Origin of the sequence: Eubacterium sp. AF34-35BH (assembly GCF_003477765.1) — a bacterium.
Taxonomy (GTDB): domain Bacteria; phylum Bacillota; class Clostridia; order Lachnospirales; family Lachnospiraceae; genus Eubacterium_G.
On sequence record NZ_QUDZ01000001.1, the window covers coordinates 115,343 to 173,013 of the forward strand.

The following is a 57,671-nucleotide window of genomic DNA, read 5'->3' on the forward strand; positions in this document are numbered from 1 at the left end:
GTTCCTAATCAGATTAAGTTTGCTAAGAAGTTTAGTGAAAATACATTTAACGAGGAAAAATCAAGTGATGTTGCGGCGTATTTGGAACCAAATTCAAAGTATGCAAGTGACAGTTTAGGTCAGGCTACAATCAGATCAACTTTGGGAATGGTAATTTGGAAAACCTTCAGACCTAAGAAAATAAGTGACGTGGTTGTGTCTGCCAAAGATATTTATATTAAAGACACAGGTGAATCAGGCACATATACTTTAAACTATCAAATTGAGGCTACAAATGCTCAGAAAGTAAAGGAAAAGTATAATGTAGCAGAAACAGTGACTGTTTGGACTTTTAAAGGAAAGAATTATATTCTCGCATACAATAGGGAAGTAAATCAAATCTGGGATTGCAACGAAAATAATGTGGGAAATTCGTTTATCGATTTGGGAATACAGAAACAGACAACTACAGTATATAAGGAAAGTAGCAATCAGCAGTACATTGCCTATGAAATAAATGGCGATGTTTATGTAATGGATATTATAGAAAAAAATATTAAGTCACCATATAAACTTAAGGCAAAGTCTTCAGAGACATTGTATAAGACTAAGGCGAAGGTTGTAAATGTTGATGACAAGGGAAATCTTACGTTTATTATTTACGGTTACAGCACAAGTGGCTATCACAGGGGCAAAAATGGTATTTCGGTAATGGATTATAACTGGGAGAAAAATACTACAACAGAAATTGCCTTTATACCTAGCGATGAACCTAGCCAGATTCTTACAAATGAAATGAAGGATTTATGCTATAAAGGTGATGGAACAGTTTATTTAATGATAAATAATACAATTTATTATGTTAATTTGAAAACAAAAGAGTGGGGCATACTAGTAGATAAGTTAGAAGACGGAAGCTGTGTTTCAACTGATGATGGAAAAGTCATTGCTTACAATACAAATGGAACATTAGATGATAGTGATTCAATAACTGTTGTAGATTTATCAACAGGTACTAAAAAAGAAATAACAGAACCAGGCTACAAAATAACAGTATGTGGTTTTACAGGCGAGAATCTTGTTTATGGTATGGCAAAAGTAAAATCAACAAGAAAGTATGCGCGTTTTCCAATTACAACTTTAAAGATTGTTGATAACAAGTTGCAGGAAGTTAAGACATATAAGAAATCAGGGGTGATTTTGTCAAATATTGAGGTGACAGATTCTGTAATTAGTTTTAATAAGTGGAAAAATAATAAGAAAATTGGTGATGACCAGATTCTTAATAATACGGAAATTAAACAGCCCGTAGTAAAGTCCAGCTTTTACATGGATGATATAAAGATGCAGGAACTGGCAATTGCATTTACAAACAATTTAGATTCTAATACAGCCTTGAAAATAAACAAACCGGCAACAGTTACTTTTAGTAGTAATGTTGAAGTTTTAAACGCTGACATATATAAGAATATTGAAGGTAAATTCTTTGTTTATTCATACGGAAGACTTCAAGGAATTTACAATGACAAAAAATCAGCTATTAATGCCGGCAAGGAAAATTTTGGTGTCATTGTAAATGACAAAGGAAGCAAGATTTGGACTTTTGAAGATAATTATAATTAAGTGATAATAATAAAAGCAAAGATTGTGATACTCGCAACCTTTGCTTTTATTATTTTTTAGAAAGTATGGAAATTACTTCTTAATTTTAGCTTTGTACAGTTCATCATTAGATGATGAACTGATATTTATCTTTGACCATGATTCCTTTGAACCAGTATAATAAATGTCCTTTAAATTTTTACAATTCTCAAAAACACTAAAACCAATATAAGTTAAGGATTCCGGGAAATTAATACTTTTTAACTTGGTGTTCCTTCTTGAAAAAAGAGGTGGGATACCATTTTTTTATTGTTAATAAATTAAAAATAAATCAATCCTTGCTGAAAACATTATTAACGTATAAAATAGAAATATACATTGGGGATCTACGATGTTTAACATACATATGGATAAAGCATGAATAAGCTGAATACTTAATGATGCAAAGGAAAATTGAAAATGGTTATTGGAATATGTGATGACGAAAAAATCATGCGTGAATCAGTTGAGGCTATTTGCAAACAGGTAGCAAATAGTTACAAGGATGAGAATATAATAATTGAGACCTTTACTGATGGCAAGGAAGTTTTAGAGGGGGAGTATGATATTCTGATATTGGACATTGAAATGGAAAATTTAGACGGGATTTCTGTAAAAAACAATTTCCAAAATAGAAAAAAGGATACAATAATTATTTTTGTAACAAGTCATGATGAGATGATGAATCAGGCGTTTGGCGTAAATGTTATGGGATTTGTTACGAAAAAATATTTGGACGGTCAATTGCCGGTAATGCTTGATAATGCCATAAAAAGAGTTATGAATACAGTTAATATTGATGGTATTGACAGCAGAGATATTTGTTACATTCAGGCAGAGCACGTATATAATATTCTTCATTTAGAAGATGGAAGTAAAATGTCGGTGCGCCGTTCAAGCACAGAGTTAGAAAAGACACTTGCCGGTGTGGGATTTATACGTGTTCATAGAACATATATTGCAAATATGGCATATGTAGAAAAAATAAAAGAAAAAACAATTATTGTAAATGGAGAAGAGATACCGGTTAGTGCAAGGCTTAAAAGTAAAATAAAAAAAGAATATAGTCAGTATTGCAAAGAAAATGCGAGGTTTTGCTAATGGATAAAATTATTGCATTGTTAATATACATTTTTGAAACAATGAAATTTGTTGTTATTTCATATTATATTATTGGTTTAAAATCATCCAATGGAAAGAAAAAATATTTAATGATACCTATATGGCTACTACTTGGTATAGGAACATACATACAGGGAAGTTTGAGCCTTTTAAACAACTTACTACTTATTACCATGATAGTAACGATTTTATTTTCAGAGGGTAGGCGATTATCTATATTAAGTATAATTATAGAATGGTTTACAGCATCATTTATAGATTTGATGATGTGGTTGGTATTGGTTGCAGTTACTCCACTTGGAGAGCAGTATCGGGCAAATGAACAGTACATTGATGTTCTGGCAGATGTGGTAGGTATTTTACCACTTCTCATAATCGGCTATATAATGAGAAAGAAAAATGTCGTTTTACGAGAAAGGCTAAAATACATTCACATTGTTAAGTACATATTGATAATATTAGCAATCGTTGCTATGTGTATTGTGTCAGCCTGCATGCAGGGGATGATGTTAGGGGAAATCACATATGGCACAAAAAGATTAGTTGTGATTACAACAATAGTGTTATCATTTTCGTAGTAACCCTTTGTGTTCTTTACATAAACGTAGAAAGTTCCAGAAAGCAGTTGGCAGAGATTAATGCCTTAAACGAAAAATGTATTGAAGATCAGAAGAATTATTACCTAAATGTTATGAAAAAAGACGAAGAGCTTAGAGCTTTTAAACATGATGTAAACAAGCATATGACAGCGTTAAAAGTGTTGGTTGAAAAGAAAGAATATGACGAAATAGAAAAATATTTAAATGGTCTTAAAAGTTATTCAAAAACAGATACCATTTACAAAACAGGAAATCTTATTTCAGATTACATAATAAATGCAAAGATACAGGAAATTCGTGAAGATGGTCCTCTTGATGTGAAAATTATTGGAAAATTTCCTCAAAATATTATTCTTGGAAACACTGAAATATGTGTTATTTTTGCAAATATTTTAGATAACGCAAAGGAAGCAATTCTTGAATATGCAGGCAAAAGAAGACTTGAAATGGAGATTCGAAATTATCGTGACAGACTTTACATTACGATAAAAAATAGCTCTCCAAAAAGAGATTATGAGGAAGGAATTTCTACCAAGAAGGACAAAGAAAATCATGGCTATGGCATGAAAAATGTTCATAGAATACTGGAAAAGTATGACGGAACAATCGAAACAGAGTGGAAAGATTGTATGTTTATAACAAAAATTGAAGTTTAAAATGAACTAAAAATAAATATGTTTTTATAAAAAAAGCGTGCTCGCCAAAAAAAACGACACTTGTAAAACTTTTTTGCAAAGTATACTATAAGGGAGAAAGACGTACGGGAATAAGAGAGGAGCTAGGGAATATGTTTTTTGAACCATACAACAGTCATTTTTTTTGGAATTTAATTAAACTTATATTCGGAATAAAATAAAGGATGCAAAAATACAAAGAAAAATCTGCTTAGTAGTTTTAAGCTAAGCAGATTTTTTTATGTAATAGAAAGTACCGTCGAAATTGTAGTTTATTCTACAAGCTTTACGGAAGTTGACGTTGAAGTAGTAGTTTCTGTAGTTGAATCTTTTAAAACCGTGTCATACAAATCATCAATTATGGAATTTGTAAGTGGATAGATTTGTATTGCAGATGTAAGATTTAACTTATTTGCAATCAGATTTCCATGTACAGTTGTAACGCCACCAAGAGAAATAGTTCCTTTTGGAGCATAAACAATACCGTTAAACTCCTGAGAACCGGCAGTCAGATCAATGTCGCCGTTTTTACTGACCACAGCAAGAGAACCGCTTACGCTGTTAGATGATGATGTAAATTTAATTTTGTTTTCTGCAACCAACACGCCTGAAATATCGGCTTTTCCACCAGGGATAAAGTTGTTGCAGTATACATAGTCGCAATTTATGGAACCAATGGAACCACCATCTGAATTAATATCACCACAACAGTATATGTTGCCATTGACTGTTATATCGTCATTAGTTGAAAAAGTTGTATTCCCACTTACATATAAATTACCATTTATGGTCAACTTGCATCCATAAGCTGAAAGTTTTAAATTGCCATCTACATAAATATCTCCATTAATAACAATATCATTGGTTCGTGAATTAATTTCTAAATCACCATCGGCATAAATTATATGAGAAAAACTCTTTGTTAAAGTTCCTGATTTACCGGTAAAGTGTGCATTGTTAGAAGAAGCAGAATTAATATCGCTGCTAATAGTATCCCAACCGGAAAAACTGGTTAAGGTTGGTCGCTGTGACGGAATCAAAGCATCAACATTATCAATTATAAAATCAGGCATAGTAAGTTCTTTTTCTTCTTTGATGTAATATTCAGAATTTGTAATATCATCAATAATAGAACCATCGTTTGATTGAATTTGTATTTTGTATGGCCACCATTGAATTTTAGCTGTACCAACTTCTTCAAACTCCCCTGTTGACTCGTTTTTCTTAACAACCGGAAAACTGCTTGTAGCATATAAATTATTACCAGATTCAGATATACCGCCTAAGGCACATAGGGCTGCGTTAATTATTATGTTACCATTTCCATGAACCTGACCGTAAATACCCATACCGCCTGAATTGAAAACCATATCGTCTGTACTGCCCTGAAAAAGAAGATAATTAAAAATATTGTTAAGTTTTTTGTGGGTTTCCACAACAGGAACGGTTTCCTTGCTTGCAATTGCTCTCTTTTGTACAGTAACAGTATTAATACCAAGAATTTTGGCGAATCCGGTATTAACTTTTTTGTTTATGCTGACTTCCACTCGGGAAGAAGAATCGTTAATGGTAATCTTGGCATATTTAGGATTAATACCGTTTTCCTTTACAAATTGTTTTGCCACTGATTCTGTTGAACAGCGGTTTGGTAATTCCTTGGCTGCGGCAAGTGCAGCAGCATCACATGTATTTTGCACTTTAGCACCGGTGGAGTAGGCTGAACCAAGATCCATAGCAAGTGCAGCAGCGCCTAATAAAACAACGAGCATCAACGCAACAATAATTGCGGATGCTCCACTTTCGTCTTTTATATGTTTCGTCCATTTCATCATATTATATCCCTTTCTAAACGTCTAAGCACAAAAAGTACAACAATTAAACATCCATTTTGATATAACAAAGTACGAAATGACATTCTTTTCTTAATTATGCAATTTTGAAAAAGTAATGTCAACCTAATATTATTATGTTTTTCAAAATATGTTTAGTTGCTTTATGGAAAAACTAATAATATAGAAATATTATGTTAATGAGTAATCTTTAATAAGCAAAAGAAAAAATAATTTATAGAACGAAAGATGTAAATCCTAATTTTTACAATGGGTGACGATATGTTGGTTATAATGTATAAAAATTCTGCTAAATAAGTCTACTAGAAGTAAAAACGTTACAAAACATACGTTCAGAACAAAAATCTCCACTTGGGAACAAAGCAATAGAAAACAAGAATCAGTTATGCTATACTTTAGAAATGACAAAGATACGAAAAGACAAAGGAGGTAAGAAATGCTGGCAATCAAATTAATTGCCGGTGCATTGATTGGAACAGCTCTTAAGATTGCTTGTGATTTTATTGAGCAGAGACTTTTGTTAAACAGGAATATCGTGTACAGCCAGTGTAGAAACGAAAGGATTATTTTACATATAATAATGGCATTGGTAGGAGCTGCTATTATGTGGAAACAGAATTCTTTGTATACCATAATATACAGTTTCATATTATTAATGATTTGCGAAGTGATCGCTGTGACAGACCTGCATCACAGAATTATCCCCAATGATTTAATACTTGCAATTTTGGCTATTAAGGTAGCTTTTAGTATACCCTATGTTTTAGGAATAGAAGGTTTTCCTGAATTTTCATTAGTTTCTTCATTGTTAGGATTAGTTGCCGGATTTGCAATTTTTTCATTCCCGGCATTGTTGGCTAAGAATGTAGGAGCCGGAGATATTAAGCTGGCAGCAGCAGTTGGATTTTGTTTAGGAATTACTAATTTATTATATACCATAGTACTTATGGGAATTTGTGTATTGGCATATACAGTGGTTCAATCCAATATGACATTTAAGTTGGTTATACATGAGATGATTCCAATGGGGCCATTCATTGCAGTGGCGATGGTAACCGTAATGAACTTTTGTTAATAGGTTCGATACAACAGAATAAACTGTTGAGAGAATATAGAATTTAAAATATTATCCATAGGAGGAGTAAATTATGTTAAAGAAATTTTTTAAAGATGAGAGTGGACAGGGTATGGTAGAGTATGCATTAATTATTGCTTTAATTGCAGTAGTTGTTATTGTAGCTGTTACAGCATTAGGTGGTGGAATCAAGGATACATTCAATGGTGCTAAAGATGAATTAAATAAAGCAACAACAGCAGCAGCTGGTGGTGGACACTAAGATTAAACAAAATAACAATTTCATATTTATAAAAAAGACAGAGCAGGTTCGAAAAAATGCTCTGTCTTTTTCATTGTGGATACACTGTCAGGAAAGGAGGCATTCCATTGTTTGGTAAATTAAAAAAAAGTGAAAAAGGTCAGTCAATTGTAGAGTTTGCCCTTGTTTTACCACTGTTACTAACTTTACTTTGTGGAGTAATTGATTTTGGGTGGATATATTCTAATCAATACAGAGTAGAGAACGCATCTTATGCAGGAGCAAGGTATGCTTCACTTTATATTTCAGATTATGATGAATCAACTATGAATCAATTGATCAAAAAGGTTGAAACAAGAGCAAAGGAAGATTTATGGAACGGAGGCGAGGGAGCTACCATTTCAGTTAGCGTTGACAGCGACAAAATCAATGTGACGGTGGAATACCCGGTGAAGAATTTAACTTTCGTTGCTCAAACATTTTTTGGAAAATATTATAAGGCAACATCAACTAGCGTAACATCAATTTAAGAAGGAGCTCACATGAAGAAAATATACGTTATAGCATTAATATCGGCAGCCGTTTGTGGCGTTCTTTTATATAGTTTTTTTAGCGGATATGAAAAAAAGCAAGAACAGGTGGCAGAAACACAGGTGCAGGAAACTGAACAGGTGGTAGTTGCCGTTAAAGATATTAAAGGATATACAGAAATTAAAAGCAATATGGTGCAATTAATATCTGTGCCGGCAGGTTCATCACATAGTAATGCCGCCCATAATCTAAAAGATGTAATTGGAAAAATAACTGAAAGAGAAATTGCATCTGGAGAACAGATTTTAAATAATAAAATATACAAAAAAGGTGACTCTGGAAACAGCTTATCATATCAGATTCCAAAAGGTATGAGAGCAATGACCATTGCAGTTGATTTGCAACAGGATGTAGCAGGGTATTTATCAGAGGGAGATTTAATTGATATTATTACAACTCCAACTAATTCAAAAAATAATAAGAAGATTGTAGCTCTTTCTGCTATAAAGATTTTGAAGATTGGTGAAGTGACAGCAGCAGGAGCCGGAAATGTAAACACAAACATAACATTACTTTTAAAACCAAAACAATGTCTTGTAATGTCGGGGCTAAGTAGTTTTAACATTACATTAAGAGAGAAGACAGACAATACTAAGTAGCAATTTACATAATATTAGGATAAAAAGAAGGTATAACATGAAGCATTATAAAATACTTGCAATGGCATCTATGGAAAATGAAAAAAAAGCAGAAGAACTTCTGGACAATGATAGCTTTAAATATATGGGAACTGTTTTACTTGACTCAAAGGGTGTTGGAAAGGTAATGAATACTTCTGTTGATGCTCTTGTAATAGTGACAGATGTTTTAACAAGCGAAGATACAAAATTGCTTGAAAGAATTTATATGTCAAAGAAGAATCTGGTTATGATTCTTCTTACAGGAACACGTGATATAGAAATACTTACAGAGGCAATGAGCTGTGGAATTGGAAAAGTGCTGACAACAGACATGGAGCAAAGTCAGATACAGGAAGAAATAATTTCTGAAATTGCAAAAAACAGAAGTCGTGGCACAGATGCCGGAGAACAGAAATATGACTCAAAAATTTTATCGGTTTTTGGTACAAAAGGTGGGGCAGGAAAAACTACAGTTTCGGTTAATATGGCTGTAGCGTTACAGAAGAAAGGCAAGAAAGTTTTATTGATTGATTTAGATTTACAGTTTGGAGATGTAGGCGTTTTTATGGATATACCAGTGTATGATACCATTTCAGATTTAGTGGCTGAGAATGACTATAGTCTGGCAACGGTAAACAGCTATTTATATACACATTCTTCAGGCGTACGCGTTTTGTTAGCACCTCAGTCTCCGGAATTTGCAGAATTGGTAAAACCTACACATGTGAATGCAATTATAGATGCGGTAAAAGACTCTTATGACTACATAATATTTGATTTGGGACCAACATTAGATGACTGTGTGCTTCAGGCGTTGGAATTGTCAGACACTGTTTATTTTATTATAACACCTGAAATTTCAACTTTGAAAAACACGAAAAACTGTATGAATGTATTAAATACACTTGAATTATCAAAAAAAGTAAAATTTATTTTAAACAAAGATGGTGATTCCTATGTTAAGAAAAAAGACGTGGAGTCAACTTTAGACGAAGATATTGAGTTGGTAATTTCAAGTGACCCAAAAACAACAATAGCAAGTATAAATAGGGGAGTTCCTATTGTAATTGCCAGTCCAAAATCAAAAGTAGGTAAGGAAATAATTCGTTTTGTAAACAGGGATGAAATTTAGGAGGTTGCTATATGAATCTAATGGAGAGAATGGAGAAAAAAAGCAGCTCTGAAAATAAAGAAAAAACAGAAGAAGTGGTAACTAAGATTCCCGAAAGAGAAAATAACAGTGAATTAGGAAATCTTTTTAATGAACAGCAAACTACAAAAAACACAAGAAATGACTATGCAAAAGTAATTGAAGAAACTCACAGAGAAGTAGCATCAATGTTGGCAAAGCTTGATAATGTTACTGAAAAAGATGTGGAGTCTTTAATAAATGAATATCTTACAGAGAATTATCCTGAAATTGGAAGAAATGACAGAACTTATATTTCTAAGTCAATTCAAAATGAAATTACAGGGTTAGGTCCCTTAGAAGAATTGATTAATGACAGTACCGTAAGCGAAATTATGGTAAATGGACCTAATCAGATATATGTAGAAAGAAAGGGAAAACTTGTTCTTTCAGATGTGAAATTTCAGGATGAAGAACATGTTAGAAGAATAATTGACAGAATAGTAACACCATTAGGACGAAGAATCGATGATTCTAACCCTATGGTTGATGCCAGATTAAAAGATGGCTCTCGTGTAAATGCGATAATTCCTCCTTTGGCACTTTGTGGTTCGACCATAACAATTCGTAAATTCTCAGATACTCCTCTTACCATCGAGAATCTGATGAAGTTCGGATCGTTATCACCGGAAATGGCAGGCTTTCTGGAGGCAGGTGTCAGAGGAAAATTAAATATATTAGTATCGGGAGGTACAGGTTCAGGAAAAACAACATTGCTTAATGTGTTGTCAGCCTTCATACCTCATGATGAAAGAATTGTTACAATAGAGGATGCTGCGGAACTTAAATTGATGCAGGATCATGTAGTTTCTTTGGAAAGCAGACCTGCCAATTTAGAAGGGACAGGAGCAATAACAATTCGTGATTTAGTAAAAAACGCACTTCGTATGAGACCTGACCGAATAGTTGTTGGTGAGGTTCGTGGTGGTGAAACACTTGATATGCTTCAGGCAATGAACACAGGGCATGACGGTTCCTTAACTACAGCACATGCTAACTCGGCAAGAGATGCATTGGCACGTATTGAAACAATGGTAATGATGGCAGGTATGGATCTTCCGGTTACAGCCATCAGACAGCAGTGTGCAGGAGCATTGGATTTGGTTGTTCAGCAGGCGCGTCTTAGAGATGGAAGCCGTAAAATCACAAGTATATGCGAAATAACCGGTATGGAAGGTGACATTATTACAACTCAGGAAATTTTTAAGTATGTAGTAGATGGCATGGACAAAAATAATAAATTTGTCGGACATTTTGAAAGCACCGGGGTTGTTCCAAAGTGCTGTGAGAAGGTAAAAACCAACGGCGTTGATATGGATAACAGATGGTTTTTTAAGGAGTAAAAAGAAGGGAAAATAATGTTAGTAATATTAATTATAGTATGTGCCATGGTATTTTTCTTTTGTATTTTTACTATTATTCTACATGGCATTGCAAAGGATAAATTAAAAGTTGAAGAAAGAATTAAGGATTTTGTATTAGAAGAAAAGGAAGAACGTAAAAAAACAACAACAAAGAAAAAGAGACTGAAAGTTAAAAAAAATACAGGATTTAAAACAAGAAAAGAATTGGCACAAATTGAAAATGAACTATATAATGTAGGAATTCAAATTCCGGTACAACAATTTATCGTTATATGGATTTCAGCATCAATAATGGTTCCTATTATTTTGGTAATAGTTGGGGTATCGAGTGTTATATGCATTGCATTGGTTGCTCTGATAGCTTTTTTTCCAATGATTTATGTACGTGGAAAAAAGAAAAAACGAAAAAATAGATTAGAAGGACAGCTAATTGAAGCTATTGGAGTTTTGTCAAACGCCTTAAAGGCAGGACATTCTTTTCAATCGGCAATGAGTAATATTGCAACAGATATGGAAGCACCAATTTCGGAAGAGTTTGGTAGAGTTTTTAAGGAAACTCAACGTGGAATGACTTTGGAAGAAAGTATGAATCGCATGGTGGAGAGAACAGATAGCGATGATCTGGATATGTTATGTACCGCAATTATTATTCAACGAAAAGTTGGCGGAAATCTGGCAGAAGTTTTGGAAAAAATATCAGGAACAATACAAAGCCGTATTAGTTTACGAAAAGAAATCAAAACAAGAACAGCCAGTGGGCGAATGTCAGGTTTTATAGTAGGTGCTTTACCGTTTCTATTACTCGGCATGATGGCTGCAATTAATAGGGAGTATGCATCACAATTGTTTGAAACATCAGCAGGAAGAGCGATGCTTGCCTTTGGATTTGTCTGGGAGTGCATAGGATTTGCGGTAATTAAGAAAGTGGTAACCATTAAATATTAAATGCAAACTATTAGATATCAAAGATTAGATGTTAAATACTAAAGATTTAATGGTAGAAATTAAAAAGGAGTGGCACTATGGTTATATTATTAACAATTATGTGCTCTGTTGTTATATTTTTCTTAGTGCTTATTATTTCTTATAATTTAGGTTTAAAAAACAACTGGAAACGTAAGCGTATCGAAAGTGTAAAAAATGTTGGTGATACACCGAGAAAAAAACAGCCTAATCAGGAAAAGAAAAGCATTAAAGAGAGATACAAACAATATTTAAAGAGTAGCAAAAAGGAAAAGGCTGGGAAAAACAAAAAAAAGAGAGAAAAAACCAACAAAAAAACTTCGGTTATAGAAGGTATGCTTGAAATGACAGGAACAGAGTTATCTGTGGAACAGTTTTCTATGCTAAAGATTGGTTTATCTGCAATATTAATGCTTGTTGCATTGATTGTCTGCAAAATTTTGAATCTGGGAATGGCATATCTGATTCTTGCTATGGCAGTGGTAGGTTTGGTTGCAATTATACTGCCGGGAGAGTGGCTGAAGGCAAAGGCGAAGAAACGAAAAGAGCTATTACGTCAGCAGTTACCTGATATAATGGACTTACTCGTTGTAAGCGTTGAGGCAGGTTTAGGATTTGATTCAGCATTAATTCGTCTTTATGAGAAAGATAAGTCAGAATTAATGACTGATCTTATGCAGGCAACAAGAGACATCCAGCGAGGAATGAGTAAAAAAGAAGCTTACGAAGGCTTGGCAAAAAGATGTGATGTTAAAGAATTAACAAGCTTTTTAACAGCCTTAGTACAGGCAGACCAATTGGGAATCTCCATTAAATCAGTGTTAAAAGTACAGGCAGAAAATCTGCGAAAAGATAGAAAAATGAGAGCGGAAGAAAAAGCTCTAAAAGCGCCGGTTACAATGCTGATACCAATGGTATTATTTATATTCCCGGTAATTTTTATCGTACTTTTAGGTCCGGCAGCTCTTAATATAATGGAAATGTTTGGAAAATAAAAGTTTATGTAGCAGTTAGTTAATAAGATAGATTATAGATAATGTAGCATTAACATAATAAGAGGCAGGTTACAGGTGACGCGGCTGTAAGGTAATAAGGGACAAGTATAGATGATTCAGTAATAAGATAACAATGAACGGTGCAGATGATATGGCAATAAGGTAACAATTGATAATTGGGATGCTGTAGTGGCATATGAAAGAAACACGTTGTGAAAGAAGGAAGTTATGAAAGAAGAAAGTTATGAAAGAAGCGGCAGTATATATTGAGAAAAGGAAAATCACAAACATAAAAATAGCAAATAATTTTTGGACAAGGTTTATGGGATTAATGGGAAAAAGCCCGAAACAAATTGAAAACATGGGTGGACTTCTTATAAAACCATGTTCGCAAATTCATATGTTTTTTATGAAAACACCAATTGATGTGATATATCTAAATAAGAACAACGAAATCATAAAAATTGACCCTGAAGTTCCCACAGGTATTTGTTGTAAAAAAGTCAAAGGCAGCAAAAGTGTTCTTGAACTACCAAGTGGCTATGCAACAAAACTGGGATTTAATAGCAAGGACAGATTGGAGGTAGTGTAATGGATAATGAAGGAAAAACAACAATCGAAAATTTAAGAAAAGACTTGGAAAATAAACACAGATTTACAAGCGTATGGCGGGGATACAACAAAAAAGAAGTAAATGATTATATGCAAAATATGGAAAATGAGCAGGCAAGACGAATTGAAGAAGAACGAAATAGTGTTAAAGAAGAACAGGAAAGAAGCAAAGAATTAATTTTGCAGATTCAAAAACAAAATCAGAAAATTCAGGAGTTACAGAAAAAACTAGATAATAGAGACGCCACCGAAAAATCTGTAGTTCAGAAAATGATGGATGAGTTAAAAGAAACCAACAGTAAACTAATGAAAGAAAATAGCAGAAAGCAAATGGAAATAGCAAATCTTGAAGAACGAATCACAAAGATGAGGGAAGACGTGACTAATTACACAGCTATGCTTTCAGCATTAGATAAACAATTGAAAGAATTGCTAAATGAAAAAATGGATGAATGCAATAGCATAATTGATACATGGGAACGACAATTTTTGCAAACAAAAAATGGTATAGAAGAGAAACTAAAATAAATTAATCTAATAATGCAAGTTTATTTGTAAAATCCGAAAGAATCGAGGACATATACATAATATATGTGTATATCATGGTGAAACTTTCGGATTTTTTTGTGTAATAGGAAAATTAGTTGCAAAATCCATTAATTTGAAATGAAAAAATAATACCTAAAAGTGAAAAATAGGAGACTTAAAAAAAATATTACTGTTATGATAGGAAATAAAAAAACAGTAAAATTAAAGAAAGCAAAGAAAAAAGTTAAATGGAAAATTGTTGCCGGAAAGAAAAATATTTCTATTAAGAAAAAAGGCAAGCTAAAAAATAAATTAATTGTTAAAGGCAAAAAAGTTGGAACATACCAGTATTACAAATTAGATGTACAAGCTATTTATGGAAGTGGATGCCAGATTTCAGAAATTTCCATGAAAGGTGCAACTGTTAGTCCAAGCAAATATGATATTTTATTTACAGGAGATTGGAAAGATGTTACTGTAGATGGATATTTAGAGGAACTTACAAGATTATTCTACAATAGTTACCCACGTTTATATCAAAGATGGGGTAACGGCACAGAACCAACAACAATTACATTTAAGGCTGATAACAATTATGATGGAGTAGCGTATTGCCAGGGAACTACAGTTTGTGTATCTACAGCATATGCAAACAGTCACCCAACAGATATTGGATTTTTCTCACATGAAATCACTCACTCTGTTCAGCAGTACAGTGGAAAATTAAATTACGGTGATGATGTTGCCTGGTGGACTGAAAACATGGCAAACTATGGTGGGTTCAGATACTTCCACTGGTCAAATCCTAAATATGTTCAGATATATGAGGCAACAGATACTTCATTACAGGATTGGGGTTACCAACAGTACAGAAATAATAAATGGTTCTTTGCCTATATGGATTCAAAATATCCAACAAGAAAAAATGCAGACGGAACATTGAAGTTAGGATTAATTGATAGCATTAATAAATTAATCAAGGATAACAATACAGGAAGTACTTATACAGATGATCCTTATAATGTAACAACACCATTTAATAAAGTGGTAAAAGATATTACAGGATATGACTGCATTGAGTCCTTAAGAAAGAAATATGTTGAAGAATTAAAAGCGGGAACATGGACATTTAAAGGATTTGGTGATTACGAAGACAACTGGTTAACAGAGAATATAGAGGGGATTGCAAACTCTGAATATCCAATGGTTGGGGAAAAAATCCACGGAAACAAGACAGCCGCTAAGTTGAGTAATGTTATTAACGATGACACAAACTTATGTCTTGGAGCAAAAGTTTTTGATTGTTCAGGATTTACCAATGATTCAGAAAATGCATCAATGCTTATAGACGGTAAGCTTGGCACAAAGTGGTGTGCTACAAGTTCAAACGTTACTAAGGGTCAGTATAAATTAAATGGTGTTAAACATTGGATTCAAATTGACTTAGGTAGTGAAAAGGAATTTAATACATATACTCTTTATAATACACAAAGTAAAGAAGGCTTTGGTAATGCAACTGAATGGGAAATTCTTACATCAAATGATGGACAAAGAAATATCTTACAAATTAGCCGTTTGCATAATTTAACATAAAGTAGAAAGTTAGTAAAAAAGTTGGTAAAATATTAAGAAAGTATTGGAATATTATTAGAAAGCAGTTGAATATTTGACCACCAATATCTTTAATGATATACTGAAAATTGGGTTAGACTATAAATTAACAGCAGTTTGGGAGGCTATATGAAATTTATTCATACAGGTGATATACATTTAGGCGCACATCCTGAAAATAAGAAAGAATGGGCGGCAAAAAGAGGAGACGAAATTTGGGAATCCTTTGAAAGATTAATAAAGAAAATAAAGATGCAGCCAGTGGATTTGCTTATTATTGCAGGCGATATGTTTCATAGACAACCACTGCTAAGAGAAGTGAGAGAGGTAGATTACCTTCTGTCAACAATTCCTGATACAAAGATTGTAATATGTGCAGGAAATCACGATGCCATAAAGAAGGGATCTTTTTATGATGGTTTTAAATGGAGTGAAAATGTAATCTTTATAGATGATAAAAACATTACCAAGGTTGATATTCCGGAACTTAATACATGTGTTTATGGTTTAAGCTACCATGAAACAGAAATCCAGGAAAATTTATATGACCACATTATTGTAGAAGATATTGATAAAATTAATATTTTAGTAGCACATGGTGGCGATGAAAAACACATACCTATTAGTAAAAAGAAACTTGCAATGTCAGGTTTTGATTATGTAGCGTTAGGTCATATACATAAGCCGGAAATGGACGAGAAAAACCGTATGGCTTATTGTGGTTCCCTTGAACCAATTGACATGAATGACATGGGTGAGAGAGGATATATATACGGAGAAGTGACAAAGAATAGTCTTGAGTTAGAGTTTGTTCCTTTTGCAAAACGTATATATAAGGAAATTGATTTTCAGGTAACTACAACAGCTACTAATATGGAAATTAGACACAGACTTACGGATATGATTGAAGAAAATGGAAAAGATAATATGTTTAAGATTTTCTTTTCAGGTTACAGAGACCCCGATTTTGAAATAAATGAAAAAGAAATTGAGAGCGTTGGAAATATAGTTCAGATTGTAGATGAAACCGTACCGGATTTTGATTTTCAGGAATTATATGAAGATAATCATGATAATATATTGGGAATGTTTATTAAAAGATATTTGGACAAAGGAAATTTAAGCGAATTAGATCGAAAAACTTTATATTATGGTGCAAAGGCTTTAATAGATGCAATGGAGGACAGACAATGATTATTAAGGATTTACAATTAACTAATTTCGGAAAATTTAATCATAAGTCCATGTCTTTGGAGCCGGGATTAAATATTATATATGGTGAAAACGAGGCCGGTAAGACTACGTTTCATACATTTATTAGAGGCATGCTTTTTGGATTAGAGAAGCAAAGGGGAAAAGCTAGCAGTAAGGATACGTACAGTAAGTATGAGCCTTGGGACAACCCATCTAATTACCAAGGGATGATGAGAATCGAAAGCAATGGTGTTGATTATCGAATCGAAAGAAATTTCAACAGACAGAATAAATCATTTAAGGTGATAAATGAGGATTTAGGTCGTGAACTTACACAAGATGAAATTGACAAACTATTTACAGGGTTAGATGAAAGTTGTTACTACAATACAATAAGTATTAGCCAGTTGGGAAGCGTAACGGACAAGGAATTAGAAAATATTTTAAAAAACTATGCGGCAAACTTAGGCACCACTAAGTCTATGGAAATAGATATTAAAGAAGCCTTTACGGATTTGGATGCACAGAAGAAAAAGATTGCAACTGATAACCGAATCGGTGAGGAATATGATGTGGAACGTTGCATATACACTGTTAAGGAACAACTGGAGGTCTCTGAAAGAGAGCAGCATGCAATTATTGCATCAATTGAGCAGAAAAAAGATTCAGTTTTAAGGTTATCTTCAAGAAAGGAAGAACTTTCAGCATTAGACAAGCAAAGACTTGAAGAACTCGCAAGACAAAATGCCAGAAAAGATAAGCTGTATCAGGATGTTATGACATACACATCTGAGGTTGATAAGACAAATGAAATACTTGAAAAAATAAAAGCACATAAAGCTGAACTTACAAGTCAACTTATGGAAAAAGGTATAGACGGCCATGAAACAATGGAAATGCTGTCTGAAAAAGTACATACACGTAGTAGTATGCCGGTTGCATTTATTATTTTAGCATTGGCATTTGTAGGTACAGGTGTAGGGCTGATACTTGGAAATTTGAATTTCTTAACAGTTACAGAATTTTGGATTAGACCAATTGGCTGCTTTGTAGGAGCTTTTATTTGTACAATCTTGGCAATCATAAGATATTGTTTTAATAAAAAGAAGAAAAAGCGTAAGTTAGAGGCAATCAAGGAACTGAAATTAGCTTTGGATAAATTGGAAGCTGCAAAACATGAAGAACTTTACACACAGCGTCAGTTAGAAAGCAAGAAAGAACTTTTGAAAAATACAAAGCTTATGATTAAGCAGGAAGAAGATCGTTCCATAGACTCAGCAGATTACAGCAATGAAATTAAAGACATTGAAGAGCAGGAACGTGAACTTAATGAGGTTATATCAAAGGCGCGTTGGGCACTAGAGCAGAAAAAAGAACAGGATATTCAATGCGAAAGACAGTTGGATGAACTAACAGAGAGACTTGATAATATTAAAAAAGCCAAAATTGAAATTCAGGCAATAGAAGATGCAAAGGAAAACATTGAGGATATTGCTAATGAAATACGAAATAGTTTTGGCAAGCGTTTAAACGAGAGAGCTTCCTACTATATGTCGCAGATAACAAATGGTAAATATGATAATTTGTCAATTGATGAAAGATTGAATATTTTAGTTAATAGCAAAAAAGCATTGCTACCGGCTTCTAAGTTAAGCAAGGGAACAGTAGAACAAATATATATGGCATTGCGTTTGGCAGCAGCAGATATAATATTTGAAAAAGACTACAAACCAATTTTACTTGATGATGCTTTTGTAATGTATGACAACAAGAGAATGGGAAACACATTAAAGTTTATGGGCGAGAATATGGAACAGGTAATTTTGTTCTCATGTCATACAAGAGAAAAAGTTATGGCAGATAAATTAGGAATTAAGCATAATTTCATAAAACTGTAGATATATAAGTAAAGACGCAGGCAAAAGCACGAGCAAAGGCGTAAGTAAAAATACAATTAAAAAAATAAAATTAGCTATAATAAAATAATAAAAAGGCTACGGGTTTTATAGATTTGATACTATAAACCCATAGCCTTTTTACTTTATCTCAAATTAGTTTCAACAATAATGATTACATAAATGTTTGAATAACATAAATACATAACACAATTGTTAGAAATTATTATCTGTTTTTATATGCTTCAACGCATTTTTCAATCTTCTTGTATGGATTTAGTAAATCACTAATAGAAGAATCGTGGTTTAATCTGTCGATGAAGTATGCTGTGTATTTAGCAACGTCTACGTTAATGTACCATTCTCTTGAAAGAAGTTCAGGTGTCTGGTAAATGCAGTTTGTTGTCATAATACGATAAATTGTTCCATCAGCGTAAGCTTCGTCAAATCTTTCAAGACCATTTGTAAATAAACCAAATGTTGAAGCAACGAAAACTCTCTTAGCTTTACGTTTCTTAAGCTGTCTTGCAACGTCAAGCATACTATCACCTGAAGAAATCATATCGTCAATAATTAACACGTCTTTACCTTCAACAGATTCACCTAAGTATTCATGAGCAACGATTGGGTTTCTTCCGTCTACAACCTGTGTAAAGTCACGACGTTTGTAGAACATACCCATATTGATTCCAAGAGCGTTTGCAAAATAAACTACTCTGCTCATTGCACCTTCATCAGGGCTGATTACCATAAGGTGATCATCATCAATAATAAGGTCATCAACATTTCTTAAAAGGTTCTTAATGTACTGATATGTTGGCATAATTGATTCAAATCCGCTAATAGGAATTGCGTTGTTTACTCTAGGATCGTGAGCATCAAATGTTAAGATGTTGTCAACACCCATGCTTACTAATTCCTGAAGCATTACTGCACAGTCCATAGATTCTCTAGAAGAACGTCTATGCTGTCTGCTTTCATATAAGAAAGGCATAATAACTGTAATCTTCTTTGCTTTACCGGCAGCGGCAGCAATAACACGCTTAATGTCAGCATAGTGGTCATCAGGTGACATATGGTTCTTGTGACCACAAACAGTGTATTCTACGCTGTAATTTGTTACATCATCGATAATGTAAAGGTCTGTACCTCTAACAGTATCTCTTAATGTACATTTGGCTTCACCTGTACCAAAACGTGGTGTGTCTACATCAAGAAGATATGAGTCTTTTACATATCCTTTGAAAGTGATAGGTGATTCCTTTGCTTCGATTCTCTCGCTTCTCCAGTCAGAAATATATGCGTCTACAGTTTCACCTAAAGCTTTGCTTCCTGATAAAGCTACAATCGCAAGTGGTCCAACAGGAATTGATTCAATGAATTTTTCGATAGCCATTAATTTTTCCTCCATGTGTAAAAAAGTGTTAATTAATAAATTTTTTTATCCTTATATCATCACCAAAAATCTTAAATGTATTATAGTTACCAAGAATTCTCGAAAATGTTCTGTCAGTATAAACTTCATTAAGATCTGACAATGAGAAATTGGTTGATATAATTGTTGATTTATGGTGTATAAGTCTGTAGTTTAAACAATCAAACAAAGCTGAATTGGTAAAAGAATTAGCCATTTCGCTTCCAAGATCATCAATTATAAGCACATCGCACTGTAATAGCTCATGCTTTGTAATTTGTCCAAATGCAGATGATTCCTTTTGATTAAAAGTAATTTTTGACAACAAATCAAAGAAAGATACAGCTGTTAAATATAGCACTGTATGTGACTTGTTAATCAGTTCATTTGCAATGCAGTTAATGAGAAAAGTTTTTCCCGAACCTGCTCTACCATAAAATAAAATACTATTATTGTCAATATTATCAAAATTATCTACAAATTCTTTACAGAAAGTTACAACGTCCTTAATGTTATCAAGAGCAGTAACACCTGTTACTTCATCTACAAAATTATTTGAATATAAATCAAAATTAAATGTGCTGAAATTTTCCTTTTGTAGTATATCATTTAATTCTTCGGTTGTGTAAAGAGATTTTATAACTTCCTTCTGAAGACATTCACAAGGTTGTCCGTTCACAAAACCAGTATCTTTACAAATAGGACAATCATAAATGGGCTCAAGATAATCACTCTGATAACCGTTTGCCATAAGGAGAGCCTTCTTCTGATTGCTTACATTGGCGATATCTTCTTTTAAATTGTCTTTTAAAGATGTATCCCCATTAAGTGCACTACGTGCAGCATTAACTGCCAGAGAGCTGATTTTTAAGTCACAATCCTTAATCTGAGGAATCTTTTCATAAATCTCTTTGAGACGCTTGTCCTGTTTAATACTATTGTCCAATCGTCTATTATTATACTTATTATAAATAATGTCAAACTGTTCTCTTGTTAATCCCATAAAAAACTCCATTCATAGGGTATATGTTGATTGCTGTCTATTTTTCTTTTGAAGAAATGTTAGCAACCATTTCTTTTCGGTTCATAATAAGCTGCTTTTCGAAGTCCTGATGATTATAATTTCTACTTTCAATAGCTCTAACATTTTTTGGACGACTGATTTTCTTAGCAACTTTTGCCTTAGCACTGTAAATCTTCTGTGATTCTTCTTTGTGTTCCTTGTCCAACTTTTCAATGTCAGCCATTGATGTTACATTTTTTTCTGACCATTTTAGTAAAATTGAATCAGCATAAGAAAACTTTCCGCTGTTTGTACTTGCGTGAGCAGCAGATCTGTTGCAGGCTTCAATAATGAATTCATCAGAAAAATCTAACTCATCAGTCCACTTTGTTATGTAAGACATTTCACGTTTAATAGGTCTAGCTGGAACATCTAAACCAAAAGCTTTGTAAATGCTTTTTGAAATATCTTTCTGTAATTTTAAGTAATCCTTAAGTTCCTTTAATGTTCTAATGTCTTTTTCAAAGTAAAAAACAATCTGTTTTTCTATGTATGAAAGGGACTTCTGCCCTGATGAAATGCAAGATTCCATAACGTATTCGATAAAGTCGGCACTAAGCTGTAAACCATCAAGTATGTATAAAATGCTGTCGATTTCTGTAGGGCTTAGTAACTTGCCTAAATATGTTTCAGCAAGGAACTTAATCTGCTGGAAATCTTCATTGTCTGAAAAAGCTTCAACTTCTCTTGGTGAATATTTCTTCTTGTTAGGAACGATAATTCCTGATGCTGTAGGAACTGCAATAGGAGCTGATTCTCCGGCAGCAGATGCTAAAACTTCAGTGTTTGTATCAAGTTTATTGTTTAAATCCCTAACAATGTATCTGTTTGTTGAAAGTGCTTCAAGCTTGATTCCGTTAATGGAACCATCCTCGTCAAGTGATAGTGAGAGTAAATTCTCTCTTGACCAGAATTTCAAAGCACGAACAACGTCGCTTTCAAGTATATTAAAAGTATCAGCAATAGTTGGAATTGAAAGATCTTCGCATCCAGTGTTTACAAGACGTAAAAGTAATAAATAAATCTTTACAAATTCACCATTTGCAGTTGGCATGTATTCATCTACAAAAACATTCGAAATAGAAGTAAAATCTGTAAAATTACCTCTGTCAAAAATTAACTTGCTCATATCTTTATGTCCCTCTTTTTCCAAAAAAAATATAAAAAATTTGTACAGGAAAATTCCTGCCTGTCCCAAAATATTTCAACAGAAAATTCGTCAAAAATATTACTGTTTTTTCTCAAAAACACATACAGGGGATTTCCTGCGTGCAGGAATGAGTATAGCATAAAGTATAAAAAATGCAATGTTGCAAAAGGCTTGAATGCCCCATTTTTAAAGGACTTTTGGCAATGTTAATAATGTTAATAATGTTAATACATCAGCCGGAAAAAATGCTGAAAAATGTCGAACACCTTATTTTATGGGGAAAACAAACCAATGTTAATTACTCGAAAATTATGAACAAAAAAACCACAAAATTTTGAAGAAAGTTATCAACAAAATTTTGTGGGATGTTAATAAGTTATTTTCCTAAAAGATGTTCCCCTATTTTAACTACATCTCCGGCACCCATTGTTATTAACAAATCGCCAGGTGAACAACTTTCTAGTAAAAAATTTTCTATTTCACTGAAACTTGGGTAGTAATGTACCTCAGTTCCGTATTTTTCGATTTCTTTTTTTACATCTAAAGAACTAACACCTAAAGTGTCTTTTTCTCTTGCAGCATAAATATCTGCTAAAACTACAGCGTCAGCTTCCTTTAATGCTTTTCCAAATTCAGGAAGTAATGACTTAGTTCTTGAATATGTATGTGGCTGGAAAACTACCCACATTTTCTTATGAGGATAGTGTTTAGCTGTTTTGATAGTTGCTGTAATTTCATCTGGGTGATGTGCGTAATCATCAATAATAGTAACATCGCCCACTTTACCCTTGTACTGGAATCTTCTGTCAGTTCCACCGTATTGTGTAAGACCGGCCTTGATGTTCTCGTCACTAATTCCCATTGCGTGAGCAGCGGCAATAGCAGCAAGAGAGTTGTAAATATTGTGTTCTCCTGTAACATTTAAAGCTACATGGAATGACTTTTCACCGTTAACAACCAGGTCGTATGAACCTTTAGCAAACTGATCAAATTCAATATTTGTAGCACTGTAATCACTCTTTGCAGGATCTGAACCTACAGTTATAACCTTACATTTTAGCCCGTCAGTAAAATATTCTAAGTTGTCAATATCACTATTTATAACAAGAAAACCGTCGTTAGGTACAAGTTCAGCAAATTTTCTGAAACTGTGTCTAATGTCATCTAAATCCTTAAAGAAATCAAGATGGTCTGCGGCAACGTTCAAAATAATTGCCATATTTGGCTTAAATGATAAGAAACTATTAGTGTATTCACAAGCTTCTGTAATTAATTTATCTGAATGCCCAACACGTGTGTTTCCATGAATTGCAGGCATAATACCACCTACTAATATAGTTGGATCAGTGTTTCCTTCTAACATAATCTGTGACAACATTGAAGTTGTAGTGGTTTTTCCATGGGTTCCTGAAACTCCAATTGCCATAGGGTAGTTAAGCATAATTTGACCTAAAAACTCAGCTCTTGTAAGAAGTGGAATACCAAGTTCCTTTGCCTTAACAAGCTCAGGGTTGTCCTGCTTAATAGCAGCAGTATAAATTAAAACGTCTATATCAGATGAAATATTACCAGCTACCTGATTATAAAAAATCTTCGCTCCTAAAGATTCTAAATGATCAGTGATTTTTGATTCATGTGAATCTGATCCTGTAACTGTAAAACCTCGTGAAATCATAATTTCTGCAAGAGCACTCATGCTAATGCCACCAATTCCTGTAAAATGTAAATTGGCAGGAGTATTAAAATCTAAATTGTACATAATCCTTCTCCTAAATTAAATATATAAATTTTTGCACAGGCAAAACCTAATAAAATTAACATATAAATATGTATAAAAATAAATTGCATATTAATATGAAGAAAAAAATTTTAAAAAGGCTCCCTTTACATCTTAAAATACTTAATTATTATACACTTCTTATGACAAATTTTAAAGGTTCAATATGGTAAAAATATATAGCAGAAAATTGCTAAAAATTTAACAAAATCAAAATGCAACAAAAAAATAGTCGAATGATGTACAAAATGCACAAAGAAAAAAGAAAAAAACATCAAAAAAACGAAAAAACTAATAAAAAAAAGCACCAAAAGATACTTATTACCCTTTTAATATGTCACATTTAATGTTATACTTTTAGTACACAATTTTTTTAAGCAGCGAGGTGAAGGACATGGTAAAAAAAGAAATGATAGCTATGTTGTTAGCCGGCGGCCAAGGTAGTCGTTTAGGAGTGCTAACAGCGAAAGTAGCAAAACCTGCAGTTGCCTTTGGAGGAAAATACAAAATCATAGATTTTCCATTAAGCAATTGCATTAATTCAGGTGTGGATACAGTTGGTGTACTTACTCAGTACCAGCCACTTAGACTAAATGCTCATATTGGAATTGGTATTCCATGGGATTTAGACAGAAATATAGGCGGTGTAACAGTACTTCCACCATATGAAAAAAGTGAAAATACAGAATGGTATACAGGAACAGCAAACGCAATTTACCAGAATTTAGATTATATGGAATCATATAATCCGGACTATGTGCTAATTTTATCAGGGGATCATATTTATAAGATGGATTATGAAGTGATGCTTGATTACCACAAGGCGAACAATGCGGATGTAACCATAGCAGCTATGCCGGTTCCAATTGAAGAGGCAAGTAGATTTGGTGTGGTAGTAACAGATGATAATCATAAGATAACAGAATTTCAGGAGAAGCCGGAACATCCAAAGAGTAACCTGGCATCCATGGGAATTTACATATTTAGTTGGCCTGTATTAAAAGAGGCTTTGTTAAAGTTAAAAGATCAGCCAAATTGTGATTTTGGTATGCACATTATTCCATACATTCATGGAAGCGGAAGACCAATTTACGCTTATGAATATAATGGATACTGGAAGGACGTAGGAACATTGAAATCATATTGGGAAGCTAATATGGAATTAATCGATATCGTTCCTGAGTTTAATTTATATGAGGAATTTTGGAAGATTTACACAAAGAATGATGCACTTCCGCCACAATATATTTCAGCAGATGCAGAGATTGAGAAAAGTATTGTAGGTGAAGGTTGCGACATTAGAGGTAATGTACAGAATTCAGTAATAAGTGCTAATGTTGAGGTTGGCGAAAACGCAGAAATTCACGATTCAATTATTATGCAGGGAAGCGTAATAAAGCCGGGAACTAAGATTTATGGCAGTATTATAGCTGAAAATGTTGAAGTTGGAGAGAATTGTACAATTGGTGTTGGCGAATATGCTGACAGTAAATTAAGTCAGAAGATATACAATTGTGATTTGACAGTAATAGGCGAAGGCTCAGTTATTCCTGACGGTGTAACAATTGGTAAGAATGTTGCAATTTCAGGAAAAACAGAACCATCAGATTATCCTGACGGAAAGCTCCCATCAGGTGACTATATAGTTAAGGCAGGTGAGAATAAATGAGAGCAGTTGGAATAATTTTAGCAGGAGGTAGTAATACCAAATTAAAGGAACTTTCAAGAAAGCGAGCTATTGGCGCCATGCCTATAGCAGGAAGTTATAGAGCAATTGATTTTGCATTAAGTAATATGACAAATTCCCACATTCAGAAGGTAGCTGTTTTAACACAGTACAATGCCTGGTCGTTAAATGAACATTTAAGTTCATCAAAATGGTGGGACTTTGGTAGAAAACAGGGTGGTTTATATGTATTTACACCATCAATTACATCAGACAATGGTTTTTGGTATAGAGGAACAGCCGATGCAATCGCACAAAACATTGGCTTTCTTAAGAAAAGCCATGAACCATATGTAATTGTGGCATCAGCAGATGGCATTTACAAATTAGATTACAATGATGTTTTAAAGAGACATATTGAAACAGGTGCAGACATTACAATAGTTTGCAAAGATATGGGTAGTAACGCAGATGTTTCATCATATGGTGTGGTTACTACATATAATAATGGAAGAATTATCGATTTTGTTGAGAAACCGCTTAATAGCACAAGTACATTGGTATCAACAGGAATTTATGTAATCAGAAGAAGATTGCTTATTCAGATGTTAGAAGAGTGTGTTGCAGAAGACAGATATGATATTGTTAATGACATTATTATAAGAAATAAGGAATCTAAAAAGATTTATGCATATCAGTTAGATTCTTACTGGAATAATTTATCTAGCATAGAGAAATTCTACAACGTAAATATGGATTTCTTAAAACCGGAAGTTAGGGATTTCTTCTTTAAACAATATCCGGATGTTTATTCAAAAGTTGAAGACATGCCACCGGCAAAATACAATTCGGGCTCAAACGTTAAGAATAGTTTGATATCCAGCGGATGTATTGTTAATGGTACTGTAGAGAATTCAGTAGTGTTTAAACAGGCATACATAGGAAATAATTGCACAATAAAAAATTCAGTTATTCTAAATGATGTATATATTGGAGACAATGCTGTGATAGAAAATTGTATTGTGGAAAGTCACAATACAATTAATCCAGGAGATCATCTTGGAGAAGAAAATGAAATTAAAATTATAAACGAACGTAATTTTAGATATAGTTTGTAGGTTACAAGGAAAGGAAGACAAGCATATGAACATAACAGACGTTAGAGTAAGAAAGATGACTAAAGAAGGAAAAATGAAAGCTGTAGTGTCTATAACTATCGATGATGAATTTGTAGTACATGATATTAAAGTAGTAGAAGGTGAAAAAGGATTATTTATTGCAATGCCTTCACGTAAAGCAGCAGATGGAGAGTATAGAGATATTGCTCATCCAATTAACTCGGCTACCCGCAATTCAATCCAGAGTATCGTTTTAGAAGCTTACGAAAAAGCTTTACTTGAGCCGGATGAGCCAAGAGAATAATTAGGTTTACTTTAGAATTGCATCAGAGTAAGATGTGTGTTCCTTTAAAGTAATATATTACACAATGAGACGGAGGACTGTCGTTTTCACGATTTAGAATCGTGAGGCGGCAGTTCTTTGTTTCTATAATAAGAAAATCCTTTAGAATTTCTTATTATAGAAATAACATTACACTATGGATGAACACTCGCACGAAAGAAAAAATATTGCTGGCTAAAAAGTTAGTAATATTTATTAAATTAAGGCACAAATAAGAACAAGTAGGAAAGAATAATAAAAAAACAAATAAAAACATTTTTGTCAAATTTTGAAAGAATGTGAAAGAATATGAAAAGTGCATAAAATATTAATATAAATTTAGGAAAAGTAAATAAAAAAAAAATAAAATGTTGTAAAAAATGCTAAAAAGCATTTTCATAAAAGCTGAGAATTGAATGAAAAATAATTAATGCTAAAATATAGTATATAAAATAAAAACGTTTTAAGACCAACCTTACAAATTAAAGTGTTTTATTAATTTTTTTGAGTTTAATTGAGGAGGAAAGAAAATGAAGATGAAAAAGATGTACAAATCTTTACTATCAATGCTTTTGGCTTTAACAATGCTTTTTTCATCACAGGCATTTAGCGAGTCAGTTCTTGCAGCATCAGCAGCAACAAGTACAGACGCAATTGATGGTGCAGATGAAGCAACAACACATGCAGAAGTTTTCTTTGTCAACAAGGCAAATGGAAATCTTATTACTGTAAGTGGAAAAGAGAATGATCCAATATTAGTGGAAAAGAAATTTACAACAACAAGCAGTGTGGATGACAGTGCTAAATTCTCTGCATACTATGGAACATACAAAAACTACGGAATTGATGACAAAGAACATGATGTATTTAATTTCGCAACAAAGTCAAGAAATACTGTATGGAGAGCTACAGATGACGAAATCATTTACCAGTACAAAATGGATGTAAAAGATGATTACGCACCAACAGGTTGGGAATCTGTAGAAATTCAGCATAACGAAGATGGAACTATTTCATTTGCAAGTAGTGCTGATGAAAAAATCATTACAGTTGAAACATATACTGACAAATATGATAACAACAAAGAACATACAAAACTTGGTGTTAGCTCAAAATACCATTTAGGCGACAAGGTTGGTGACGCAGAAAAGTTTTATATGTACACAGCAACTTCACCTAAGAAGGCTAGAAAAGTAACATTATCTAATGTAGCAGGTGACAGCGTTCAGGTTTCATGGACAACACCTAAGGAACATATGTATTCATGTTTCGAAGTTTTCTATGCTACATCAGAAAATGGAAATTATAAATCAGCAGGTTTAACAACAGACAGCAAGATGACTGTTAATAATTTGACAGCACAAAAACAATATTTCTTTAAGGTTAGAACATTAACTAACACAAAAGATGCCGGAAGCTATAGTACTTATGCTGACAGTGAAGTAGCTTATACTACTACATTATCAATGTCAAAACCTGCTAAGACAGATATTACAGATATTAAGAGAGATGACAAGACAGGCGCTCAGACAATTACTTGGAAAGTAGCAACAAATGCAGCTTCTTACAATATTTACAGAGCAGAGGGTCGTTATGCTGAGTATAAGTTAATTGATACTGTAAAGGCTGATCAGACAAGCTACACAGATACAAAGCCAAATACAAGTTCTAAGTACAAAAACTACTACAAGGTAGAATCAGTAAACGGAAATGTAAATGGTGAAATGTCAGAACCTTATTCGTTAGAAATTGCTCAGTTCGGTGACAATATGTATGTATTCAATGATGCTGATGATAAAGATGCAATTTCAGACAAGGTAAATGAGATATTTGGTTACCAGCATTATGATCAGTTCGGTCAGAATCGTTATGCATTCGCATTTAAACCTGGTGATTATACAGATACAAGTGCAGATGCTTATAATGTAGGATATTATACACAGATTCTTGGTTTAGGTAAGACACCATATGATGTAAGAATTAAGAACGTTAAAACACCGGCAGCTTTAGCTAATGGTAACGTAACATGTAACTTCTGGGTTGATGTTGAAAACTTTACAATCGCTCAGACATCAGATGGTTCAGATTACTGGAATGATTCATTTAAGTGGGCAGTATCACAGGCAGCTCCAGCCAGAAGACTTAATGTAGAAAGACAGACATTACTTCAGTGGACATGGGGTGATAAAGCTTGGGCCAGCGGTGGTTACATATCAGATACAAAATTCCACGATGCAGTTGGTTCATGGTGTCAGCAGCAGTATTACTACAGAAACTGCGAATTCACAACAAAGCAGGCTGATAATGGTGCAGTATATGGTATTAACTGGAATCAGGTTATTCAGGGATGCGAAAACGTTGACGGAACAACTTTAAAAGATAACAGTGGTAATTACTTTAACGCAGGTGGTAACTTATTACAGAACAATGGTTTCTCAAACTGGAAAACAAACGGCTGTACAACAGTATTAGATAAGACAGATGCAACAAGAGAAAAACCTTTCTTATATTTTGATGAATCATCAGATAGCTACAAGGTATTTGTACCATCAGTAAGAAAAGATACAAAGGGTGTTTCTTGGTCAGAAAACAATATGGGACCTGGTGTTTCATTAGGCTTAGACAGCTTCTATATTGCAAACCCTGACAAGGATACTTCAACAACAATTAATGATGCATTAGCAAAAGGTTATAACTTACTTCTTCAGCCTGGTATTTACAAATTAGATAAGGCTCTTGAAGTAACACATGAAAATACAATCGTACTTGGTTTAGGTATGGCAACATTTACTTCAACAGATAAGAACACGGATACATTTATCAGAGTTGCTGGTAAGAAGTGGAGCAGTGATTACAAATCATATACAAAGTATGATATTGGTGGTGTTGAAATTGCAGGTGTAATTTTAGATGCCGGAAAGAAAACAGATACACTTTTAGAACTTGGTTATGAAGGTGCAAATGTAGATCATTCAAATAACCCTTGTGTATTACAGGATGTTATTTGTAGAGTTGGTGGTACAGGAGCTCTTGGAACAACAGGAGATTGTATCGTAATTAACAGTAACAATACAATTATTGATGAAACATGGATTTGGAGAGCTGACCATGGTGATAACACTGGTTGGTATGAGAATACAGCCAATAGTGCTTTAGTTGTAAATGGTGATTATGTAACAGGTTATGGATTATTTATTGAGCATTTCCAGAAGCATGATGTACTTTGGAGAGGTGAATATGGTAAGACATACTTCCTACAGAACGAAAAATGTTATGATCCACAGAAACAGGAGGAGTGGATGTCACATAACAACACTGTTAAGGGTTATGCAGCATACAAAGTTTCAAATAATGTAAAACATCATTATGCAGTAGGTCTTGGCGTATACGATGTATTTATTTACACTAATGGAGCATCAATCTTCTTAGATAATGCTATCGAAGTACCAAATGCGGACGATGTATTAATAGAAAATGCATGTATCGTAGAAATTGCAAACGGTGAAGGACCAAATGTAGGTATTAACAATATTATTAATGGTACATGTCCTGGTATTACAACAGGTGCTGATTCAGTAACTGTATCAGGTAAGAGCGGTGGATATGCTGTCCAGAGATTATTATATTATCGTAACAAGACATCTGTTTCATTACCAGACAGTTATGATTACTCAAAAGATGGCGGAAACGGAATGGAAAAATATCCATTAGATGATAATGGTTTAATTATTCCAAATACAGAAGATAATGTTAAACAGCCGGATATGGATACAGATGGTGCTGATAAGACTATCGTTAAGGAACCAGCAACAAAGGATACTTCAAGCGCATTAGGTACAGACAAGACAGGCGATAATTATTATGAAGATAAGATTAAAGACTGTACAGATGAATGGAAAAAGGTTGAAGAAGCTAACAGATATGTAACTCCTGGTAAGGTCGACAAGCCTAAAAATGATAAATCGGTAGCTAATCAGGTTCGTACAAAATACGGAGTATACGTAGGAAAAGTATTTACAGCAGGAAATTACATTTATCAGGTAACTTCAGTTGATACACTTAAACAGGGTAAGGCAAAACTTATTGGTGTTGTTGCTTCTAAGAAGAACACATTAACAACAGTAGCTGTACCTGATAAGACAAGCTATAAGGGATATGGTTTATCTGTATCAGAAGTTGGTGCTAAGGCATTCATGTCAATGAAGAAGCTTAAGAAAGTTTCATTTGCAGCAGGAATCAAGACAATTGGTGCATCAGCATTTAGCAAGTGTACTAAGTTAAACAAGATTAGCTTTAAGAACGTAACAACAATTGGTGGCAAGGCATTTGCAGGATGTAAGGGACTTAAGAAAGTTACAATTGGTAGCAAGGTAACTAAGATTAACAGTAATACATTCTCAGGATGTAAGAAACTTAGCAAGGTGACAATCGGTAAGAAAGTTAAGTCAATTGGAAAGAACGCATTCAAGAAGTGTTCAAAACTTAAGACTGTTGTAATTGGAAAGGCGGTTAAGACAATTAGTGCTAAGGCTTTTGCAAGCGATAACAAGATTAAGACTATTACTTTCAAGGGTAAGAAACTTAAGAAAGTTAAGAAGAATTCTTTCAGTAAGAAAGTTGTAAAGAATATTAAGTCTAAGAAGACAAAACTTAAAGGTAATAAAAAAGCCGTTAAGGCATTTAAGAAAAAGCTTAAGATAAAATAATTGATTTATAAAATTAAGCATTAAATAATTTAGAACATTAATAATTTAATGGATTTAAATAGTAATTGAACGAGGCTGTCTTTTAGAGGTTGGCATAGGTAGTAAAGTCTTATGTTCTGCCCTAAAGGACAGCCTTTAGTAAATTGAAGGGAGGAAAAAATGAGAAAGTTTATTGCTTATTTATTAAGCATAGCTACAATGGTTGCAACATTACAAACTTATGTACCCGCTTATGAAGGTCAGCCACTTGGAAAAAATGTAGCTTTTCATAGAAATGTTGAGGTATCAAAAGAATCAGCAAAAAATGATTATAATAAGTTAGATTTTTTAACAGATGGAAATCTTGAAACAAAATATCAGTCACCACTTGTAAAAAATAATCCGGATAATGCATATGAAGATTATCAGGCATGGAGCATGGATTTAGGAAGAGAGTACGAGATTGATAAGGTAGTATTGTATTGGGAAGTAGCAGCGGCAAAGGAATATGATATCTATGTTTCAGACGACAAAAAAGACTGGACAATGGTTGCAACAGAAAAAGCAGGGGAAAAAGGAAGATTTAAATATGATTTTACTCCTGTTGATGCAAGATACGTAAAAATTGAATTAAAAGAAAGAGCCAGCGAAGGTTATGGCTATTGTATGTATGAATGGCAGGTGTTTACTGTTGGTAGTGCGGAAGAAAAGGCTATGCCAAATCTAGCCTTAGACGCCACAGCAACTGCTTCAAGTGAAAATGGTGATAATGTAGCCGCAAGAGCTATTGATGGCGATGAAACAACTATGTGGAGAAGTACACCATTATTTGAAGATTCATCAGTAACTGATGAAGTAAAAGCAGATGAGAACATAACACTTAGTTGGAATTCACCACAAACATTTGACACAGTAAAAGTTGTTTGGAATGGTGGATACATGAAGGGATATAAACTTCAAAAGTCTGATAATGGAGAAGACTGGACAGATATTGCAGAAGTAAAAGATGGCAAATCTGCTGAAACAAGAACAATTAGGTTAACTGAAGCGGTAACAACACCTTATTTAAGATTACAGGGTGTTACATATGGAGCATATTGTTTTGAAATAAAGGAAATTCAGGTTTACAATCAGACAAACATACCTGCAGAATATATTAATTTAAACTATTCAAATGTTAAACTTAACTTAGACGATGAATCTGAAAAGCAAATTAAACTTGAATATATTTTAGGACCATCTAATACAAGCCAGAAGGATGTTGTGTGGACTTCATCTAATGAGGCTGTTGCAGAAGTAAAAGATGGCGTTGTAACAGGAAAGTCAGTTGGAACAGCAAATATTACTATTGCTTCAAAGGATAATCCTAATGTGAAGAATACGTGTGTTGTAAAAGTATCAAGTGAGTTAGGTAAGTCTAAGGTCACAGCTGTTAGAAATGGCAAAGATATTAGGGTAAATTGGAGCAAGGTTAACCACGCAGAGTCATACGTTGTTACAAGATACAATAAGCTTACAGCAAATGATGAAGTAATATATGAGGGAACAGCAACTGCATGTGAAGATAAGGATTTGCCTTCAGGAAAATATGTTTATATTGTAAAGGCAATTGTAGATAAAAATGACGCTAGTGCAGATTTATACAGTGATTCGGAAAGTGAAGAATCTGAACCTGTTATAATTCCTGAACCTGTAACAGGTGTAGAAATAATCAACGATTACAAGAACGTTAGTATGTTTGTTGGAGGAAGCCAACAGATTAAGTATGGTATTTTACCGGCAAATGCTACAAATACTAATGTTACATTCAAAAGTTTAGATGAAAAAGTAGCCACAGTTGATAAAGACGGTGTTGTAACAGGCGTTTCAAAAGGAAACACAAAAGTTATAGTAACAACTGAAGAAGGCGGTTTTACTGCAGAATGTACAGTAAACGTTGATGGTATTGAGATTAAGGGCTTTGAAAGAGTTGGCGGCAGAGACATAACAATTGGAGAGAATCAGACTCGTCAGTTACAGGTTAGTATTACACCTGAAAATGCAACTGATAAGAAGATTCAATGGACAAGCACTAATGAAGCTGTTGCAGCAGTAGATGAGAATGGTCTTGTAACTTCAAAGAGTGCCGGCACAGCAATCATTACAGCAAAAACAAACAATGGTTTACAGACTGAATTTTTTATAACTGTAGATTCACCAGTTAAAAGTATTTCACTAAATTATAAAAATGCTACTCTTAACCCTGGTAAAACTTTGAAATTAATAGCAACAATCAGCCCAAGTAATGCAAGTAACAAGAAAATTACATGGATTTCAGCCAATGATACAATCGCCACAGTAAGTAATGGAGTTGTGACAGCTAAAAAGATAGGTGTTACGTATATTTCAGCAATTTCTGCAGATGGTAAAGTGATTACAACATGTACAGTTACAGTTACAAAGCCTATAGTAACAAAACCTGCTAAGGTAAACCTAAAATCAGCCAAGAAAAAAGGTACTAAGGTTACACTTAAGTGGAAGAAAGCTACTGACGCAGTGGGTTATGTAGTTTACATGAAAACAAATTCAGGTAAATATAAACTTGTTAAAACTATCAAGAAAGCAAAAACAGTTAAATGTGTATTAAAACTAAAAAAAGGAAAGAAGTACAGCTTTAAGGTTCGTGCATACAAGCTTGATGAGGGAAACAAAGTTTATGGAACTTATTCTAAAATAAAGAAAGTAAAGATGTAGAAATCCATAGTGAATTATTGTGGTAATATAAGAAGTGCATAATAAAATTTTAAACAAAATGATTAGGAGACAGAAATGAGAAAAGCATTATCAATTATTTTAAGTGTAGCGCTTATGGCAACATCAATTGTAGCTATTCCAAATAAAGTTAGCGCAGCAGCAGGTAAAGTTACACTTACTATAGAAAAATTATCAATAGGTCAGGGCTTATACGCAGGTCCTACACAGGTTACAATTAATAACGGTGATACAGTAAAAACAGTTATTGACCGTTACATGAATGATCATTCATTAAATTATGATTATACAACATCAAGTGGTTGGTACTTAACATCAATTCTTGGTGCAGACAGTACAAGAGTTGCACATATTCCAAATGAAATTGCAAACATAGCTGAACCATATGAATTTACAGATATGGATGATTATGGTTTGACACATTCTGGAACACCAATTTATGCACCTAACACTAATCAGAATCTTGGCAACAAAGACAAGAATCTTGGTGAAGGTGATTATGGCGTTATGTCAGGTTGGGTTTTCACAGTTAATAACAACGCAACTTACAGTGGAAAAACATTTAACAGAGAAGACGGTTTAACAAGCACAGATCCAACTGTAAGAAATGTTTATCAGTCTGGCGACAAAGTTAAAGTAAAAAACGGTGATGTTGTAAGAGTGATGTTCTCAGTATTTGGATATGGTGCTGATGTAGGTATTGATACAAAGAAGGCAACAGACATTAATAAAGTAAAATTAGCAAACAAAACAGAATTGTTAAGAGCTGTAGGTGATGTTAATAGTGCAAAATCTTACTGGACAGTTTACCCAAATGTTAATACAGCATACAATAACGCAGTGAAATTAACAAAGGTTTACAATCCTTCACAGGCATCAATTAACAGTGCAACAACAGCATTAAAAAATGCAGTTAAATATCCAAAGAATCCTGTAGTTGGTGCAGTTAAAATTAAGTCAGCAAAGAATGCAAAAGGCAAGAAGATTAAAGTAACATCAACAAAGATTTCAGGAATTACAGGTTTCCAGATTAAATACGGAAACAACAAGAAATTAAAAAACAAGAAAAAGAAAAAATGGAAAGCAACAACGGTTAAAACAACCAAAACAACTTACACAACAAAAAAGATTGTCAACATTAAGAAGAAAAAAGCATATATCAAAATTAGAGCTTACAGAAATGTAAACGGAAAGTATGTATACGGAAAGTGGACAGCAGTGAAGACAGTAAAGGTTAAGAAATAACATAATAGAATTAAAATCATTTGAAATAATAATATAGAAACAGCTTATGATAGACTTAAAGGACAGGTTTAGAGTTAAACTTGAAGTTTGAGTATGTCATGGGCTGTTTTTTAGTTGTAGATGTATAAGAATAGAAAAAAATCATCCATCTATATCAAGTAGAAACAAGGAAAGGGCATCCCATTACAAGCCTAGAAAGCGAAAAGTGATGCCCCAAGGGGGAAATATGAGAGAAGACAGATAGAAGTCGTAAGATACGAATAAGGCAAGAACATAAAAAATATAGAGTCATAATATCTATAATATACACATCATTAAATCTCTTAAATTGAATTTAGGCCTTTATAATGGTATAATTGTAATTTAGACAACGAAAAGGAATGGAATTAATATGTATGCAATTATAGGTCTGGGAAACCCGGAAAAGAAATATGACAAAACAAGACACAATATTGGTTTTGACGTAATAGATGAACTTGCCAGCCAAATGGGAGTGCAGGTTAATACAAAAAGACATAAGGCATTATGTGGTGTTGGACAAATTGGAAGCGAAAAGGTTATACTTGTGAAACCTCAAACATATATGAATTTAAGTGGGGAGTCTGTTAGGGCTGTAATGGATTTCTACAAGTTAGATCCAACAAAAGACATAATAGTAATCGCAGATGATATTAGTTTACCAACAGGCAAGATTCGTATTCGTGCCAAAGGAAGCGCTGGCGGTCATAATGGTTTGAAGAGCATAATTGCTCATGCAGGCACAGATCAGTTCACAAGAATCAAAGTTGGAGTTGGGGCTAATCAAGGTGACCTTGTAAAACATGTTTTAGGAAAATTTTCAAAGGGTGAAAGAAAAATAGTTGACGATGCTGTAAGAAATGCTGCATCAGCTTCAGAAGTTATTGTTATGTATGATGTACAAACAGCCATGAACAAATTTAATTAGAATATTTTTGATGAAATACGTGCAGAAAATATATTGGTTAAATAGTAGTGGAGAAGATACATTAAAATATGCAACGCAAGAAGTGTGGCACAATAAATAGGCAATGTAGAAAGCAAGTTAATGAGGCTCGGTATATAGTATGAATTATTTTGATTATTCACTAGAAAAATTAAATGAATATGAGCAGGTCAGGGACTGCTTATCCAGGAAGAAATCCTGTCAGGTGACAGGGTGTGGAGATTCCCAGCTGGCTCATTTTATTAACGGATTAAGCAATGGCTACAAGCAGAAAGTCATTGTTACTTTTAGTACCATAAAAGCTAAAGAACTGTACGATGATATGAAAGGTTTTACAGATGATGTTGTAATGTATCCGGCAAAGGATTTGATTTTCTTTAGCGCGGATGTTCATGGAAGCTATATACTCCAGCAGAGATTAGAGTTTATCCAGAAGGTTGTGGAGAACAAGCCTTTTACGGTGATAGTTACGGTAGATGCTTTTCTTGATAAAATACAACCATTGGAAAAGATAAAGGATAATTATATTGAAATTGGCGAGGGTAGCATTGTGGAAATGGATGCCCTGAAAACAAAACTTGCCGTGATGGGCTATCAGGCAGTAACACAAATCGACAGCCCGGGACAGTTCGCAATTCGTGGTAGTATTTTGGATATTTACACTTTAACAGACGAGACACCTTACAGAATTGACTTTTGGGATGACGAAGTTGACATTATCAAAAGCTTTGACGTGGAAAGTCAGCGCTCAATTGAAAATATAGAAAGTGTGAAAATTTATCCGGCAAGCGAATATTTCCTTGATAAAAAAACAATTGAGGATGGCATTGCCAAAATTAAAAAAGAATTAGAGAAATCTGAAAAGAAATTTAGAGAAGAATTTAACACAGAGGAAGCTAATAATTTAAAAAATACAGTTGGTGAGTTTTTGACAAATATGGATATTAATCCATATAGCGTGGCAATTGATAGTTATGTAAACTATTTTTGTGAGAATTTAGTGAGCCTTATGGATTACTTCGATGAGCCTATATTTTTTATAGATGAACCGGCAAGGGTGGAAGAACAGTTAAGAGTTGTGGAAACTGAATTTAAGGAAAGCATGAGCCACAGACTGCTTAAAGGGTATGTGCTTTCAGGTCAGACAGACATTTTGTGGGACAAAAATTATATTTTAAATAGAATAAATGACCAACAAAAAGTCCTTTTTACAACTATAGCTCAAAAAGTAAAAGGCTTTAATGTGGAAGAGTTTGTTGATGTGGATGCGCGAAACATCAGCCCATATAACAGCCAGTTTGAAATGCTTGTGGAGGACTTGAAAAAATACAAGAAACAGAAATATTCTGTGTTACTTGTCACATCATCAGCTACAAGAGGGAAAAGACTTGCCCAGGATTTAAGGGATTTTCAGATTAGTGCTTTCTTTGAAAGTGATAGCGAAAGAGAAGTCCAGCCGGGCCAGGTGATGATTGTAAAAGGCTCCCTTCGAAAAGGTTTTACCTACCCAATGATAAAATTTGTGGCAATTTCTGACACAGATATTTTTGGGGAAAAGAAGAAACGTAAAAGAAAAAAACACGGCTATTCAGGAACAACTATTTCAAGTTTTGCGGACCTGAATATTGGAGATTACGTTGTACACGAAAATCACGGTTTGGGAATTTATAAGGGAATTGAAAAAGTAGAAGTTGACCATGTGGTAAAGGACTATATTAAAATAGAATATGCAGGAGGCAGCAATCTTTATGTTTTGGCAACTCAGCTTGATATGATTCAAAAGTACGCTGATAGTGAAGCTAAACCACCAAAGTTAAACAAGCTTGGTGGACAGGAGTGGCGTAAAACAAAAGGCAAGGTTAAACGTGCCGTTGCAGATATTGCAAAGGAACTGGTACAGCTTTACGCAATCAGACAGAACGGAACAGGCTATCAGTTTTCTCCTGATACAGAATGGCAGAAGGAATTTGAGGAAATGTTCCCATTTGAGGAAACTGACGACCAGCTAACTGCAATTAACGATGTAAAAAAAGACATGGAAAGCAACAAGATTATGGACCGACTGATTTGCGGAGACGTAGGTTTTGGGAAAACAGAAGTTGCAATACGTGCGGCTTTTAAGGCGGTTCAGGACAACAAACAGGTTGCTTATCTTGTGCCAACAACAGTTCTTGCGCAGCAGCATTACAAGACTTTTAAACAGAGATTCAAGGATTTTCCTGTGAGAGTTGAGATGCTTTCCAGATTTAGAACAAAATCAAATATAGATAACACAATTAAGGATTTAAAAAAAGGATATGTGGACATAGTAATTGGTACACATCGACTTTTATCAAAAGATGTAAAATTCAAAGACTTGGGACTTTTAATTATTGATGAGGAACAACGATTTGGAGTAAAACATAAAGAAAAGATTAAAGAATTAAAAAATAATGTAGACGTAATGACTTTAACGGCAACGCCAATTCCAAGAACTCTTCATATGAGCTTAATTGGAATTCGAGATATGTGCGTTATGGAAGAGCCACCTCAGGAGAGAATGCCGATTCAGACTTTTGTTATGGAATATAATGACGAAATCGTGAGGGATGCCATTAACAGGGAGCTTGCAAGAGGCGGTCAGGTGTATTTTGTTTACAACAGAGTGCAGGACATTGCAGACATGGCAGGTAGAGTGCAGAGTCTGGTGCCTGATGCAAACGTGGCTTTTGCTCATGGACAAATGGGCGAGAGACAGCTTGAAGAAATCATGTATGATTTTGTAAATGGTGACATTGATGTGCTTGTAAGTACAACGATTATTGAAACGGGACTTGATATTCCAAATGCCAACACAATGATTATTCATGGGGCAGAGCGTATGGGTCTGTCACAGCTTTATCAGCTTAGAGGGCGTGTTGGAAGATCTAACCGTATGGCTTACGCATTTTTAATGTATAATAGAAACAAGATGCTTACAGAAGTGGCTGAAAAACGTTTGGGAGCCATAAGGGATTTTACAGAGTTAGGTTCCGGTGTGAAAATTGCTATGAGAGATTTGGAAATTCGTGGTACAGGCAACTTGCTTGGGGCAAAACAAAGTGGTCACATGGAAGCTGTAGGATATGACCTTTATTGCAAAATGCTGAATCAGGCAATTGAAACTTTAAAGGGCAACGAAGTAAATGATGACTTTGAAACAAAAGTTGATTTGGTTTGCGACGCATACGTGCCGGCATCATACATTAAGAATGAATCAATAAAAATGGACGTTTACAAACGTATTGCCGGTATTGAAACTTTGGAAGAATACGAAGATATGCAGGATGAATTAATTGACAGATTTGGCGACATACCAAATCAGGTTGAGAATCTTTTACAGATTGTACTCTTAAAGGCAGCAGCCCACAAAGCTTTTGTGACTGAAATTTCAGGCAACAAAAAATTAATAAAATTAACAATGTGGAATCATGCAAAAATCGACTCAACAAGAATTCCACTTTTGGTGAGAGAATACAAGGGCAGACTAAAATTTGTTCCTGAAAAATTAACTTTTGAGTACGCACCAAAGTCAAACGACAACAGCACAGTAATTGAAAGCGCAAAGAAATTAGTGGAGGCACTTTCCACGTTGAGATAAAATAAAAAAGAAAAACGCAGGGAGGAAAGTGGGAACACTTTGGCGTTTGGGTAAGATAAAAAAGAAAAACGCAGATAGGAAAGTGGGAACACTTTTGGCGTTTGGGTAAGATAAAAAAGAAAAACGCAGATAGGAAAGAGGGAACATTTTTGCGTTCGGGTAAGACAAAAAAGAAAAACGCAGGGAGAGTAGAGAACACACTTTCTGTGCTACAATAAGATAGGAAACGAAAGTACAAGGAGATTAAATTGAGAGTTTTAGGTAAAATAAAGAAAATATGTTTAGTTTTCATGGTGGCAGCCATGGTTCTAACACTTTTCGGGTGTGGAAGTTCAAGTAGCAAAAGTGAGCAGGAGTCATCTACAAAAACAGATGATAAAACAGTTGCCATACACGCAGGGAAAATCAAGGTATATTTAGATGAAGCCAAATACTACGCGTATACAGCCCAGGGAACTTACGAAACATACTACTTAACAAAGGGTAAAGATTTAAATTGGAACAAGAAGACAAGCAAAGGCGTTTCAATGGAAAATCTTGTAAAAAGCACAGTTCTTGATGATATTTGTAGGCGGGAATGTATGTATGCATTAAGGGATGAGTATGCAGTTACATTGTCTCAGGAAGAAAGCGACCAGATTGACATAAAACTTTCAAATTACTACACGGAGACAAATGGTGAGTTACTTTCAAAAATCGGAATTAGCAAAAGCAGACTAAAGAAGGTTTTCGAGAAAAAAGAAATTGCCGACAAGGTTGAAAACCTTATGTCTTTTAATGACAAAAAATTACCAGACGAAATGTATAAAAAGTGGAAAAGTGACAATACTGTTACGGCAGAAGTGCAGTGGGAAAATATTTCATTTAAACACCATATTTTTACGTCAGATGATTTATATTAGAAGTGAAAGTAATGCATGGGGAATTTCTACTATTGTAGATACTTTAGGGGTCATTAATGCCCCCCCCAGTTGAATAACCTTTAAGAATTTCTACTATTGTAGATAAAATCGGAACTAGGTTCCATCTTTCGGGTTGAATAGCCTTTAAGAAATTTTGTTATTAATTCTACCATTATAGATGAGTAGGCAAGGAGCATCCCTAAATTGCATTAAATTTTTTAGTAATTTAATTAAATAATTGATATTATATAGTTAATGTAAACAAGTAATTATACTGAAAGGAAAAACGAAGGAGTGATTTAATGAAAGCTCAAATAAGATGTTTGCTCAGTGCAATTCTTGTAGTGCTTTTAAGCATTGGAATTGTATTTTTGGGAGTAAACAGCGAAGAAAAAACAAAAACAATAGGTCCGGCCAAAACTGCGGTGCAAAGTGAAGCAGTTGTTAGGGATTTTATTCACGATAATTATGTGATTAGCGAAAAAAATCCATGGACAGATTACAGCCTGAAACCAATAGAGTATAAAGAAAGCAACCAGGAAATAAATAAGACAGTGGGTGCTAAGTCGGCAATATTGGTTGATGTGAAAAGTAAAGATATTTTGTATCAAAAGAATGCAGATGAGAGAAGAGCACCTGCTAGTACAACTAAATTAATGACGGCACTTACAGTGCTTCAGACTTTGAATTTAAATGATGTTGTAACGATTGGTGACGAAGTATATATGATTGCAGCAGATTCAAGTAAAGCAGGTTTTGCAAAAGGGCAGGTAGTTACAGTAGAGGAACTTCTTAACGGAATGCTACTTGCGTCAGGAAATGATGCTGCGTATATTTTGGCAAACGCCACGGGAAAAGCAATTTTTGAAGACAACATTGCAAACGAAGGTAAAACTTTTACACCTTCTCAATGTGTGGAGCGTTTTGTTCTTGAAATGAATAAAAATGTGCGTGATATGAATCTTGAAAATACACATTTTGCAACACCTGACGGATATGACGCAGAAGGTCAGTATACGTCAGCAAGTGATTTGTCGAAGATTGCAATGGAAGCATACAGTAACGAAACAATTGCCAGTATATGTGAGAAGTCAAGCTTCACATCAGAAACTTTAGGCAAAACATGGACAAGTACAAACCAACTGCTTCTAAAAAGCGGAAATTATTATTATGAATATTGCCAGGGAATGAAAACAGGAACCACTGACAGTGCAGGAAAGTGTCTTGTGTCTGTTGCAAAGAAAGGTGACAATCAGTGCCTTAGCGTGGTACTTGGAGAAAGCACAGACGAAGGACGATTTGGCGACAGCAAAGGCTTGCTGGAAGCCGGCGTACAGTAGAGACTTGTTAGGATGTTACGCAATAAAGACTTGTTGGAAAATTGCGTGAGTGAGACTTGTTAGGATGTTGCACAATAAAGACTTGTTGGAAACTTGCGTGAGTGAGACTTGTTAGGATGTTGCGCAATAAAGAATTGTTGGAAACTTGCGTGAGTGAGACCTTTCAGGATGTTGGCACGAAGTAGAGAATTGTAGGAAGTAGTGGGCAGTTATATGTAATACTTAGAAAGTATGTAGTTATATGTACTATCAAGCTATATGGAAAATGTAGGTGAAATAGATTGTATAAAGTGTAATTCACTAACATTTTCACTCATGTTAAAGAAGAAATATTAAAAGGGGTGGAAAACCCGGCAGGTTGCGAAGAAGCAAGAAAAGAAAAAGCCGGTAAACCCACCCCTTTGTTGTAGAAAACATCGAAAGGGGTGGAAAACTCGGCAGGTTGCGAAGAAGTAAGAAAAGCAAAAGCCGGTAAACCCACCCCTTTGTTATAGAAAACATCGAAAGGGGTGGAAAACCCGGCAGGTTGCGAAGAAGCAAGAAAGGAAAAAGCCGGTAAACCCACCCCTTTGTTATAGAAAACATCGAAAGGGGTGGAAAACCCGGCAGGTTGCGAAGAAGCAAGAAAGGAAAAAGCCGGTAAACCCACCCCTTTGTTATAGAAAACATCGAAAGGGGTGGAAAACCCGGCAGGTTGCGAAGAAGCAAGAAAGGAAAAAGCCGGTAAACCCACCCCTTTGTTATAGAAAACATCGAAAGGGGTGGAAAACCCGGCAGGTTGCGAAGAAGCAAGAAAGGAAAAAGCCGGTAAACCCACCCCTTTGTTATAGAAAACATCGAAAGGGGTGGAAAACCCGGCAGGTTGCGAAGAAGCAAGAAAAGCAAAAGCCGGTAAACCCACCCCTTTGTTGTAGAAAACATCGAAAGGGGTGTAAAAACCGGAAAGCTCTCCTAAAACAAAAAGCAGTGAATAGACAATGGAAAACAGTACATAAAAATTAGGAATTAAAGCATGAAAAATAGAAAAAAACATACAGAATAACAAAATAACATAGAAAAACTACAGAAAAACAAAAAACATTCAAAAGAACTAAAAGTGTTTTTAACAGAAAAACGTTCCGCTAGGGATGAACCTTGGTGAGATAAGAAAGTAGTTGTATGGCAACACCTGATTGGTGAGTAGAATGTCGTAAGCGACATCGTTGTTCTTAAGCAAAAATAAAAGAATGAGACAAATGTAAACTAAAAAAGTTGGAAAAAATAATATAGCATATACATAAAATACAACAATGGTTTTTAGAAATTTATTGTAAGACAAAATCATGTTGTAGGCACAATCTAATTGCAAGCTAGGACTTTATCATAAGGCAGGATTTTCATAAGGCAGGATTTTGTCTGAAGTAAGATTTGTGTGAGCAGAAAGGAGAATGTATATGAAAAGTAAAATTTTAAGTTTTTTTATGACAGTAGCATTAATTATTACGATAATGCCACAAATGGTTTTGGGAGCAAATGGGCCATGCAGTGAAGAATATCCACCGGCGTATGTTGGACTATTTTCAGAAAGTACTTCAAAATATATTTTTTCAAATTTTTCACAGGATAAAGTAGAAAAAGTAAACGGAGTAACTTATGATAAAAAAACAAATACTTTAACATTAAACAACGTTAAAATGCAGGCATATAATCTTGTTACAAACGTTATGGGCGATGATTTTAAAGTTGTGGTTAAAGGTGAAAATCAGTTAAGAGCCATTTTAATTTGGGGTGATGGATATGGTGGAAATTTAACAGTTTCAGGAAATGGCAAATTAATCATAAACAAAAACAAAAAGCAGAAGTCAGCTATTTCTATGTATGCTGAGGGTACAAAAGGTTTACTTACAATTGAAAAGAGCGTAAATCTTGAAGCGTATTCGCAAAAAGGAGCTCCGGTAATTGAAACCGTATCAGCTTCAAATGGTGAACCTGCAAAAGCCATAGCCATAAAGGGAAAAACATCTGCCAAGGTTAATGTTAAACAGGTAAAAGAAAAGTACCAGATTCCTGTATCAGTTAAAGCCTATAGAACAGAAGACAGATATCAACTTGCTAAATTTGAAAAAGATGACAGGTACTATGGTGGAAATGCCAAGTATGACAACATGGGCGAAGAAACAGGCGAATATCAAATGTATGAAATGCTTCAAGATGAAAGCATAGAAGAGGGAAATATTGTATGGGTTGCAAAACCTATAGAAACACAAAGTAGCATAAAACCTGAAAATAATGGATATACAAGAGTGGTTGAAAACGGTCAGGATGCAAAATTTAATGAGGTCATAATAATGGATACATTTAGAGAAACTTATTTGTCAATGTATCATAGCACAGCTGACGGAAAGGATTATGGGGTATACACAGTAACATATATTAATGATGAGAATCCCGCCGGAATCCAAAAATATACTATTTATACAGTGAAAGATGACAGTATATTAGGCAAGGTTGCAACTCCGGTGGAGGGTAAGGTACAATTGTTGAAACTTCCAGACGATTTTGAACAAAAAATAGAAGGGGAATATTATTCATATAATTATAGTGTAGGTTTGGAAAAACTCGCTATTACAGGAGATACTCAAACAGCACCTACAGTAAAGAAAATTGGAACAGCTAAAATCAAAAAAGCAAAAAACAATAAAAAGAAAGCTGTAAGTGTTACTTGGGGCAAGGTAAATAATGCCAAGAAATATCAGTTACAGTATTCTTTAAACAAAAAATTTGCAAACAATAAAAAGTACAAAACGAAAACAATTACCACTGCAAAGACTAAAGCTAACATACGCAAGCTAAAAAAGAAAAAGACTTATTATTTTAGAGTAAGAGGTGTTAATGGAAAAAATGTTGGTAAATGGTCAGCAGTTAAAAGGGTAAAAGTGAATAAGTAGAAGAGATAAGGGATAAAATTAACAGATAATAAAAACCTCAAATATAAAGTGTAAAAACTTATATTTGAGGTTTATTAATTCTCTCTATATAATTAACATCTGCAACAAAGACTCATAATGCAAAGTGTTGTACATGGGTCGCTACAAATTGTAGCACCTGTTCCACCGAATTCCTGTTGTCTGCCTGCGTACCAGTCGCCACCACTTTCAAGAGCTTGTACAAGGCGCTGATATGTACTGTTTCCCGGTTCCATCTGAAGTGCAGTTTTTGCAAAATCAAGGGCAAGGACATTATTTCCAACACCGTTGTTTGCAACAGCACTTAGGAAGTACCAGTATGCTGAACGGTCTTCAATTGAACCAAGTACATTGAGCGCTTCCTGAAAATGACCAGTGTTAATGTAGTTTGATGCGGCAGTGTAATGTGGGTCCTGATTAGACGCATTAGCACCTCCGTAGCCATTGCCACCATTTGAACTGTAGCCACCAAAGAAACTTCCGAAAGGTCCAAAACCACCAAAAGGATCGTCATAGGCACCACCCTGCCCATAACTTCCATAGCCACTTGAACCGCCCTGACCGTAACTTCCGTAACCGCCAGAACCGTAACCCTGACCATAGCCACCGGCACTTTGTCCGTAACCACTGCCGGAAGAACCGTACTTACGCTCGTTCATAATCTGGTCGTATGCCTGCTGAACTAACTTAAACATCTCTTCCGCCTTATCCTTATTAGGATTATTAATATTAGCATCAGGATGATATTTTCTACTTTTTTCTCTATATGCTTTTTTTACTTCATCGTCTGTGGCACTTCTGTCAATGCCAAGAACCTTATATGGATCACTCATAATACTTTGTCCAAACTCCCGCGTATAATATATTTCTTAAAATATTAGCATTATCTAATATTGGTAAAAATTCAAATTCTTTCGAACAAGCTGCCATCATCATGGTCAGCATCTGCTTTATTCTATCATCAAAATCCTCATCCTTGCAAATATTTTTAAAAGGATTGTAACTGCCTTTTTTCAAATCTTTTTCCAAATCCTTGTAAGCATCCAGTATGTAAATAAACTTTCCAAGGAAAAATCCCATTCGGCTAAGAATAGGAGCCCATTGGTCATCTTTCGGCGTAAACAAAACGCTCATGATTTTCCCGAAAGAACCTGCAACTAAGTCAATATTAGTTTCCTCAGTTTCCTCATACTGCTGAAGCTCATCTAAATACCGGGAAATCAACTCAACTTTTTCCTTATATAGAATTGATTTGGATTTATCACAAAAATCAGATTCAATCTGGGTATCAAATTCAGTCCCGGAAACACTCTCGCTACCGAAATTTGACGCAGTGCTAGAAACACTTACGATTCTTGAGTCAGCCCTTGAATTTTTCTTGGAAAATGATTTGCATTTTCTCTTTAGAATAGAAGAAAAAGCTAACTTAATAATATTTTTGTCATCATGCCAATCATCTCTTGCTTTAAAATAAGCAAGAACCACATTCATATCTGCTACATAGTCAGTGTAAGAACTGCTAAGCATCAGGTGTTTCCCCTGTGGATGAGAAATACAACGATGGTGTTCTTCTGTAACAGGGGCTTCGTACAGGCTGGTAAGAAGTAACGACAGAAATGTCATGTCATAAGTTAAAGTCACCTGACCTGTAATGCCGTAACGCTCCTTTAAACAATGACAAAGACCACAATAGTAGCCTTTGTAAACATCGAACTCTTTAAATTTCAATTCAGGTTTGTTAATAACAACGTATCCAAACATAAAACTCCTTTGGAAAACTTCCCAATAAGCAAATGTAAAACTCTGCCGATTGGCGTGCAAAAGGAAAGCTCCCTAGCTTCTTCTAATAAATTTAGTGCTGCACTTTGGACAGCGAATTTCAATTTTGCCATGTCCTCTTGGTATTCTGATTTTCTGAGAACAAGTAGGACATTTAAAATATTTGTAGTTTTTTCTATCCTGTGTGTTAGCACGACTTCCAGTGTAGCCTCCGCCATAATTGTTTTGATAATTACCGTAGTTGTTTTGATATCCACCATTGTAACCATTGCCGTTACGCTTAAATTTGCCAATGAACTTTAAATACTTCTCGTTTTCTGCCGCTCTCTTGTAAATGTTTTTGGAAAACATTCTATAGTAAGTAAGAATAATTAAAAGCAAAATAAGAAAGCTCATAAAACTGCCTCTTACAAAAAGTGACAATACGCATAAAATAAAAATAACTACTAACATAAATCTAGAAAGTTGATCAACTCCATATCTCCCATACATAAAATTTGTGAATTTGTCTCGCCAATTCATACTAAAATCTCCAATCTAAATTTAAATTATTAAATTGTAAAAATAAAAAATAAATTCCGTAGGTCCTAATTAAAAGTGCAAAACCTATAATTAAAAACACAAACTGAATTTAATATTCTATAAACTAATATTAATATTATCCCCCTTTTTTCATAAAGGCAAGGTGAGAGCGGGACATTTAACATTTAAGTCACAAAAGTTTACAAATAGGTAAAAAATAAGAATTTTACAAAAGAAAATAAACAGGGATTACAAAAAAACTCAATAAAAAAAAATAAATATAAAAAGCAATATAATATTATCTCATTTACACAATATTTGTATTAGTGTAAAATAAAGGAGAATAGATGAAACGGAATATAATGATAATTAATAGAAAATCATAATGTAATGAAAACATACAAATTGTGAATTAAGATTTTCGGGGGAACTAAATCAAATTATAAAAGAAAAACAGACAGATAAAATTTGTAAGTGCAGGAATACATAGGAGAATAAAATGTACAGAAAATACAGACAAGGTTGGATGAAGCACTTGGATTTTATGATAATAGATATGTTATGTTTGCAAATTGCATTTATTTTGTCATATGTAATAAGACATGGTTTACAAAATCCATATTTAGATATGGACTATCGCAATTTGGCAATATTTATTGAAGTGGCAGATATAGCTATTATATATATTTTTGAGACTTTTCAAGACGTTCTAAAACGTGGCTATTATCAGGAATTTGCAGTAACACTAAAACATTCAATATTAATAATGCTAGTTGCAGTGTTGTTTATTTTTAGCTTGAAAGAAAGCACACAGTTTTCACGAATAGTTATTTTTATGACAACGCCGTTGTACGCATTTATTTCATATGTGCAAAGAATTATATGGAAACAGATATTAAAAAAATACAGTTTGGATATAAATAACAGAACACTTTTAATTATAACTAATAATGGTATTGCAGAAGATGTTGTGACTAAAATGAAGAAGAATAATTATGCAGGTTATAACATTAACGGTGTGGCAATAATTGATGAAAAAAGAGAGGGCGATGTAATTTCAGGAATCCCGGTTGTGGCAGATTATGATGATGTACTAAAGTACGTTTGCAGAGAGTGGGTAGATGAGGTTTTTGTAAAAATAGATATACCTGAAATACAAGCTCATGATTTTTTGGAAAAGTTAGTAGAAACAGGTGTTGTGGTACACTTAGGGATAGCACAGGAATTCGAAACCATTGGAAGTAAGCAAATTTTTGAACGAATGGGCGACTATGCTGTTATGACAACTACTATAAATTATATAACAGCAAAACAAGCATTTCTTAAGAGAATGTTGGATATAGTTGGTGGGTTAGTCGGAACTTTTTTTACGGGAGTATTATTTGTTTTTATAGCTCCGGCTATTTTTATCAGTTCACCAGGCCCGATATTTTTCAAGCAGGAAAGAATCGGAAAAAATGGAAAAAGATTTAAGATGTACAAATTTAGAAGTATGTACAGAGATGCGGAAGAACGAAAGAAAGAACTTATGGAAAAGAACCGTATAAAAGACGGTATGATGTTTAAATTAGATTTTGATGAGAGAATCATTGGCAATAAAATAATGCCTAATGGTGAGAAAAAAACAGGAATTGGAGATTTTATAAGAAGAACAAGTTTAGATGAATTTCCACAGTTTATTAATGTTTTAAAAGGTGACATGTCATTGGTTGGGACAAGACCGCCGACTGTTGATGAGTGGGAAAAATATGAACTTCATCATAGGGCCAGATTGTCAATAAAACCGGGTATTACCGGTATGTGGCAGACAAGCGGTAGAAGTAATATTACGGATTTTGAGGAAGTCGTAAGATTGGATACGGAATACATAAAAAACTGGACACCTGGTTTAGACATAAGAATATTGTTGAAAACTGTTGTTTCTATTGTTAGCAGAAAAGGTTCTATGTAAGTTTTAGACAGAAGAGAATGAAAGGAAGAAAATTAGGAAGATAGACAATGAACATTATTGTGACTGGTTACCTGAAACAAAATTTGCCGACGGAATCAAGAAAACAATTCAGTGGTATCTTGATAACAAAGAATGGTGGAAAACAATTATTTCAGGAGAATACAGGGAGTATTATAGGAAAATGTACGACAATAGGTGTACATGTCATTAAATAATTTCTCTTTATATGATTATGTATTTGTGTTATATTAAGAAGGTTAAAGGGTCTATGCATTTAACTTTGTTAAATTTAAAATATCAAAACGAATTTATAATTTGATTGCAGTGTCAGGAAGTCTGATTACACATAATGAATAATTGGTGTGATTAGGATTTAGTTGTTTGACACCAAAATCATAAGTTAAAAACAAGTGAGGTAGAACAATGAGAGAATTTAAGGATTTGAAGATTGCGGTAGCAGGAACAGGTTATGTTGGATTATCAATTGCTACTTTATTATCACAGCATCATCAGGTAACTGCTGTTGATATTATTCCTGAAAAGGTTGAACTTATTAATAATAAGAAGTCACCTATACAGGATGATTATATTGAAAAATATTTGGCTGAAAAGGATTTAAACCTTACAGCAACATTAGACGCAAAGGCAGCTTACGAAGATGCAGATTTTGTTGTTATTGCAGCACCAACTAACTATGACAGCAAGACACAGCATTTTGATACATCAGCAGTTGAAGCGGTAATTGATTTAGTAATGGAATATAATCCTGAAGCAATCATGATTATTAAATCAACAATTCCTGTAGGATATACAAAGAGTATCAGAGAAAAAACAGGTAGCGAAAATATTATTTTCAGCCCTGAATTTTTAAGAGAAAGCAAGGCTTTGTATGACAATCTATATCCTAGCAGAATTATTGTAGGAACAGATTTTAACAATGATAAGTTAGTAGAAGCTGCTCATACTTTTGCAAAGTTATTACAGGAAGGTGCAATCAAGGAAGATATTGATACATTATTTATGGGATTCACAGAAGCGGAAGCTGTAAAACTTTTTGCAAACACATATTTAGCATTACGTGTTGCTTATTTTAATGAATTAGACACATATGCAGAGTCAAAGGGCTTAAACACACAGGAAATTATTGATGGTGTATGTTTAGATCCAAGAATTGGAACACATTATAATAACCCAAGTTTCGGATATGGCGGTTATTGTTTGCCAAAGGATACAAAGCAGTTATTAGCAAACTATGCTGACGTACCTGAAAACTTAATCGAAGCCATAGTAGAAAGCAACAGAACAAGAAAGAGCTACATTGCAGACAGAGTTCTTCAGATGGCAGGCTACTATGATTACAGCAGTGATTATGATTACGATGATTCAAAAGAAAAGAATGTTGTAATTGGTGTTTATCGTTTAACAATGAAGAGTAATAGTGACAACTTTAGACAGAGCTCAATTCAGGGTGTTATGAAGAGAGTTAAGGCTAAGGGCGCTAAGGTTGTTATTTACGAGCCAACTTTAGAAGATGGTGATACATTCTTTGGAAGCGAAGTTGTAAATGACTTAGATAAGTTCAAGGAAATGAGTCAGGCAATTATTGCAAACAGATACGATAGTTGTTTAGATGATGTTAAGGAAAAAGTTTATACAAGAGATATTTTCCAGAGAGACTAGAATATTTAGTGAGTTGATTTGGAAGATAAGAATTCAAATATTAATTACAATAAACATAGAAAAGCACAAGGTCAAAAGATTTTGTGCTTTTTTCGCTAAAATAAACACTGAAAATAAAATAATTGCACTAACAAATTGTAAAAAAGAGATTTAATATATATATACAGTTAAAGCCATTAGAGTGTAAAATAGAAATAATAGGCACATTAAAATATTAAACAAAAAAGGAGACAAAATGAAGAAAGGACTTTTAAAAAAATCATTGGCGCTATGTTGTTCTATTACAATGTTGGCAACTAGTGTACCAATAACAAACGTATCAGCAGCAGATTTTACAGATGATTCTGTTAATGTGATGGTTGATAAGGGCGGATACAAAACAGAGGTTTTTGGGGTAAGGACAGAAGATTGGGGACAAACTTGGACTGATAGAAAAGATTCGCTTCCACCATCAAAGGTTTATTTAACCGACAATTATAAAGAAACAGTTGGAACAGTGCCAACAAACGATTGGGCAAGCTCAGTTGTTTTTGATCAATATTCTGAGTCGCTTTATGCACATCCACTTGCTTACAGAGCAGCAAGTAACGGAATGCAGATGGCATCACCGGCAGTAGTTGATAGCACTTCCTATGTTGACGGAGAGCCAACAGTAGAAAGCTTGTTAGAAGATGACACAGTGGAACTTGTAGTAGGTGGAGACAGCTTTAGTGCAAAAGATGCAAGCGTTGATAAAACTACAGACTGGAGTTACGAGATTGTAATGGCAAACAATGCAGGCAGCAGTTCCATGAGAGCAATTATTGCTAAGGGAACTCCTTATGCATACTATACTTTTGATAATATGTCACCAACAATTTCACTTGGTGCAGGCGCAACAGATTTAGCTATAGTAAAGAACACAACAGCTTCAAATATTATTGGTGTAAGTCTTAAGAACAAAAAAGACGGTAAGACACATTACTATATGTTAAGCGCACCTTCAGGAACTACATGGACTAATGCAGGTGGAAAACTTACAGCAAAGTTACCAGCAGGCAAAAACTATATGTCTGTGGCAATTCTACCGGATGGAAGCAACGAGGCTTTTTCATTATATGAAAAGTATGCTTTTAATTTTATTACGGATACAAAGGTACAGTGGGAATATCTTAATAATTCAGCCAAGGTTGTAACAAAATATAACGTAACAACTAAGAATATGGAAACAGGAGCTGTAGGTGGAGACACAATTATGGCACTTTATCCACACCAGTGGCGTTATACTGAAGCTGACTTTACAAAATACACTTACAACACAATTCGTGGAACAATGAAAACTGTTGTAGGTTCAAGTTATGTAACTCAGATGCAGTACAACGGGATTTTGTCAACACTTCCAACAACAACTGATGAGGAAACAGTTGGCAAAATCAAGGAACAGCTTGGTTATTTATACGACTATAGAAAGAAAAAAGATGATCCAAAGTGGATTTGCTATTTAGAAGGTCAGTATGGTGGCTATGATACATATTGGGTTGGAAAGAATCTTAACACTATGGCAGATGCAATATGGCTTTCAGGTCAGCTTGATAACGATGATACTGACATGAAGACTATTACAGATGAAATGGTTGATGGAGTAAAAGATTACCTTGAATTTTGGTTTGATCCATATCAGGGATATATTAGCGGAAATTATAAAGACGATTATTTTTACTATGACAAGAATTACGGTACTTTAATTGGGTATCCTTCATCTTATGATTCTGACAAACAGGTAAATGACCACCATTTCCATTACGGATATTGGATTAAAGCAGCTGCAGCAGTTGCCATGGAAAAGCCTGAATGGGCAAAAGAATGGGGTGGCATGGTTTACGAGATGATTGGTGATATTGCCAATGTTCATCGTGATGGTAAGGGCTACAACGAAAACAGTTCTACAAGATATCCATTCCTTAGAAACTTTGACATTTACGAAGGTCATTCATGGGCATCAGGCGTTGCCAATTATGAATATGATGAAAATGGTGAATTAGTAGACAAGAAGGGTGGACTGGCAGGTGGAAACAATCAGGAGTCTTCGTCTGAATCTATTAATGCCTGGGCATCATTAATTCTTTGGGGCGAGGCTGTTGGCGATAAAGAAGTTCGAGATGCAGGTATTTATATGTATACAACAGAAGTGGCAGCAATTGAGGACTACTACTATGATGTACATGATGAAATTTTTACAGACAAATATGAAGACAAAGATAATTACAATATTCAGACAGTTACAAGATTGTTTGGCGGTCGTTATGATCACACAGCTTGGTGGACAGAAAATTCCATTGAAGTAACAACAATTACCATGCTTCCTATTTCAGGGGCAACTCTTTATATGGGAAAATACAAGGATAAAGTAAAAAATGTTGTGGACAGCATAGATGAGAACAGTAAGCAGTGGCAGCATTTTGTGGCAAATAAAAACCAGATTTGTACAAATTACGGAAAAAAAGACATGCTTATAGATCCTAAAACAAATCAGGATGTAATTGCAGAATATTATGCCTATTATGATCCGGATGGTGCGTTGGCACGTTGGGATCAAAGTGATACTGGAAAGGTTGAAAACGGTGAGTCAAGGGCTCATACATTGTCATATATAACATCACTTCAGAAATATGGAAATCAGGATTTTTCTATTACAGGTAGCGATCCTCTTTCATTGGTTTTAAGCAAGGACGGTAAGAAAACTTACGTTGCAGAGAATCACACAGATCAGGTGAAGAGAGTTTATTTTACAGATGATACATATGTAGATGTTCCAGCTAACTCAAGTTATGTAGGCAAGAAGACAGGTGATGGAGCTAATCCAAATATTGATGATAGTGAGTTACTTGGAAACACAACAAAAGTAACAGTAGAAAATTATTTAGAAAATTATGCAGGTAATGGCTACGACATGACTTCAAGTCAGGTTAGTGTAAAAGAAGGAGAAACAAGCTATACATATCAGCCACAGAATATTACAGGTTTTAATTTTGACAGTAGTAACAAAGGTAATGTTCTTACTACAGCTGTAAAGGAAGATAATTCATCAGTGGTGAAAGCTTACTATGAGCGTAACAACTACACTATAAGTTATGTTCTAAACGGTGGTGTATTTACAAATGCACAGCCAGGGGCTGCTGGACAGAATGCATACGGTGGTAATCCAACTAACTACCGATATGGTAGTAGCATTAAGTTAGTAAATCCTACAAAAGCAGGTTATAAATTCGAAGGTTGGTTTGCTGATTCTAATTATGAGAATGAAATTACGGAAATCACACCAACAACCGCAGGCGATTTGACGTTATATGCCAAGTTTGTTGATGAGTCCATAATTACAAATTTTACAGTTGAATACTATAAACAGAGTGAAGACCGAAGTGAGTATAATCTTGTGGAAGAAGATACTGTTAAAGTGACAAGTATTGTTGGTAAGGAAGTATCTGCAGTTGAGAAAACATATGACGGATACAAACTTAATGAAAATTCAATTACAACAGGTGTTGTTTTACCTAACGGAAAATTGATTCTGCGATTATATTATGACATTGACCAGAAAACTTCTACAAATACAGACAGAGGAGCATACATAGGAAGTGATGGTAAACTTAATTTTGTTGTAAAAGACAATGCAGGTAGAGTGTTACTTTACTATAAGGTTGTTAGTAAACAGGCAGAGGCAGAGGCGTTTTACAACGAAGCTGTCGCAAGTAATGGCGGCAATTGCCCGGGATATTTTATGGAAAAATCAGGCGATGGGTTTAAGAAAGTTGCTAATGAAACTGTAAGTGGAAGCGATTATGTTATCTATAGATTTAATATTGATGACAAAGAATTTACCGATTGGAATTTGGCACAAATATCAGATTTGGGAAATGCCGGAACAAATAATAAAAAAGCAAATTACAGCGTGAAGTATTTTGTTCAGGATAAAGACCAAAATGAATATACTGAAAATAAAAACATGGCAGTAACTGTTGAAGGCACTGTGGGAGAAGCTGTTGTTGCTACAAAGAAAAATGTTGTAGAAAATAATAACGTTCAGGAAAACAACGGACAGGGCTTTACAGTAAATGTTAAAAAGAGTAGCCTTTTCGGTGTGGTAAAAGAAGATGGCAGCTTAGAATTAAAGGTGTATTATGATAGAAACACTTATGCTATTGACTATAATGGTTTAGGTAATGCTACACATAGCAACCCATCAACATATGTTTATGGAAATGCAGTTAAACTTACAAACCCGGTAGGCGGTGAAAAATTCCAGGGCTGGTATTTAGATGATAGTTACACACAACAAATTTCAGAAATAGCCGAGGGTACTTTGGAAAATATTGTACTTTATGCAAAGTTTAAAAATTCACAGCCGGCGACAACAAAACCGGCAGAAACACCAAAGCCAACAACAAAGCCTGGTGAGACAACAGATAAGCCGGGTGAAGTTACAACAAAGCCTGGTGAGACAACAAATAAGTCAGATGATGTTACAACAAAACCAAGTGGAACAACAGAAATTCCGGCAACAAGTAACCCTGCTACAACAGGAAATGGTGAAACAACAAAGCCAAGTACTACAACAGGAACAGGTGAAGTAACAACAGCTCCAGGTAAAACAACAGGAGCGGGCGAAGTAACAACAGCTCCAGGAAAAACAACAAAACCTGGTACATCTGTTACAACAAAAATAAAACGACCTGCCAAGGTTAAGAAGATTAAACTAAAGAAGAAAATCTCTAAAAAGAGCAATGGCAAATTCAAGAGAAAAATTAGCATTAAGTGGAAAAAACTAAAAGGCGTAACAGGTTATCAAATTGCAATTAGAATTGGCAAGAAAGGCAAATTCAAAGTTGTAAAGAAAATCAAGAAAAACAAACGCAAATACATAAAGTCAAAGGTTAAACTGGGAAAGACTTATTATGTAAAAGTAAGAGCTTATAGGAAAGTTGGCAAGAAAGTAGTTTATGGAAAATACTCGAAGGCTAAAAAATGTAAGTTTAAGAAATAGTTTGAATAATGGAAGACAATTGTTATTTATTAGCACACACTGTGCCACCTGACAAATTAACGAAAGCACGCTCCCGCTGCCAAATGCTTGTAGCGGTTCTATAAAGCCGACTACGCTGCCTTTATGAACCGACGGCGTTAGAGCACTTTCTTTTAACTTTGTCAGTTGTCACAGTGAAGAACTTGGTTTGCATAACATAGCAATTGTATTCATTCTTTTACTTTACAAGAAAAATTATTTAAAATAAATGTTTATAGAAATTTTGTAGGAAACTGCACTTTCTCCATAGGGAGATTGTGCAGTTTCCTTATGTAATAGTTTTAAAGTTTATGGAAAACTAGAAAAATACTTATTTTGAATTATAAAATAGAAAACAAACAACAAATACTTGACTATATATCACAAAAAGAATATAATAAAATTCAAACAAAAAGAGATATAATTAAAACTATACCAAACTATGAGGAGGGAATACATGAGTAGTGTAAACAGAGAGTACAAAGACAGAATATTTTGCATGATTTTTGGATATGAGAAGTACAAGAAGAATTTATTGGATTTGTTTAACGCATTAAACGGAACGAATTACACACGAGAGGAAGACTTGGAAATTAATACCCTTGATAATGCCATATACATGAGCATGAGAAATGACGTGTCATGCATAATTGACAGCAACATGGCACTGTTTGAACAGCAAAGCACATGGAATCCCAACATGCCACTTAGAGGGTTTTTATATTGTGGCAGTTTATACAACAAGTATATAAAACAGCATAAATTAGATATTTATAACAGAAAACTAATAAAGTTGCCAACACCACAATACTATGTTTTATACAATGGAACAGAAAAAAAGGATGAGGTAATAGAACTAAAACTGTCAGATGCATTTGCTCATACTGTGGATAAGGGAGAGTTTGAGTGGACAGCAAAAGTAATAAATATAAATACAGGAAATAATAATAGTTTAATTTCAAAGTGTAAAGTGCTGAAAGGATATGTTATACTAACA

Annotated in this window: 41 protein-coding genes and 1 pseudogene (2 of these 42 running past the window's edge); 33 read left to right on the forward strand and 9 right to left on the reverse strand. The window is 34.2% G+C overall.

Annotation, left to right across the window (positions count from 1 at the left end):
- The 4 genes from DWZ69_RS00600 to DWZ69_RS00620 all read left to right on the forward strand — a co-directional run.
- Nucleotides 1-1,602: the 3' portion of a hypothetical protein gene (locus DWZ69_RS00600; protein WP_118435577.1), read on the forward strand. 519 nt of this gene lie to the left of the window's left edge; only the last 1,602 of its 2,121 coding nucleotides appear in the window; its start codon lies off the left edge, out of view; it ends in the stop codon at nucleotides 1,600-1,602.
- A 438-nt stretch (nucleotides 1,603-2,040) separates the two neighbouring features.
- Nucleotides 2,041-2,721, forward strand: a complete 681-nt coding sequence (locus tag DWZ69_RS00610) for a LytTR family DNA-binding domain-containing protein (RefSeq protein ID WP_117999294.1) — start codon at nucleotides 2,041-2,043, stop codon at nucleotides 2,719-2,721.
- A complete protein-coding gene (locus DWZ69_RS00615) occupies nucleotides 2,721-3,320 on the forward strand; it encodes a hypothetical protein (RefSeq protein WP_118435580.1) in 600 nt (199 codons plus the stop codon). The genes DWZ69_RS00610 and DWZ69_RS00615 overlap by 1 nt, the downstream gene beginning before the upstream one ends.
- A gap of 47 nt (nucleotides 3,321-3,367) precedes the next feature.
- On the forward strand, nucleotides 3,368-3,997 hold the full coding sequence (locus tag DWZ69_RS00620; protein ID WP_118435583.1) for a GHKL domain-containing protein: 630 nt from the start codon (nucleotides 3,368-3,370) through the stop codon (nucleotides 3,995-3,997).
- A gap of 290 nt (nucleotides 3,998-4,287) precedes the next feature.
- Here DWZ69_RS00620 and DWZ69_RS00625 read toward each other — a convergent pair whose 3' ends face one another.
- The gene (locus DWZ69_RS00625; protein WP_118435586.1) at nucleotides 4,288-5,847 is read right to left on the reverse strand and encodes a TadE/TadG family type IV pilus assembly protein; all 1,560 of its coding nucleotides are present in this window, start codon (nucleotides 5,845-5,847) and stop codon (nucleotides 4,288-4,290) included.
- A 454-nt stretch (nucleotides 5,848-6,301) separates the two neighbouring features.
- Here DWZ69_RS00625 and DWZ69_RS00630 point away from each other — a divergent pair, with 454 nt between their 5' ends.
- From DWZ69_RS00630 to DWZ69_RS00690, 13 genes are all read left to right on the forward strand, one after another.
- On the forward strand, nucleotides 6,302-6,940 hold the full coding sequence (locus DWZ69_RS00630; protein ID WP_118435589.1) for an A24 family peptidase: 639 nt from the start codon (nucleotides 6,302-6,304) through the stop codon (nucleotides 6,938-6,940).
- A gap of 73 nt (nucleotides 6,941-7,013) precedes the next feature.
- On the forward strand, nucleotides 7,014-7,202 hold the full coding sequence (locus DWZ69_RS00635) for a Flp family type IVb pilin (RefSeq protein ID WP_118435592.1): 189 nt from the start codon (nucleotides 7,014-7,016) through the stop codon (nucleotides 7,200-7,202).
- 107 nt (nucleotides 7,203-7,309) lie between these two features.
- Nucleotides 7,310-7,711, forward strand: a complete 402-nt coding sequence (locus DWZ69_RS00640; protein ID WP_158561073.1) for a TadE family protein — start codon at nucleotides 7,310-7,312, stop codon at nucleotides 7,709-7,711.
- A 12-nt stretch (nucleotides 7,712-7,723) separates the two neighbouring features.
- A complete protein-coding gene (gene cpaB, locus DWZ69_RS00645; protein WP_118435595.1) occupies nucleotides 7,724-8,371 on the forward strand; it encodes a Flp pilus assembly protein CpaB in 648 nt (215 codons plus the stop codon).
- A 37-nt stretch (nucleotides 8,372-8,408) separates the two neighbouring features.
- On the forward strand, nucleotides 8,409-9,524 hold the full coding sequence (locus DWZ69_RS00650) for an AAA family ATPase (protein ID WP_118435598.1): 1,116 nt from the start codon (nucleotides 8,409-8,411) through the stop codon (nucleotides 9,522-9,524).
- 11 nt (nucleotides 9,525-9,535) lie between these two features.
- A complete protein-coding gene (locus tag DWZ69_RS00655; protein ID WP_117999302.1) occupies nucleotides 9,536-10,924 on the forward strand; it encodes a CpaF family protein in 1,389 nt (462 codons plus the stop codon).
- Nucleotides 10,925-10,939: 15 nt separating this feature from the next.
- A complete protein-coding gene (locus tag DWZ69_RS00660; RefSeq protein ID WP_117999303.1) occupies nucleotides 10,940-11,890 on the forward strand; it encodes a type II secretion system F family protein in 951 nt (316 codons plus the stop codon).
- Nucleotides 11,891-11,967: 77 nt separating this feature from the next.
- Nucleotides 11,968-12,903, forward strand: a complete 936-nt coding sequence (locus DWZ69_RS00665) for a type II secretion system F family protein (RefSeq protein WP_117999304.1) — start codon at nucleotides 11,968-11,970, stop codon at nucleotides 12,901-12,903.
- 244 nt (nucleotides 12,904-13,147) lie between these two features.
- Complete coding sequence (locus DWZ69_RS00670) at nucleotides 13,148-13,495, forward strand: DUF192 domain-containing protein (RefSeq protein ID WP_118435601.1); 348 nt, start codon at nucleotides 13,148-13,150, stop codon at nucleotides 13,493-13,495.
- Entirely contained in the window at nucleotides 13,495-14,043 is a 549-nt protein-coding gene (locus tag DWZ69_RS00675) for a hypothetical protein (RefSeq protein ID WP_118435604.1), read from the forward strand. Before DWZ69_RS00670 ends, DWZ69_RS00675 begins: the two co-directional genes overlap by 1 nt.
- A gap of 195 nt (nucleotides 14,044-14,238) precedes the next feature.
- Nucleotides 14,239-15,636: a discoidin domain-containing protein gene (locus DWZ69_RS00680; protein WP_118435607.1), complete on the forward strand. Its 1,398-nt coding sequence runs from the start codon at nucleotides 14,239-14,241 to the stop codon at nucleotides 15,634-15,636.
- 147 nt (nucleotides 15,637-15,783) lie between these two features.
- Entirely contained in the window at nucleotides 15,784-16,848 is a 1,065-nt protein-coding gene (locus DWZ69_RS00685) for a metallophosphoesterase (protein WP_117999308.1), read from the forward strand.
- Nucleotides 16,845-18,746, forward strand: coding sequence for an AAA family ATPase (locus tag DWZ69_RS00690; RefSeq protein ID WP_118435610.1), 1,902 nt, complete (start codon nucleotides 16,845-16,847; stop codon nucleotides 18,744-18,746). Before DWZ69_RS00685 ends, DWZ69_RS00690 begins: the two co-directional genes overlap by 4 nt.
- 223 nt (nucleotides 18,747-18,969) lie before the next feature.
- Here DWZ69_RS00690 and DWZ69_RS00695 read toward each other — a convergent pair whose 3' ends face one another.
- From DWZ69_RS00695 to murC, 4 genes are all read right to left on the reverse strand, one after another.
- Nucleotides 18,970-20,139 (reverse strand): ribose-phosphate pyrophosphokinase, encoded by a 1,170-nt coding sequence (locus DWZ69_RS00695; protein ID WP_022164894.1) that lies wholly within the window; start codon nucleotides 20,137-20,139, stop codon nucleotides 18,970-18,972.
- A gap of 28 nt (nucleotides 20,140-20,167) precedes the next feature.
- Nucleotides 20,168-21,160, reverse strand: a complete 993-nt coding sequence (locus DWZ69_RS00700) for an ATP-binding protein (protein WP_117999310.1) — start codon at nucleotides 21,158-21,160, stop codon at nucleotides 20,168-20,170.
- Between the two features lie 37 nt (nucleotides 21,161-21,197).
- Complete coding sequence (locus DWZ69_RS00705) at nucleotides 21,198-22,349, reverse strand: DnaD domain protein (protein WP_022164896.1); 1,152 nt, start codon at nucleotides 22,347-22,349, stop codon at nucleotides 21,198-21,200.
- Between the two features lie 397 nt (nucleotides 22,350-22,746).
- Entirely contained in the window at nucleotides 22,747-24,129 is a 1,383-nt protein-coding gene (murC, locus tag DWZ69_RS00710) for a UDP-N-acetylmuramate--L-alanine ligase (protein ID WP_118435612.1), read from the reverse strand.
- A gap of 412 nt (nucleotides 24,130-24,541) precedes the next feature.
- Here murC and DWZ69_RS00715 point away from each other — a divergent pair, with 412 nt between their 5' ends.
- The 10 genes from DWZ69_RS00715 to DWZ69_RS00760 all read left to right on the forward strand — a co-directional run bounded on the left by DWZ69_RS00715 (nucleotide 24,542) and on the right by DWZ69_RS00760 (nucleotide 42,759).
- Entirely contained in the window at nucleotides 24,542-25,816 is a 1,275-nt protein-coding gene (locus DWZ69_RS00715; RefSeq protein WP_117999312.1) for a glucose-1-phosphate adenylyltransferase, read from the forward strand.
- The gene (gene glgD / locus DWZ69_RS00720) at nucleotides 25,813-26,931 is read left to right on the forward strand and encodes a glucose-1-phosphate adenylyltransferase subunit GlgD (protein ID WP_118435615.1); all 1,119 of its coding nucleotides are present in this window, start codon (nucleotides 25,813-25,815) and stop codon (nucleotides 26,929-26,931) included. Before DWZ69_RS00715 ends, glgD begins: the two co-directional genes overlap by 4 nt.
- A gap of 25 nt (nucleotides 26,932-26,956) precedes the next feature.
- The gene (gene spoVG / locus DWZ69_RS00725; RefSeq protein ID WP_022164900.1) at nucleotides 26,957-27,235 is read left to right on the forward strand and encodes a septation regulator SpoVG; all 279 of its coding nucleotides are present in this window, start codon (nucleotides 26,957-26,959) and stop codon (nucleotides 27,233-27,235) included.
- Nucleotides 27,236-27,783: 548 nt separating this feature from the next.
- On the forward strand, nucleotides 27,784-31,959 hold the full coding sequence (locus DWZ69_RS00730; protein WP_118435619.1) for a leucine-rich repeat protein: 4,176 nt from the start codon (nucleotides 27,784-27,786) through the stop codon (nucleotides 31,957-31,959).
- A gap of 159 nt (nucleotides 31,960-32,118) precedes the next feature.
- A complete protein-coding gene (locus tag DWZ69_RS00735; RefSeq protein WP_117999315.1) occupies nucleotides 32,119-34,671 on the forward strand; it encodes an Ig-like domain-containing protein in 2,553 nt (850 codons plus the stop codon).
- Nucleotides 34,672-34,746: 75 nt separating this feature from the next.
- The gene (locus DWZ69_RS00740; protein ID WP_117999316.1) at nucleotides 34,747-35,934 is read left to right on the forward strand and encodes a hypothetical protein; all 1,188 of its coding nucleotides are present in this window, start codon (nucleotides 34,747-34,749) and stop codon (nucleotides 35,932-35,934) included.
- A 391-nt stretch (nucleotides 35,935-36,325) separates the two neighbouring features.
- A complete protein-coding gene (gene pth / locus DWZ69_RS00745) occupies nucleotides 36,326-36,880 on the forward strand; it encodes an aminoacyl-tRNA hydrolase (protein ID WP_118435622.1) in 555 nt (184 codons plus the stop codon).
- Between the two features lie 139 nt (nucleotides 36,881-37,019).
- Nucleotides 37,020-40,517 (forward strand): transcription-repair coupling factor, encoded by a 3,498-nt coding sequence (gene mfd / locus DWZ69_RS00750; RefSeq protein WP_117999318.1) that lies wholly within the window; start codon nucleotides 37,020-37,022, stop codon nucleotides 40,515-40,517.
- 248 nt (nucleotides 40,518-40,765) lie between these two features.
- Complete coding sequence (locus DWZ69_RS00755; RefSeq protein WP_117999319.1) at nucleotides 40,766-41,419, forward strand: hypothetical protein; 654 nt, start codon at nucleotides 40,766-40,768, stop codon at nucleotides 41,417-41,419.
- Between the two features lie 302 nt (nucleotides 41,420-41,721).
- Entirely contained in the window at nucleotides 41,722-42,759 is a 1,038-nt protein-coding gene (locus tag DWZ69_RS00760) for a D-alanyl-D-alanine carboxypeptidase (RefSeq protein WP_117999320.1), read from the forward strand.
- 313 nt (nucleotides 42,760-43,072) lie between these two features.
- Here the strand turns inward: DWZ69_RS00760 and DWZ69_RS00765 are convergent, their stop codons facing one another.
- Entirely contained in the window at nucleotides 43,073-43,792 is a 720-nt protein-coding gene (locus tag DWZ69_RS00765) for a hypothetical protein (RefSeq protein ID WP_118435625.1), read from the reverse strand.
- 400 nt (nucleotides 43,793-44,192) lie between these two features.
- On the opposite strand from DWZ69_RS00765, the gene DWZ69_RS00770 reads away from it, so the two are divergent.
- Nucleotides 44,193-45,686, forward strand: a complete 1,494-nt coding sequence (locus DWZ69_RS00770) for a fibronectin type III domain-containing protein (protein WP_158561074.1) — start codon at nucleotides 44,193-44,195, stop codon at nucleotides 45,684-45,686.
- Nucleotides 45,687-45,778: 92 nt separating this feature from the next.
- Here DWZ69_RS00770 and DWZ69_RS00775 read toward each other — a convergent pair whose 3' ends face one another.
- The 3 genes from DWZ69_RS00775 to DWZ69_RS00785 all read right to left on the reverse strand — a co-directional run bounded on the left by DWZ69_RS00775 (nucleotide 45,779) and on the right by DWZ69_RS00785 (nucleotide 47,879).
- On the reverse strand, nucleotides 45,779-46,537 hold the full coding sequence (locus DWZ69_RS00775; RefSeq protein ID WP_117999323.1) for a DnaJ domain-containing protein: 759 nt from the start codon (nucleotides 46,535-46,537) through the stop codon (nucleotides 45,779-45,781).
- Nucleotides 46,530-47,465: a DUF5685 family protein gene (locus DWZ69_RS00780; RefSeq protein WP_118435628.1), complete on the reverse strand. Its 936-nt coding sequence runs from the start codon at nucleotides 47,463-47,465 to the stop codon at nucleotides 46,530-46,532. The genes DWZ69_RS00775 and DWZ69_RS00780 overlap by 8 nt, the downstream gene beginning before the upstream one ends.
- A 72-nt stretch (nucleotides 47,466-47,537) precedes the next feature.
- On the reverse strand, nucleotides 47,538-47,879 hold the full coding sequence (locus DWZ69_RS00785) for a hypothetical protein (protein ID WP_243002583.1): 342 nt from the start codon (nucleotides 47,877-47,879) through the stop codon (nucleotides 47,538-47,540).
- Between the two features lie 625 nt (nucleotides 47,880-48,504).
- Here DWZ69_RS00785 and DWZ69_RS00790 point away from each other — a divergent pair.
- The 5 genes and pseudogenes from DWZ69_RS00790 to DWZ69_RS00810 all read left to right on the forward strand — a co-directional run.
- Nucleotides 48,505-49,956 (forward strand): sugar transferase, encoded by a 1,452-nt coding sequence (locus DWZ69_RS00790; RefSeq protein WP_118435631.1) that lies wholly within the window; start codon nucleotides 48,505-48,507, stop codon nucleotides 49,954-49,956.
- A gap of 64 nt (nucleotides 49,957-50,020) precedes the next feature.
- A pseudogene (locus DWZ69_RS12220) lies at nucleotides 50,021-50,167 on the forward strand (dTDP-glucose 4,6-dehydratase); the annotation flags it as partial.
- A 212-nt stretch (nucleotides 50,168-50,379) separates the two neighbouring features.
- The gene (locus DWZ69_RS00800) at nucleotides 50,380-51,636 is read left to right on the forward strand and encodes a nucleotide sugar dehydrogenase (protein WP_117999327.1); all 1,257 of its coding nucleotides are present in this window, start codon (nucleotides 50,380-50,382) and stop codon (nucleotides 51,634-51,636) included.
- 235 nt (nucleotides 51,637-51,871) lie between these two features.
- Nucleotides 51,872-56,656, forward strand: coding sequence for a glycosyl hydrolase (locus DWZ69_RS00805; protein ID WP_117999328.1), 4,785 nt, complete (start codon nucleotides 51,872-51,874; stop codon nucleotides 56,654-56,656).
- 475 nt (nucleotides 56,657-57,131) lie between these two features.
- Nucleotides 57,132-57,671, forward strand: the 5' portion of a protein-coding gene (locus DWZ69_RS00810) for a hypothetical protein (RefSeq protein WP_118435634.1). The gene runs 462 nt beyond the window's last position; 540 of the gene's 1,002 nt are visible here — the first part of the coding sequence; its start codon is at nucleotides 57,132-57,134; its stop codon lies beyond the right edge, outside the window.

Coding starts and splice junctions, on each gene's coding strand:
- DWZ69_RS00610 (WP_117999294.1), top strand. CDS start 2,041: ATGGTTATTGGAATATGTGATGACGAAAAAATCATGCGTGAATCAGTT.
- DWZ69_RS00615 (WP_118435580.1), top strand. CDS start 2,721: ATGGATAAAATTATTGCATTGTTAATATACATTTTTGAAACAATGAAA.
- DWZ69_RS00625 (WP_118435586.1), bottom strand. CDS start 5,847: ATGATGAAATGGACGAAACATATAAAAGACGAAAGTGGAGCATCCGCA.
- DWZ69_RS00630 (WP_118435589.1), top strand. CDS start 6,302: ATGCTGGCAATCAAATTAATTGCCGGTGCATTGATTGGAACAGCTCTT.
- DWZ69_RS00635 (WP_118435592.1), top strand. CDS start 7,014: ATGTTAAAGAAATTTTTTAAAGATGAGAGTGGACAGGGTATGGTAGAG.
- cpaB (WP_118435595.1), top strand. CDS start 7,724: ATGAAGAAAATATACGTTATAGCATTAATATCGGCAGCCGTTTGTGGC.
- DWZ69_RS00650 (WP_118435598.1), top strand. CDS start 8,409: ATGAAGCATTATAAAATACTTGCAATGGCATCTATGGAAAATGAAAAA.
- DWZ69_RS00655 (WP_117999302.1), top strand. CDS start 9,536: ATGAATCTAATGGAGAGAATGGAGAAAAAAAGCAGCTCTGAAAATAAA.
- DWZ69_RS00660 (WP_117999303.1), top strand. CDS start 10,940: ATGTTAGTAATATTAATTATAGTATGTGCCATGGTATTTTTCTTTTGT.
- DWZ69_RS00665 (WP_117999304.1), top strand. CDS start 11,968: ATGGTTATATTATTAACAATTATGTGCTCTGTTGTTATATTTTTCTTA.
- DWZ69_RS00670 (WP_118435601.1), top strand. CDS start 13,148: ATGAAAGAAGCGGCAGTATATATTGAGAAAAGGAAAATCACAAACATA.
- DWZ69_RS00675 (WP_118435604.1), top strand. CDS start 13,495: ATGGATAATGAAGGAAAAACAACAATCGAAAATTTAAGAAAAGACTTG.
- DWZ69_RS00680 (WP_118435607.1), top strand. CDS start 14,239: ATGATAGGAAATAAAAAAACAGTAAAATTAAAGAAAGCAAAGAAAAAA.
- DWZ69_RS00685 (WP_117999308.1), top strand. CDS start 15,784: ATGAAATTTATTCATACAGGTGATATACATTTAGGCGCACATCCTGAA.
- DWZ69_RS00690 (WP_118435610.1), top strand. CDS start 16,845: ATGATTATTAAGGATTTACAATTAACTAATTTCGGAAAATTTAATCAT.
- DWZ69_RS00695 (WP_022164894.1), bottom strand. CDS start 20,139: ATGGCTATCGAAAAATTCATTGAATCAATTCCTGTTGGACCACTTGCG.
- DWZ69_RS00700 (WP_117999310.1), bottom strand. CDS start 21,160: ATGGGATTAACAAGAGAACAGTTTGACATTATTTATAATAAGTATAAT.
- DWZ69_RS00705 (WP_022164896.1), bottom strand. CDS start 22,349: ATGAGCAAGTTAATTTTTGACAGAGGTAATTTTACAGATTTTACTTCT.
- murC (WP_118435612.1), bottom strand. CDS start 24,129: ATGTACAATTTAGATTTTAATACTCCTGCCAATTTACATTTTACAGGA.
- DWZ69_RS00715 (WP_117999312.1), top strand. CDS start 24,542: ATGGTAAAAAAAGAAATGATAGCTATGTTGTTAGCCGGCGGCCAAGGT.
- glgD (WP_118435615.1), top strand. CDS start 25,813: ATGAGAGCAGTTGGAATAATTTTAGCAGGAGGTAGTAATACCAAATTA.
- spoVG (WP_022164900.1), top strand. CDS start 26,957: ATGAACATAACAGACGTTAGAGTAAGAAAGATGACTAAAGAAGGAAAA.
- DWZ69_RS00730 (WP_118435619.1), top strand. CDS start 27,784: ATGAAGATGAAAAAGATGTACAAATCTTTACTATCAATGCTTTTGGCT.
- DWZ69_RS00735 (WP_117999315.1), top strand. CDS start 32,119: ATGAGAAAGTTTATTGCTTATTTATTAAGCATAGCTACAATGGTTGCA.
- DWZ69_RS00740 (WP_117999316.1), top strand. CDS start 34,747: ATGAGAAAAGCATTATCAATTATTTTAAGTGTAGCGCTTATGGCAACA.
- pth (WP_118435622.1), top strand. CDS start 36,326: ATGTATGCAATTATAGGTCTGGGAAACCCGGAAAAGAAATATGACAAA.
- mfd (WP_117999318.1), top strand. CDS start 37,020: ATGAATTATTTTGATTATTCACTAGAAAAATTAAATGAATATGAGCAG.
- DWZ69_RS00760 (WP_117999320.1), top strand. CDS start 41,722: ATGAAAGCTCAAATAAGATGTTTGCTCAGTGCAATTCTTGTAGTGCTT.
- DWZ69_RS00765 (WP_118435625.1), bottom strand. CDS start 43,792: ATGTTTTTTTCTATTTTTCATGCTTTAATTCCTAATTTTTATGTACTG.
- DWZ69_RS00770 (WP_158561074.1), top strand. CDS start 44,193: ATGAAAAGTAAAATTTTAAGTTTTTTTATGACAGTAGCATTAATTATT.
- DWZ69_RS00775 (WP_117999323.1), bottom strand. CDS start 46,537: ATGAGTGATCCATATAAGGTTCTTGGCATTGACAGAAGTGCCACAGAC.
- DWZ69_RS00780 (WP_118435628.1), bottom strand. CDS start 47,465: ATGTTTGGATACGTTGTTATTAACAAACCTGAATTGAAATTTAAAGAG.
- DWZ69_RS00785 (WP_243002583.1), bottom strand. CDS start 47,879: ATGAGCTTTCTTATTTTGCTTTTAATTATTCTTACTTACTATAGAATG.
- DWZ69_RS00790 (WP_118435631.1), top strand. CDS start 48,505: ATGTACAGAAAATACAGACAAGGTTGGATGAAGCACTTGGATTTTATG.
- DWZ69_RS00800 (WP_117999327.1), top strand. CDS start 50,380: ATGAGAGAATTTAAGGATTTGAAGATTGCGGTAGCAGGAACAGGTTAT.
- DWZ69_RS00805 (WP_117999328.1), top strand. CDS start 51,872: ATGAAGAAAGGACTTTTAAAAAAATCATTGGCGCTATGTTGTTCTATT.